General features: G+C 74.5%; 51 protein-coding genes (2 of these 51 only partly in view). 22 read left to right on the forward strand and 29 right to left on the reverse strand.

The genetic code is table 11. The annotated features are described in order from the left end of the window. On the forward strand, positions 1 to 24 hold the 3' portion of the coding sequence (locus tag FXF52_RS08790) for a DNA-3-methyladenine glycosylase (RefSeq protein ID WP_148795257.1). Its footprint begins 888 nt before the window's first position; the window shows 24 of its 912 coding nt (coding positions 889-912); its start codon lies off the left edge, out of view; its stop codon occupies positions 22 to 24. A 23-nt stretch (positions 25 to 47) separates the two neighbouring features. Here FXF52_RS08790 and FXF52_RS08795 read toward each other — a convergent pair whose 3' ends face one another. After that, on the reverse strand, positions 48 to 548 hold the full coding sequence (locus tag FXF52_RS08795) for a DUF1990 family protein (RefSeq protein WP_148795259.1): 501 nt from the start codon (positions 546 to 548) through the stop codon (positions 48 to 50). Positions 549 to 623: 75 nt separating this feature from the next. Beyond that, positions 624 to 836: a hypothetical protein gene (locus FXF52_RS08800; protein ID WP_148795261.1), complete on the reverse strand. Its 213-nt coding sequence runs from the start codon at positions 834 to 836 to the stop codon at positions 624 to 626. Positions 837 to 972: 136 nt separating this feature from the next. On the opposite strand from FXF52_RS08800, the gene FXF52_RS08805 reads away from it, so the two are divergent. The 4 genes from FXF52_RS08805 (at position 973) to FXF52_RS08820 (ending at position 4878) form a co-directional block, all read left to right on the forward strand. Then, the gene (locus tag FXF52_RS08805; protein ID WP_148795263.1) at positions 973 to 2085 is read left to right on the forward strand and encodes an ATP-dependent DNA ligase; all 1113 of its coding nucleotides are present in this window, start codon (positions 973 to 975) and stop codon (positions 2083 to 2085) included. 85 nt (positions 2086 to 2170) lie between these two features. Continuing rightward, positions 2171 to 3721, forward strand: coding sequence for an alpha/beta hydrolase (locus tag FXF52_RS08810; protein WP_370517910.1), 1551 nt, complete (start codon positions 2171 to 2173; stop codon positions 3719 to 3721). 41 nt (positions 3722 to 3762) lie between these two features. Next, positions 3763 to 4215: a GNAT family N-acetyltransferase gene (locus FXF52_RS08815; RefSeq protein ID WP_148795267.1), complete on the forward strand. Its 453-nt coding sequence runs from the start codon at positions 3763 to 3765 to the stop codon at positions 4213 to 4215. Positions 4216 to 4344: 129 nt separating this feature from the next. Further along, on the forward strand, positions 4345 to 4878 hold the full coding sequence (locus tag FXF52_RS08820) for a hypothetical protein (RefSeq protein ID WP_148795269.1): 534 nt from the start codon (positions 4345 to 4347) through the stop codon (positions 4876 to 4878). A gap of 309 nt (positions 4879 to 5187) precedes the next feature. Here the strand turns inward: FXF52_RS08820 and FXF52_RS08825 are convergent, their stop codons facing one another. From FXF52_RS08825 to FXF52_RS08840, 4 genes are all read right to left on the reverse strand, one after another. Further along, on the reverse strand, positions 5188 to 5907 hold the full coding sequence (locus tag FXF52_RS08825) for an ABC transporter ATP-binding protein (RefSeq protein WP_148795271.1): 720 nt from the start codon (positions 5905 to 5907) through the stop codon (positions 5188 to 5190). 76 nt (positions 5908 to 5983) lie between these two features. Then, positions 5984 to 6979 carry an ABC transporter ATP-binding protein gene (locus FXF52_RS08830; protein ID WP_148795273.1) on the reverse strand — a complete coding sequence of 332 codons (996 nt, stop codon included), beginning with the start codon at positions 6977 to 6979 and terminating at the stop codon, positions 5984 to 5986. Between the two features lies 1 nt (position 6980). After that, positions 6981 to 9713, reverse strand: a complete 2733-nt coding sequence (locus FXF52_RS08835) for an FtsX-like permease family protein (RefSeq protein WP_148795274.1) — start codon at positions 9711 to 9713, stop codon at positions 6981 to 6983. Then, on the reverse strand, positions 9710 to 12889 hold the full coding sequence (locus FXF52_RS08840) for an FtsX-like permease family protein (protein WP_148795276.1): 3180 nt from the start codon (positions 12887 to 12889) through the stop codon (positions 9710 to 9712). Before FXF52_RS08840 ends, FXF52_RS08835 begins: the two co-directional genes overlap by 4 nt. A 136-nt stretch (positions 12890 to 13025) precedes the next feature. Here FXF52_RS08840 and FXF52_RS08845 point away from each other — a divergent pair, with 136 nt between their 5' ends. Then, positions 13026 to 13313, forward strand: coding sequence for a hypothetical protein (locus tag FXF52_RS08845; protein ID WP_222870452.1), 288 nt, complete (start codon positions 13026 to 13028; stop codon positions 13311 to 13313). A 4-nt stretch (positions 13314 to 13317) separates the two neighbouring features. Here FXF52_RS08845 and ligD read toward each other — a convergent pair whose 3' ends face one another. Next, positions 13318 to 14346, reverse strand: coding sequence for a non-homologous end-joining DNA ligase (gene ligD / locus FXF52_RS08850; RefSeq protein ID WP_148795278.1), 1029 nt, complete (start codon positions 14344 to 14346; stop codon positions 13318 to 13320). A 47-nt stretch (positions 14347 to 14393) separates the two neighbouring features. Between ligD and msrB the strand changes: the two genes are divergently transcribed. Further along, positions 14394 to 14804, forward strand: coding sequence for a peptide-methionine (R)-S-oxide reductase MsrB (gene msrB, locus FXF52_RS08855; protein ID WP_148795280.1), 411 nt, complete (start codon positions 14394 to 14396; stop codon positions 14802 to 14804). A 25-nt stretch (positions 14805 to 14829) separates the two neighbouring features. Here msrB and FXF52_RS08860 read toward each other — a convergent pair whose 3' ends face one another. Further along, positions 14830 to 15105 carry an isoamylase early set domain-containing protein gene (locus tag FXF52_RS08860; protein WP_148795282.1) on the reverse strand — a complete coding sequence of 92 codons (276 nt, stop codon included), beginning with the start codon at positions 15103 to 15105 and terminating at the stop codon, positions 14830 to 14832. A gap of 158 nt (positions 15106 to 15263) precedes the next feature. Between FXF52_RS08860 and FXF52_RS08865 the strand changes: the two genes are divergently transcribed. From FXF52_RS08865 to FXF52_RS08880, 4 genes are all read left to right on the forward strand, one after another. Continuing rightward, positions 15264 to 15524, forward strand: coding sequence for a Prokaryotic metallothionein (locus FXF52_RS08865; RefSeq protein ID WP_073835399.1), 261 nt, complete (start codon positions 15264 to 15266; stop codon positions 15522 to 15524). Positions 15525 to 15630: 106 nt separating this feature from the next. After that, positions 15631 to 16215 carry a redoxin domain-containing protein gene (locus tag FXF52_RS08870; RefSeq protein WP_148795285.1) on the forward strand — a complete coding sequence of 195 codons (585 nt, stop codon included), beginning with the start codon at positions 15631 to 15633 and terminating at the stop codon, positions 16213 to 16215. Position 16216: 1 nt separating this feature from the next. Beyond that, positions 16217 to 17140 carry a cytochrome c biogenesis CcdA family protein gene (locus FXF52_RS08875; RefSeq protein WP_148795286.1) on the forward strand — a complete coding sequence of 308 codons (924 nt, stop codon included), beginning with the start codon at positions 16217 to 16219 and terminating at the stop codon, positions 17138 to 17140. A gap of 9 nt (positions 17141 to 17149) precedes the next feature. Beyond that, positions 17150 to 17605 (forward strand): GNAT family N-acetyltransferase, encoded by a 456-nt coding sequence (locus tag FXF52_RS08880; RefSeq protein ID WP_148795289.1) that lies wholly within the window; start codon positions 17150 to 17152, stop codon positions 17603 to 17605. Positions 17606 to 17671: 66 nt separating this feature from the next. Here the strand turns inward: FXF52_RS08880 and hemQ are convergent, their stop codons facing one another. From hemQ to hemE, 3 genes are read right to left on the reverse strand one after another with little or no spacing between them, the layout of a single operon-like run. After that, a complete protein-coding gene (gene hemQ, locus FXF52_RS08885; protein ID WP_148795291.1) occupies positions 17672 to 18373 on the reverse strand; it encodes a hydrogen peroxide-dependent heme synthase in 702 nt (233 codons plus the stop codon). After that, positions 18370 to 19779: a protoporphyrinogen oxidase gene (gene hemG, locus FXF52_RS08890; RefSeq protein WP_148795293.1), complete on the reverse strand. Its 1410-nt coding sequence runs from the start codon at positions 19777 to 19779 to the stop codon at positions 18370 to 18372. The genes hemQ and hemG overlap by 4 nt, the downstream gene beginning before the upstream one ends. Before the next feature lie 10 nt (positions 19780 to 19789). After that, positions 19790 to 20881 carry a uroporphyrinogen decarboxylase gene (hemE, locus tag FXF52_RS08895; protein ID WP_148795295.1) on the reverse strand — a complete coding sequence of 364 codons (1092 nt, stop codon included), beginning with the start codon at positions 20879 to 20881 and terminating at the stop codon, positions 19790 to 19792. A gap of 199 nt (positions 20882 to 21080) precedes the next feature. On the opposite strand from hemE, the gene FXF52_RS08900 reads away from it, so the two are divergent. Beyond that, positions 21081 to 21653 (forward strand): DUF3000 domain-containing protein, encoded by a 573-nt coding sequence (locus FXF52_RS08900; protein WP_148795297.1) that lies wholly within the window; start codon positions 21081 to 21083, stop codon positions 21651 to 21653. Positions 21654 to 21714: 61 nt separating this feature from the next. Here the strand turns inward: FXF52_RS08900 and FXF52_RS08905 are convergent, their stop codons facing one another. Next, positions 21715 to 22539 carry a hypothetical protein gene (locus FXF52_RS08905; protein WP_148795299.1) on the reverse strand — a complete coding sequence of 275 codons (825 nt, stop codon included), beginning with the start codon at positions 22537 to 22539 and terminating at the stop codon, positions 21715 to 21717. 123 nt (positions 22540 to 22662) lie between these two features. Further along, entirely contained in the window at positions 22663 to 23763 is a 1101-nt protein-coding gene (locus FXF52_RS08910; RefSeq protein WP_370517911.1) for a trypsin-like peptidase domain-containing protein, read from the reverse strand. Between the two features lie 778 nt (positions 23764 to 24541). Between FXF52_RS08910 and FXF52_RS08915 the strand changes: the two genes are divergently transcribed. The 4 genes from FXF52_RS08915 to FXF52_RS08930 all read left to right on the forward strand — a co-directional run bounded on the left by FXF52_RS08915 (position 24542) and on the right by FXF52_RS08930 (position 30764). After that, the gene (locus FXF52_RS08915; protein WP_148795303.1) at positions 24542 to 25858 is read left to right on the forward strand and encodes a ribonuclease D; all 1317 of its coding nucleotides are present in this window, start codon (positions 24542 to 24544) and stop codon (positions 25856 to 25858) included. Between the two features lie 259 nt (positions 25859 to 26117). Continuing rightward, entirely contained in the window at positions 26118 to 27338 is a 1221-nt protein-coding gene (locus tag FXF52_RS08920) for a thiolase family protein (protein ID WP_148795305.1), read from the forward strand. Then, complete coding sequence (locus tag FXF52_RS08925) at positions 27335 to 29401, forward strand: 3-hydroxyacyl-CoA dehydrogenase NAD-binding domain-containing protein (protein WP_148795307.1); 2067 nt, start codon at positions 27335 to 27337, stop codon at positions 29399 to 29401. Before FXF52_RS08920 ends, FXF52_RS08925 begins: the two co-directional genes overlap by 4 nt. A gap of 487 nt (positions 29402 to 29888) precedes the next feature. Next, positions 29889 to 30764 (forward strand): hypothetical protein, encoded by an 876-nt coding sequence (locus FXF52_RS08930; RefSeq protein ID WP_148795308.1) that lies wholly within the window; start codon positions 29889 to 29891, stop codon positions 30762 to 30764. Between the two features lie 90 nt (positions 30765 to 30854). On the opposite strand, the gene FXF52_RS08935 is transcribed toward FXF52_RS08930, so the two are convergent. From FXF52_RS08935 to FXF52_RS08950, 4 genes are all read right to left on the reverse strand, one after another. Then, positions 30855 to 31241, reverse strand: coding sequence for a VOC family protein (locus tag FXF52_RS08935; RefSeq protein ID WP_148795310.1), 387 nt, complete (start codon positions 31239 to 31241; stop codon positions 30855 to 30857). A 206-nt stretch (positions 31242 to 31447) separates the two neighbouring features. Continuing rightward, positions 31448 to 33988, reverse strand: a complete 2541-nt coding sequence (locus FXF52_RS08940; RefSeq protein WP_148795312.1) for a malectin domain-containing carbohydrate-binding protein — start codon at positions 33986 to 33988, stop codon at positions 31448 to 31450. A gap of 342 nt (positions 33989 to 34330) precedes the next feature. Beyond that, positions 34331 to 35545 (reverse strand): sensor histidine kinase, encoded by a 1215-nt coding sequence (locus FXF52_RS08945; RefSeq protein WP_370517904.1) that lies wholly within the window; start codon positions 35543 to 35545, stop codon positions 34331 to 34333. Further along, positions 35542 to 36210, reverse strand: coding sequence for a response regulator transcription factor (locus FXF52_RS08950; protein WP_148795314.1), 669 nt, complete (start codon positions 36208 to 36210; stop codon positions 35542 to 35544). Before FXF52_RS08950 ends, FXF52_RS08945 begins: the two co-directional genes overlap by 4 nt. Before the next feature lie 129 nt (positions 36211 to 36339). Between FXF52_RS08950 and FXF52_RS08955 the strand changes: the two genes are divergently transcribed. After that, positions 36340 to 37560 (forward strand): peptidase C39 family protein, encoded by a 1221-nt coding sequence (locus tag FXF52_RS08955; RefSeq protein WP_148795316.1) that lies wholly within the window; start codon positions 36340 to 36342, stop codon positions 37558 to 37560. Between the two features lie 60 nt (positions 37561 to 37620). Here FXF52_RS08955 and FXF52_RS08960 read toward each other — a convergent pair whose 3' ends face one another. Next, on the reverse strand, positions 37621 to 38904 hold the full coding sequence (locus tag FXF52_RS08960) for a PQQ-binding-like beta-propeller repeat protein (RefSeq protein ID WP_148795318.1): 1284 nt from the start codon (positions 38902 to 38904) through the stop codon (positions 37621 to 37623). Between the two features lie 98 nt (positions 38905 to 39002). On the opposite strand from FXF52_RS08960, the gene FXF52_RS08965 reads away from it, so the two are divergent. Continuing rightward, on the forward strand, positions 39003 to 40865 hold the full coding sequence (locus FXF52_RS08965) for a hypothetical protein (protein WP_370517912.1): 1863 nt from the start codon (positions 39003 to 39005) through the stop codon (positions 40863 to 40865). A gap of 179 nt (positions 40866 to 41044) precedes the next feature. Here the strand turns inward: FXF52_RS08965 and FXF52_RS08970 are convergent, their stop codons facing one another. Beyond that, on the reverse strand, positions 41045 to 42826 hold the full coding sequence (locus FXF52_RS08970) for a hypothetical protein (protein ID WP_148795322.1): 1782 nt from the start codon (positions 42824 to 42826) through the stop codon (positions 41045 to 41047). Further along, complete coding sequence (locus tag FXF52_RS08975; protein ID WP_148795324.1) at positions 42781 to 44655, reverse strand: hypothetical protein; 1875 nt, start codon at positions 44653 to 44655, stop codon at positions 42781 to 42783. Before FXF52_RS08975 ends, FXF52_RS08970 begins: the two co-directional genes overlap by 46 nt. A gap of 162 nt (positions 44656 to 44817) precedes the next feature. Between FXF52_RS08975 and FXF52_RS08980 the strand changes: the two genes are divergently transcribed. Continuing rightward, positions 44818 to 46011 carry a hypothetical protein gene (locus FXF52_RS08980; protein ID WP_148795326.1) on the forward strand — a complete coding sequence of 398 codons (1194 nt, stop codon included), beginning with the start codon at positions 44818 to 44820 and terminating at the stop codon, positions 46009 to 46011. Positions 46012 to 46074: 63 nt separating this feature from the next. On the opposite strand, the gene uppS is transcribed toward FXF52_RS08980, so the two are convergent. The 4 genes from uppS to FXF52_RS09000 form a co-directional block, all read right to left on the reverse strand. Further along, complete coding sequence (gene uppS, locus FXF52_RS08985) at positions 46075 to 46857, reverse strand: polyprenyl diphosphate synthase (RefSeq protein WP_187413399.1); 783 nt, start codon at positions 46855 to 46857, stop codon at positions 46075 to 46077. 167 nt (positions 46858 to 47024) lie between these two features. Further along, a complete protein-coding gene (dxs, locus tag FXF52_RS08990) occupies positions 47025 to 48968 on the reverse strand; it encodes a 1-deoxy-D-xylulose-5-phosphate synthase (RefSeq protein WP_148795327.1) in 1944 nt (647 codons plus the stop codon). Positions 48969 to 49133: 165 nt separating this feature from the next. Then, positions 49134 to 50375: a class I SAM-dependent RNA methyltransferase gene (locus tag FXF52_RS08995; protein ID WP_148795329.1), complete on the reverse strand. Its 1242-nt coding sequence runs from the start codon at positions 50373 to 50375 to the stop codon at positions 49134 to 49136. Then, positions 50372 to 52426 (reverse strand): APC family permease, encoded by a 2055-nt coding sequence (locus tag FXF52_RS09000; RefSeq protein ID WP_148795331.1) that lies wholly within the window; start codon positions 52424 to 52426, stop codon positions 50372 to 50374. Before FXF52_RS09000 ends, FXF52_RS08995 begins: the two co-directional genes overlap by 4 nt. Positions 52427 to 52584: 158 nt before the next feature. Here FXF52_RS09000 and FXF52_RS09005 point away from each other — a divergent pair, with 158 nt between their 5' ends. Together FXF52_RS09005 and FXF52_RS09010 are read left to right on the forward strand one after the other, a co-directional pair. Beyond that, a complete protein-coding gene (locus FXF52_RS09005) occupies positions 52585 to 53250 on the forward strand; it encodes a TrkA family potassium uptake protein (RefSeq protein WP_148795333.1) in 666 nt (221 codons plus the stop codon). Positions 53251 to 53253: 3 nt separating this feature from the next. Continuing rightward, entirely contained in the window at positions 53254 to 53943 is a 690-nt protein-coding gene (locus FXF52_RS09010) for a TrkA family potassium uptake protein (RefSeq protein WP_148795334.1), read from the forward strand. Positions 53944 to 53988: 45 nt separating this feature from the next. On the opposite strand, the gene FXF52_RS09015 is transcribed toward FXF52_RS09010, so the two are convergent. From FXF52_RS09015 to dut, 4 genes are all read right to left on the reverse strand, one after another. Beyond that, entirely contained in the window at positions 53989 to 54672 is a 684-nt protein-coding gene (locus FXF52_RS09015) for a DUF3159 domain-containing protein (RefSeq protein WP_148795336.1), read from the reverse strand. Continuing rightward, positions 54669 to 55049 (reverse strand): OB-fold nucleic acid binding domain-containing protein, encoded by a 381-nt coding sequence (locus FXF52_RS09020; RefSeq protein ID WP_148795338.1) that lies wholly within the window; start codon positions 55047 to 55049, stop codon positions 54669 to 54671. The genes FXF52_RS09015 and FXF52_RS09020 overlap by 4 nt, the downstream gene beginning before the upstream one ends. A 183-nt stretch (positions 55050 to 55232) precedes the next feature. Beyond that, positions 55233 to 55898, reverse strand: coding sequence for a DUF3710 domain-containing protein (locus tag FXF52_RS09025; RefSeq protein ID WP_148795340.1), 666 nt, complete (start codon positions 55896 to 55898; stop codon positions 55233 to 55235). 25 nt (positions 55899 to 55923) lie between these two features. Next, a complete protein-coding gene (dut, locus tag FXF52_RS09030; RefSeq protein ID WP_148795342.1) occupies positions 55924 to 56421 on the reverse strand; it encodes a dUTP diphosphatase in 498 nt (165 codons plus the stop codon). Between the two features lie 92 nt (positions 56422 to 56513). Here dut and FXF52_RS09035 point away from each other — a divergent pair, with 92 nt between their 5' ends. Further along, positions 56514 to 57008, forward strand: coding sequence for a DUF3093 domain-containing protein (locus FXF52_RS09035; protein ID WP_148795483.1), 495 nt, complete (start codon positions 56514 to 56516; stop codon positions 57006 to 57008). An 82-nt stretch (positions 57009 to 57090) separates the two neighbouring features. Here the strand turns inward: FXF52_RS09035 and FXF52_RS09040 are convergent, their stop codons facing one another. After that, positions 57091 to 57312, reverse strand: the 3' end of a protein-coding gene (locus FXF52_RS09040) for a hypothetical protein (protein WP_370517906.1). 693 nt of this gene lie beyond the right edge of the window; only the last 222 of its 915 coding nucleotides appear in the window; its start codon lies off the right edge, out of view; the stop codon is at positions 57091 to 57093.

Consider the following 57312-nt stretch of genomic DNA (forward strand, 5'->3'; position numbering starts at 1 on the left):
ATCCGCTCCTTCGCCCGCTACTGACCGCTCCGCGGGGCCGGACGGGGTCAGCCGCGGGCGCAGAGCCGGCGCAGCGTCCGGCCGAGCCACCAGGCGTACACGTGCTGGACGGCGCCGGCGAGCGGCCCGGCCGCGCGGGTGTACCAGCGGGCCGGGCGGCTGAACGCGGTCACCTCGAACCAGACGGCCGGGCCGTCGCGGACGACCAGGAACGCCTCCTCGCCGGTCTCCGGATGCCCGGGCAGCGTGCCGTAGCCGAAACCGACCTGGTCCGGCTCGTCCACCGCCCAGACCACCTCGGTCGGGCCCCAGATCCGCAGCGGGCCGACGCCCAGGCCCGGCGTCACCCGCACGCCCGCGGCGGCCCGGGGCGCGTCGGTGCGCATCACCACCCCGGCGGCCCGGTGCAGCCGCCACCCGAGCACCGCCTCGCCGGCGGTCGGGAAGCAGCCGTCCGGCAGCCGGACCCGGCGCCGCAGGTGGTGGTAGCCGGCCGGCAGTCGCCCGTTGCGGGTCGCCCCCACCTCGGGGTACGTCAGATCCGGCACGGCGGCCACCTCCTCGCGCGGGGACAGCGCCAGCCTACGGCCGGGGTGGCCACCCCACCCGGCGGGCGGCCGGGGCTACGCGGCCTCGCGGAGGTCGGCCAGGCCGACTGGGGCGTACCGGCGGAGCAGCTCCTCCAGCTCGGCCACCGAGGCGACCTCGCCGATGACATTGGCCCCGCCGCCCTGCTCCGGGCGGTAGCGGTGCACGAGCCGGTAGCGGTACCGCCCCCGGATCAGCTGCACGCTGACCCGCCAGCGTCCGCAACATCCGCAGATCCACTCCGACACGCGGCGAACGCTAGCCCTGACCTGCGGTTTCACCATCCGGGCGAGGGTGACGAACCAGCCGGTCCGGGGACACGCCGCCCGCCGCCACCGGTGATCTGCCTCACCACTGTCAGTGGCGTCTGATTGACTGGTCGCCGTGGACCTGCCGATCAATCCCCCGGTCGAGCCGATGCTGGCCAAGAGCGTGCCCCAGCTCCCCACCGCTCCCGGTATGACGTACGAGCCGAAATGGGACGGCTTCCGCTGCATCATCTTCCGCGACGGCGACGAGGTCGAGCTGGCCAGCCGCGGCGGCAAGACGATGACCCGCTACTTCCCGGAGGTGGTCGAGCAGGCGCGGCGCCAGCTTCCGCCCCGGTGCGCGGTCGACGGCGAGCTCATCGTGATCCGCCGCGACGGCCCCGGCGGCCAGCCCCGGCTCGACTTCGAGCTGCTCGCCCAGCGGATCCACCCGGCCGCCTCCCGGGTGAAGCTGCTCGCCGAGACCACCCCGGCCGACTTCGTCGCGTTCGACCTGCTCGCCCTCGACGACGAGCTGTTCACCGACCGGCCCTACCCGCAGCGGCGGGCCCGACTGGAGCAGGCTCTCGCCAAGGTCCGGCCGCCGGTGCACGTCACCCAGATCACCACCGACGCCGAGACGGCCCGGCGCTGGTTCGACGTGTTCGAGGGGGCCGGGCTGGACGGGCTCATCGTCAAGCCGGCCGACCTGCCGTACGAGCCGGGCAAGCGGCTGATGTTCAAGGTCAAGCACGCCCGCACCGCCGACGTGGTGGTGGCCGGCTTCCGCTGGCACAAGTCCGGCCCGGTGGTCGGCTCGCTGCTGCTCGGCCTCTACGACGACGCCGGCGTGCTGCACCACATCGGGGTCAGCTCGTCGTTCACCGCGGCGCGACGCAAGGAGCTGCTGGACGAGCTGGCGCCCTACCGCGACGTCGGCGGCGACCACCCGTGGGTGCACGGCGACCACGAGCGGGGCCAGCGCATCCCCGGCGGGGTGAGCCGGTGGACCGGCAACAAGAACCTGGAGTGGGAGCCGCTGCGCCCGGAGCTGGTGGCCGAGGTCGGCTACGACGCCATGGAGGGCGACCGGCTGCGGCACACCGCCCAGTTCGTCCGCTGGCGCCCCGACCGTGATCCCCGCTCCTGCACCTACGATCAGTTGGAGCGCCCCATCCGCTACGACGTCGACCAGGTGCTGCGCGGCGATCCGGCGGCGACCGCCGGCAGCGTGTCCGGTCGGGCGTAGCCTGGCCGTCGACACGATCACGGAAGGCTGCCACGTGACCCGCTTCTCCGACCGGATCCGCCGGGTCCGGCCCGCCCGAGGGCGTATCCTCACCGGGTTCGTCGCCGCGGTGGTGCTCACCGCCGGCTGCACGCTGCCGGCCCTCGCCCCGCGGACCGAGAGCCAGGGCCCGGTGGCGGCCCCGGGCACCGCCCCGACCTGGCGCGCCTGCCCAGAGGTCCCGGACGAGCTGGTCGGCCGAGGCGCGTCCGGCATGCGCTACGAGTGCGCCCGGATCGCCGTGCCTCGCAACTGGGGCAACGGGGCCGCCAGCGGCGCGACGGCCGGGCCCGGCACCGGGGAGACCTTCGAGATCGCGCTCATCCGGATCCGGTCGAGCAAGCAGCACGACCGGATCGGCTCGCTGGTGGTCAACCCCGGCGGCCCGGGCGCCTCCGGCGTGGACACCGCCGTCTACCTCTCCTTCGGCCCCGCGTTCGGCGGGCTGCCGGCCGCCGTGACCGACCGCTTCGACATCGTCGGGTTCGACCCGCGCGGGGTGTCCCGGTCCAGCCCGGTCAAGTGCATCTCCGACGCCGACCTGGACGCCAGCTTCGGCTACGACCCCGACCCGCAGAGCCAGGCGTCGTTCGACGCGTGGACCGCGCTCAACCGGCGGATCGGCACCGGCTGCGGCACCAAGTACGGCGACCAGCTTGCGCTCTACGGCACCGAGCAGGCCGCCCGGGACATGGACGCGGTGCGCGCGGCGGTCGGCGACGACAAGCTGACCTACCTCGGCTACTCGTACGGCACCCTGCTCGGCGCGGTGTACGCCCAGCTCTACCCGCAGCGGGTGCGGGCGCTGGTCCTCGACGGCGCGGTCGACCCGCAGCAGAAGCTCATCGCCGGGTCGGAGAGCCAGACGAAGGGCTTCGAGCGGGCCTTCGACAACTTCGCCCGCTGGTGCGCGGACAACGCCGGCCGCTGCCCGATCGCGCCGGACGCCCGGGGCGCCGTCACCAGCGCCATCGACAAGGCCAAGGTCTCCCCCGTGCACAGCCGGGACGGCCGGCAGGCCACCGCGGGCTGGGTGTTCTACGCGGTCATCTCCTCCCTCTACACCGAGGCCGGCTGGCAGGAGCTGGCCCGGGCGATCGACGCGTTGCAGGGCGGCGACCCGACCGGGGTGTTTAAGCTCGCCGACGCGTACGCCGGCCGCGGCGACGACGGGCACTACTCGAACCTGTTCGACGCCAACATGGCGGTGAACTGCGCGGACGAGGCCGAGAAGCCGAGCCCTCAGCAGATCCGCCAGCTCCAGTCGCAGTGGCGCGCGAAGTACCCGCTGTTCGGTCCGGCCCTCGCGGTGAGCATGTTCGGCTGCGTGGAGTGGCCCGGCGGGCGGGACCCGTACCCGACCGGCAAGGCGGTCGGCGCCCCGCCGATCGTGGTGGTCGGCACCACCGGCGACCCGGCCACGCCCTACGAGCAGACCGCCGCACTGGCCTCCATGCTCGGCGTCGGGCGGGTGCTCACCTGGGAGGGCGAGGGGCACACGGCGTATCCGCAGACCGCCTGCATCACCGACGCCGTCGACGCGTACCTGGTCTCGCTGACCGTGCCCCGGGCCGGGCTGCGCTGCCCGGCCCGCTGACCACCGCAGATCGCCGGCTGTCGCTGTGCGAGGCTGCCGGCATGACCGGCGTGATCTTCCGGGAGGCGGTCCGCGCGGACCTGCCCGCCATCATCGCCCTGCTCGCCGACGACGTGCTGGGCAAGGCCCGTGACTTCACCGAGGTGGACGACGCGTACGAGAAGGCGTTCGCCGACGTCGACGCCGACCCGCGCAACCACCTGGTGGTCGCGGACGCCGGCGGTGAACTGGTCGGCTGCATGCAGATCACGTACATCCCGGGGCTGGGCCGGCACGGCGCCGAGCGGTCGCTGATCGAGGCGGTTCGGGTCCGCTCCGACCAGCGCGGCCGGGGGCTGGGCCGGCAGATGATGACCTGGGCCATCGACCAGGCCCGAGCGCGAGGCTGCGCGCTGGTGCAGCTCACCACCGACAAGACCCGCGCCGACGCGCACCGCTTCTATCGCAACCTCGGCTTCGTGGCCAGCCACGAGGGGATGAAGCTGGCGCTCTGACCCCGGCTCGCGGGCTGCGGCCCGGGCGACCGCTCCCCCAACCGAGGGAGCTGACTCCCCACCCTGCGGGATGATCGCCGGCGACCGGCACGGGCAGGGTGGACGGGCAGCCGACGAACGGGGAGTCAGATGTCCCCTGCCGTCGCACCGGCCACCGCCCACCCGCGGGACGGCCGGCCCGCGCCCACCTGGGCGGTCCGCGCCGCCCACCTGATCCCGCTCGCCGTCCTGCCGTCTGGGCTGTGGCGGCTCGCCCTGGTCGCCGGGGTGCCGCTCGGTGCGTACGAGCACGGCGCGCCGGCCCGCACGCACGGCTGGGAGAGCGTGTACGTCGTCTCGCTGACCGTGGTCTCCGAGGCGCTGGCGCTGCTCAGTCTCGGCCTGGTCCGCCGGTGGGGCGAGGTGTTCCCCCGCTGGCTGCCGCTGGTGAGCGGGCGCCGGGTGCCGCCGCCGTTCGCGGTCACCGTCGCCACCGCCGGCGCCGTCGGGGTCACCCTCGTCTGGGCGTACGCGGCCTGGGGCATCATCGTGCGGGGCGGCATCCTGGGCTTCTCGCCGACCGGCTTCGCCCTGCTGCTGACCTGCTACGTCCCGCTGCTCCTCTGGGGACCGCTGCTGCTGGCCGTCACCCTCGCCTACCACCGCCGCCGCTGCCGGGACTGACCGGTTGCCCGACGGGCAGGCCGAACTGCCCTGCTCGTGCCGGCGGCGCTGCCCGGTCCGCTGATGCACCGCGGTCCGCGCCGGACCGGCAGGCGCTCACTGGGTGCGGCTGGCCCGCTACGAACTTGATGACGTGGAGAAATCGGGCGAGCACCGCTCAAGGGCGAATGGCGGGCTGATCCGTTCACGTCATCAAGTTCGTAGTGGGTGACAGCCGGCGTTTCTCGCGGTCGGCCGTCGTGCCCGGCGCCGACCCGCCGGCACGCCGGCCGTGCCTGCGGGCTTCCGCTGCGCGACGCCGGTGATGAGTCAGTCGGTGGCCAGGCGGCCGTCGCGGAGGGTGAGGACGCGGTCGGCCATCTCGATCAGGGCCGGGTCGTGTGTGGCGACCAGGGCGGTCATGCCCCGGGCGTGCACCACAGCCCGGAGCAGGTCCATGATCGACCGCCCGGTCTCCGAGTCCAGTTGGCCGGTCGGCTCGTCGGCGACCAGCAGGTCCGGCTCGTTCGCCAGGGCACGGGCCACCGCCACCCGCTGCTGCTGCCCGCCGGACAGCTCATACGGGCGCTGCGCGGCGTGCCCGCCCAGCCCGACCAGCTCCAGCAGCACGGCCACCCGCTGCTCCCGCTCCGCGGCCGGCACCCTGGCCAGCCGCAGCGGCACCCCCACGTTCTCGGCCGCCGACAGGATCGGCACCAGGCCGAAGGTCTGGAAGACGAAGCCGACGGTGCCCCGGCGCAGCGCGAGCAGCTCCCGCTCGCTCGCGGCGGTCACGTCGTGCCCGGCCACCTGGACCCGCCCGCGGTCCGGCCGGTCCAGGCCGCCGACCAGGTTGAGCAGCGTGGTCTTGCCAGCGCCGGAGCGACCCCGGACCGCGACCAGCTCACCCCGCCCGGCGGAGAAGGAGACGTCCCGCACGGCGTGCACCGCGTGCTCGCCCCGCCCGAAGGTGCGGCTTACCGCCTCGACGCGGACCACGTCGTCGGTGGTGGCGACGCGCGCCGGCGCCGCGAACAGCTGCTCGCTCATGCCGCCACCTCGCTCCGCTCAGCGCCGGCACGAGGCACCACGACGCTGCACTGATGATTCGCTCGCTGACGCTCGCTCATGCCTGCTCCTTCTCGGTGTGCGCCCGGTCTCCGGGCCGCACCTCGACGTGGTCGGGTTCCAGGTTCAGCCGGACCCGGTCGCGCAGCGACAACGCGTCCACGAAGGACGCCGGGAGCTGCATCCGGCCGGTCCGGTCGAGCACCGCGTACTCCTCGCTGACCAGCTCGGTGCTGCCGTCGGCGGCGACGCGGGCGGTGCGGCGTACCTCGGAGGAGGTGCGGCCGTCGCGGATCGCGACGGTCCGGCGGACCTGGCTGGCCACGGCGTGGTCGTGGGTGACCACCACGATGGTGACGCCCAGCTCGGCGTTGATGGTCCGCAGCGCGGCGAAGACCTCGGCACCGGTCGCCTCGTCCAGCTCACCGGTCGGCTCGTCGGCGAAGAGCACCTCCGGGTCGTTGGCCACCGCCACGGCGACGGCGCAGCGCTGCTGCTCGCCGCCGCTCATCTGGCTGGGCTTCCGGTCCGCGCAGTAGCCGACGCCGACCAGGTCCAGCAGCTCGCGGGCCCGTTCGCGCCGGGCCCGGCGGCCGCCGCCACGGCGCGCCAGGTGCATCGGCAGCTCGACGTTCTCCAGCGCGGTCAGGTACGGCAGCAGGTTCCGCCCGGTCTGCTGCCAGATGAAGCCGACCATCTGACGGCGGTAGGCGAGCCGGCGCCGGTTCGACAGGGAGAGCAGGTCATACTCCGCGACCCGGGCGATGCCGGCGGTGGGGGTGTCCAGCCCGGAGAGGATGTTCAGCAGAGTCGACTTGCCGGAGCCGGAGGCGCCCACGATCGCCACCAGCTCGCCCCGATCGATGACCAGGTCGAGGCCCTGGAGGGCGACCACCTCCACGCCCTCGGTCTTGAAGATGCGCACCAGGCCGTCGCAGACGATGTGCCCGCGCAGCCGGTCCCGGCCGCCGGCCCGTTCGGCGGCGCGCTGCGCGGCGCGCTGCTGCAGGGCGGCCAGGTCCGGCACGGCGGACGCCTCGGCGATCGCTGTCATCTCAGCTCTCCTCTCCGAGCCGGAGCACCTCGCCGAGGCGCATCCGGCGGTTGTTCAGGGCCTCCACGGCGATCGCGAAGCCGAGGGCCAGCACGGCGAGGCCCAGCACGCCGGCCACCAGGCCGGGTTCGAAACGCGCCCGCACGGCGACGCCGCCGGTGAACGCGGGCAGGCCGAGCACCGGGGTGAGCAGCACCGGCAGCAACGCCCCGACCACCGCGCCGGTGAGCACCGACACCAGCACCAGCGGGGTCAGCTCGACCAGCAGCAACCCGCGCCACTGCCGGCGGGACAGTCCCATGGTGCGCAGCCGGGACAGCACCTGCCCCCGGCCCCGCGCCCCGGCCAGCACCGCGAACGCGAGCGCGAGCAGGCCCAGCGCGCCGCCGCCGGCCGCACCCATGGTGAAGCCGAATACCAGCAGCCCGTTCACCCCGCTGCCGCCCAGTTCGGCTCGGACGGCGGAGCGGGTACGCACCTCCGGCTGGCGGGGCCGCTCCCCGGCGGTGACCGCCCCGGTGCGCTGGTAGCGCTGCTGCCCCTCGCTGACCACCCGGGCCACCGCGGCCGGGTCCACCCGCTCCCCGGCCAGCACGAAACCGGTGGGGACCAGCGGATGCGGACCGTCGGCGGGCAGCGCCGGCCAGGGCAGCACCACGAACCGCTGCATGCTCCGGTCGATCAGCGGGAACTCGGTGACTGTGGCAGCGGTGCGCACCGGCAGCCGGTTGCCCTGCACGTCCAGCCAGGCGGGCCGGCGACCCTGCGGGTCGGCGAGCCCGGCGTCGGTGAACTCGTCGGCGAGCGCCGGGGAGACCAGCGCCGGCAGTGGCGTGGTGCCGTCGCCGGTGGCGCGCAGCGCGTCGGGGACGGTCACCGGTACGCCCGCGCGGCGGGCCACCTCGGCGAAGCGGGCGCCATCGACCAGCAGCACCCGGGTGTCGCCGACGCCGCCGAACCGGCCGGCCTGGTCGGCGTACGGGCGCACGTTGGGCTCGACCAGCAGCGGGGCGACCGCCCGTGCGCCGGGCAGCGCGGCCAGCGCCTCGGTGGTGTCCGGGGCGAACCGCTCCCCGTTGACCAGGATGTCCCCGGGGACGGCCCGGACTGCGGCCCGGTCCCGGCCGTTCTCGATGCCGGCCGCCACCACCCCGCAGAACGCGGCGGTGGCGACGGCGAGGACGACCACGACGAGCGGGCCGGTGGTGGCGGCCCGCCCGGCGCGGGCGGTACCGAGGAACGCGACGCTGCCCCGAGCCCGGGCGGTGAGCCGGCTGAGCAGCCGCAGCGGCCACGGATACGCGCGGAGCGCGACGAGCGCCGCGGCCACCGCCAGCAGCACCGGCACGGAGACCAGCAGCGGGTCCACCGACCCGTCGAGGGTAAGACCCCGGCGGCGCAGCAGGAACGCGCCGAGCACGGCGACGCCGAGCACGGTCACCTCGACGGTGAGCCGAACGGTGGTGGACCGCGTGCTGATCAGGTCGGCGCGGCCGGCGCCGCCCCGTGCGGCGGTCAGCGCGACGAGCGGCGGGAGCAGGGTGACCAGCAGCGCGACGAGCAGCACCCAGCGCAGCTCCGCGCCCTGCCCGGGAAGCAGGCCGGCCAGCAGCCAGCCGCCGCCCGCCGCGGCCGGCAGCACCAGCACCGACTCGGCGAGCCCGCGGCGCAGCACGGCGCCGGTCGAACCGCCCCGGGCACGCAGCAGCACGTACTCGGCGCGGCGTCGGCGCGCCGCCAGGCGGGCAGCGAGCAGCGTCAGCCCGGCCAGCGTGGCGAGCAGCCCGGCCGCGATGATCGCGAGCAGCGTACGGGCGGCGGCGAGCGATTCGGCGAACCGCCGCAGCGGGATGTCGACGCCCTGGGTGAAGCTGAGCCCGGACGGCTTGGGGGTCCGGTCGAGGCTGCTCAACCCGTCGATCAGCGCGTTGAGCTGGGCCGGGGTGAGGCGGTCCGGTGCGATCCGGTAGCGCCAGCCGAAGCTGACCGGCCAGCCGGCCTCGGCCAACGCAGCCACGCCCTCGTCAGAGGTCACCCCGGCCAGCAGGAACGGTTGTCCGTCCCCCTCGGGCTCGCCGAGCCGCAGCAACGAGGGAAGCGCGTCCCAGATCCCGCCCTGCGTGTCGACCGGTCGGAACACCCCGACCAGGGTGATGTTCTGGCGCCTGATCGGCGCACCGTTGCTGTCCAGGATGGCGAGCGTGAACCGGTTGCCGACGCGCAGTCCGAGCCGGCCGGCGACCGGGTCGGCGAGGGCCACCTCGACCGAGCGGTCGGCGGGCTTGCCCGTGGCGGGCCACCGGCCCTCGACCAGGGCCGCCGCGTCCTCGATTCCGCTCACCGTCCGCACGCTGAGATCGATCAGCCCCTTGTCGGCGGTCAACGCCGGTCCCCTCAGCCGGGCGAACGAGGTCTGCGCGGTGAACCACCGCTGGCCGATCACCCGCTGCACGACGGGCGGCATCCGCTCCTGGTAGGTGTCCAGGTCGGCCGCCCGGCCGGCGAGTACCTCCCGGCTTCCGGACCGGATCTGCACCTCCACCGTCTGGTAGGTCAGGTCGCGGCGAGCCACCGGCTGCGCCGCCACGTACTCCCGCAGCCCCTGTCCGGTGAGCCGGTCGGCCAGGCGCGGCACCGCTGTGATCAACAGGGCGGTGACCAGGGTCAGCACCGCGAGGAGGAGGAAATGGCCTCCGTACGCCCGGACCCGCCGGGCCACCCTGAACAGACTCATCGCTCTCCCCCGATCCGCAGCTGCACGGCGGCCACCCGCTGGCGGATGCCGGTGGTGATGAAGGCGGCGAAGGCCAGCGCGGCGAGCAGCAGCCCGGCCGCGGTCAGGCCGATCGGCGTCCACGGCACCGTGAAGACCGCCTCCGGCACCGGCCGGCCGGCGGCCGGGGTGAGGATCACCAGCGGCACCATGGTGGCCGCGACCCCGGCCCCCACCAGCAGCCCGACGCCGACCCCGATGCCGGCCAGGAAGGCCTGCTCGGCGAGGAGGGCCCGGGCCAGCAGCCGGGCGTTCGCGCCCAGCGTGTTCAGCACGGCGAACTCGGTCAGCCGGTGCCGGGTGGTGGCCCAGACATCCACGGCGAGACCGACCAGGGCGAGCAGCACCGACCCCAGCGCGGCGGCCAGCAGCCCGACGCGGGCCCCCCGCCAGTACGGGTCGTGGGCGGCGTCCGCCGCCACCTGCCGCCGGTCGATCAGGGTGGTCCCGGAGAACTCGGCGAGGGCCGTGGCCGCGGCGCCGTGGCCGCTGTCGTCGGTGCCCAGCCACCACTCGGCCGTCGACCGGACCGTGCCCTGCTGGCGTATCAGCAGGTTGTTGGCGGCCGGTAGGTCCAGCAGCACCCCGTCGCCGGCGGTGCCGGGGACGGCCTTGACCTGCCCGAGCACCGTCACCGGCAGGGAGACCCCGGACAGCGACAGGGTGACCGTGTCGCCGGTCCGGACGTCCAGCGCCGCGGCGGCACCGGGCGTGACCAGCGCCGGCACGGGCGGGTCGTCCCCGACGGGCACCACGGTGATCCGGGCCGGGGGCGCGCTGATGTACTCCCGGAGGCCCTCGGGCACCAGGAACCGCCGGGTGGCGTCCACGGAGCCCCCGTCGACCCGGGCCACCGCCCGGTCCCCCTCCTCGCCGCTGATCCGCCACCCGCCGTCGAGGGCCAGTGGCCGAGTGCCGCCGGCCGCGTCGGTGAGCCGGAGGCCGTCGATCCGCAGCCGGTAGGTGACGCCGACCGCCTCGCCGCCATCGGCCTCGAACCCGGCCAGCCGCAACGGGACGCCGCCGGTGTCGGGCAGCGGCACGGAGAAGGGCACCGGCCGCCCGTCGCCCTCGGCGACCGCCAGCGGCAGCCGCCAGGCCGTGCCGGAGTCCGTGGTGAGCAGCGCGGCCACGGACACCTTCGGCACCTCGAACCGTGTCTCGACGGGGGTGCGGACAGTGCCGGCGAGCGCCCGCGCGCCGGCCGGAAGGGCGGTCCCCGCGGGCGCGACCCGCTTGCGGGCCAGCCGGTCGAGCAACGCGTCACCGGACGCGTTACCGGCGGCGTCGTCGAGCCGGAGCAGGCCGGCAGCGCCGACGGCGTCCAGGCTCACCACGGTCGCCTCCCGGGTGTCGCGGCCGAGTCGCACGTCGTCGCGCCAGGCCGGCAGCACCCGGTCCAGCCCGGGCGCCGCGGCGAGTTGGCCCGCCCGGCCGGCTGGCGCGCTCCCGTTCCGCTCGACCAGCCGCAGGTCGGCGCCCACGCTGTGCCGGGCCTGGTCCCGGTGCGACCGCTCCCAGGAAGCGACCAACGACCAGGCGAGCGTGCTGCTGCCGACGGCCAGGGCGAGCAGCAGCACCGGCCCGGCGTGCGGCCGGCGGCCGGCCTGCCACATGCCGAACATGGTGGCCGTCCACGGCCGCCGGTCGACGAACCGCTCGGCGACCCGGGTAGTCGGGGGAAGCAGCCGCAGCGCTACCACCGCGCCGGCCAGCACCCCGATGGTGGGCGCGGCGGCGAGCAGCGGGTCGATGCCGAGCTGTCCGCCGGCCCCGGCCAGCGGCGACGAGTACTGCCGGAGCTGGGTCCAGGCGAGCACGGCGAGCGCGACGAGGGCCAGGTCGACGCTGGCCCGCTGCACCGCCGCGCCCCGGGTCGGGCGCGACCGGGCCGCCATGTCGGCGACGTAGGTGCCGGCCCGGCGCAGCGCGGGCACCACCATGGCGAGCAGGCAGCCGACCGCGGCGGCGACCGCGACCACCCAGACCTGGGCGAGGCCGCTGTCGGCCAGCCGCAGGTCGGCGCCGAGCCGGTGTACGGCCTGCCCGGTCAGCGGCGGGGCGAGCAGCAGGGCCGGCGCCACCACCAGAGTCGCCTCCCGGACGGCGAGACCGGCGAGCTGGCCGCGGGCGGCGCCCCGGGCGCGCAGCAGCGCGGTCTGCGCCCGGCGGTCCTCGTTGAGCAGCGCGGCGACCAGCACCAGCGCGTACCCGCCGAGCACCACGATCAGCAGCAGCGGGGTGAGCAGGGCGGACCGGCCCACCAGGTCGGCCCGGCCGAGCCGGTCGATCAGCTGGTCCAGCTTGGTGACGGCCTGCGCGGAGGAACCGAGGCCGGTGCTCTCGGGGATCTTCGCCGAGATGGTGGCGACGGCGGTCTTGACCGACGCCAGCCGGCTCGGCTCGACCACCGCGAGGTCGGGCTGCACCAGCCAGGACGCCGAGACCGAGCCGGGGAAGGTACGGGCGAAGTCCGCCGGGTCCAGCGCGAACGGCCCGTACGAGGTGACCGTGCCCGGGTCGCCCTCGCCCACCCCGGGAGCCAGCCGCCAGTACGCCTCGGCCGGGTCACGCGGTCGCCAGATGCCAGCGACCACCACGGCGCCGGCCCGCTCGGCGCTACGGTCGTAGAGCGGCACCCGGTCGCCGGCGCTCAGTCCGAGCTGGCCGGCGACCTTCTCCGGCAGCGTCACCTGCAGCGGCGTCGCCCCCGGCGTCGGCCACGACCCGGCGGTGAGCTGGGCGTGCGCGGCCAGGTCGTCGAGGGTGCCGAGGTTGGCGAAGACCGGGTCGTCGCCGACCCGGACGGCGCCGAGATCCCCGGTCAGCTCCCGCCCGGTGCCGTAGCGGGCCGCGGCGACGGTGACCGGCACCTCGCCCAGGCCAACGGCGAACTGGCCCCGGACCGCCCGGTCCCGCTCGGCGTACGCGGCCGCGTCCGGGCCACCGGAACCGCTGATCAGCAGGCTGCGTTCCTCGGCCGGGGCGGCGTCGAGCACCGCCCGCGCCCCGGCGTCGACGGCCCGCCGGTTGTAGTCGGAGAGCCCGGTGACCAGCGCCACCGCGACCAGGGCCGCAACGGCGGCGGCGAGCAGCAGCCCGCGCGCCTCGACGGCCCGCCTCCACACCAACTTCATCCGACGCCCTCCCCTGGCCCCCGTCGGGCCGATGAAAAGGAAGAGCGGTCGGGGGGCGGGAAAGGTTCGCGCCCGTTACATGATCGTTATCTGGCGCGGAAGCGCCGACCTGACAGCGGCCTGCTTCGATGGCGCCATGGTTACCGAGATCCTGCTTGCCATAATCCTGCTGCTGCTCGTGGCGCAGTTCGCCGGGAGCCGGCAGCGCACCCCCACGGACTATCGGCTGGCGGAGATCGAGCGCCGGCTCGACCTGGTCATGGCGCACCTGGGCGTGACCGACCCCGGATCCGAGCTGCCCGAGGTGCGGGCGCACCTGGCCCGGGGCGAAACGATCAAAGCGATCGCGGCGTACCGCCGGGCGACGGGCGCGGACCTACGCACCGCCAAGGCCGCGGTGGAGGCGCTCGCAGGCCAGCACTGAGTGGTCAGCTCCGCGGCCGGTCGCGGTCCTTGGAGGGCTGCACCCGCTTCGGCTCGCCCGGCATCTTCGGGTATTCCGGCGGGTACGGCAGGTCGCCCTGCCCGGCCGCGGCGTCCCGCTCGGCCCACTCCAGCAACGGGCTGATGTCCCACGGGGCATCGTCGATGCCGGCGTGCGGGTCACCCCGCTCGGCCAGCCGGGCCGGCACGCTGCGCAGGTCGAAGTCGTCCGGGTCCACCTGGGTCAGCTCGTCCCAGTCGACCGGGGTGGAGACGGTGGCCCGCCCGTTGGCGCGCAGCGAGTACGCGCAGGCGATGGTCCGGTCCCGGGCCATCTGGTTGAAGTCCACGAACACCCGGCTGCCGCGCTGCTCCTTCCACCAGGCGGTGGTGACCAGCTCGGGGCGGCGGCGTTCCAGCTCCCGGGCCAGCGCGATGGTGGCCCGGCGCACCTCGACGAACGTCCAGCGCGGCTGGATGCGCAGGTAGACGTGCACGCCCCGGCCGCCGGAGGTCTTCGGCCAGCCGGGCACCCCCAGCTCGTCCAGCAGCGCCCGCAGCTCACCGGCGGCGGTGACCGCGTCGGCGAAGTCGGTGCCGGGCTGCGGGTCCAGGTCGATCCGCAGCTCGTCGGGGCGGTCGACGTCGGCGGCGCGGACCGGCCACGCGTGGAAGACCACGGTGCCCATCTGCGCGGCCCAGGCCACGTGGGCCAGGTCGGCCGGGCAGAGCTCCGCCGCCTTCCGGCCGCTCGGGAAGCTGATCTCCGCGGTCCGGATCCACGGGGGTACGCCCCGGGCCGGCACCCGCTTCTGGAAGAACATCTCCCCCTCGATGCCCTCGGGGAAGCGTTGCAGCGTGGTGGGCCGGTCGCGCAGGGCGCGCATGATCCCCTCGCCGACCGACAGGTAGTAGTGGAAGACGTCCGCCTTGGTGAAGCCGCGCTGCGGGAAGATGACCCGGTCCGGGCTGCTCAGCCGGACGGTGTGCCCGGCGACCTCGATCTCCTCGGCTGCGGCCTTGGTGCCAGCCATTGGGCGACCATATGCGATGCCAGTGACACCCGACGTACCGTTGACCGGTGAGTCTTTCCGAGAGCGAACTGCCCACCACCGAGGAAGAGTGGCGGGTCCGGCTGAGCCCCGAGGAGTTCCGGGTGCTCCGCGAGCACGGCACCGAGCGGCCGTGGACCGGCGAGTACGTCGACACCAAGACCCCCGGCGTCTACCACTGCCGGGCCTGCGGGGCGGAGCTGTTCCGCAGCGAGGACAAGTTCGACTCGCACTGCGGCTGGCCCAGCTTCGACGACGCGATCCCCGGGGCGGTGAAGGAGATTCCCGACAACACCCTCGGCATGCGGCGTACGGAGATCCGCTGCGCGCGGTGCGACAGCCATCTCGGGCACGTCTTCGAGGGTGAGGGCTTCACCCCCAGGGACATCCGGCACTGCGTGAACTCGGTCTCGATCCGGCTGGAGCCGAAGCAGGGCTGAGGGGCCGCCCGGTGGCGCCGGGCGCTCAGAGCAGCAGCCGGCAGCCCCGCTCGTCTACCGCGTCGGCGGACTCGTCGTCCAGCCAGACACCGCCGGTGGCGAGGTAGCGGAAGTGGTGCTCGCCGGGGCCGAGCCGGACGGTGACCGTCCGGGTGCCGTCCCGGCGGGCCACCAGCTCGTGCCGGCCGGGTTCCCAGTCGTTGAAGCAGCCGACCACGCTCACCGCGCCGGCCGGGGTGTCCCGCGGCAGGCAGAAGGTGACCCGGGTCTGGGTGCCGAAGAGCTTGTTGCGCTTGATCACGTGGTCCTCCGGGGGGTGTCGGGGCGGTCACCAGGCCTAACGTCCGACACGCCGGGGGCGACTCGCCGTCGAGCCGGACCAGATTCCCCGATTCCGGTTGCCCGCCTGTGTCGCTTGCTCGACGCTGGGGTGACGTGTCCATATCGGGGGGATTTGTAATGGCTACCTGCGAGGTATGCGGTAACGACTACTGGGGGGCGTTCGAGGTCCGCACGGCCAGCGGGGCGGTGCACACCTTCGACTCCTTCGAGTGCGCCATCCACCGGATGGCGCCGATCTGCGAGCACTGCCAGATCAAGATCGCCGGCCACGGCGTCGAGGTCAACGGCCGCTTCTTCTGCTGCGCCCACTGTGCCCGCGCCGTCGAGGGCGCCCAGGGCGCGGAGGTACGCGACGCGGTGGGCGCCCGCCCGTCCTGACGTGAGGGAAGGGCCGCTGTTAACGCCTTCGGTTGTACAGCACCCCTCCTAACTCGTAAGTGAGCGGTAAGGGTCACCGCTGCTCGGTCCTGGTTAGCATCCCGCCATGCCCGCCACCAGATCGGCGCTGCTGCCGCTCACGCTGACCACCGTTCTCGCCCTCGCCGGTTGCGCGGGGGCGGAACGCTCGACCGACGACGCCGCCCCGGCCGGCTCCGCACCGGCCACCTCGGCTCCGACGCCCACCGGTACGGCCGCCGCCACGCCGACGGGCACGACCGCGCCGGTGCCGGCCACGCTGGACTTCACCGCGCGCACCATCGACGGCGGGCAGTTCACCGGCGGCAGCCTCGCGGGCAAGCCAGCCGTGCTGTGGTTTTGGGCGGCCTGGTGCACCCGCTGCCGGGGCGTCGCCGACGACGTGGCCGCGGTGCGGCGGGACAACGCGAGCCGGATCAACCTGATCGGTGTGGCTGGGCTGGGCAGCGGCGCGGACGCGATGCGGCGGTTCGCCCGGGACACCGGCATCGCGGCCTTCCCGAACCTGGCCGACGACGACGGCGCGGTCTGGCGCCGGTTCGGCGTCAGCACCCAGGAGTGGTACGTGCTGCTCGACTCCGCAGGGAAGGTGGTGCACTCCGGGGCGCTGTCCCAGGCCGAGCTGCGCCGGCGGGTGGCGGAGCTGTCCTGACATGTCCGACGCCCCCTACGGTCTCGCCCTCGCCGCCGGCCTGCTCGCCGCCGTGAACCCGTGCGGGTTCGCGCTGCTGCCCGCGTACCTGTCGGTGCTGGTGCTCGGCGAGGGCACGGCGGCGGGCCGCGGACCGCTCGCGCCGGTGGGCCGGGCCCTGGCCCTGACCGGCGCGATGACCCTCGGCTTCGTCGCGGTCTTCGGCGCGTTCGGCCTGCTCGCCGGGCCCGCCGCGGACGCCGTCGCGCGCCGCCTGCCGTGGGTGTCGGTGCTGATCGGGGTGGCGCTGGTGGCGGCCGGCGGCTGGCTTCTCGCCGGTCGGCAGTTGCCGGCCCTCACCCCACGACCGGCGGCCGGCCCGACGGTCCGGGCGCGGTTCGGCTCGATGGCGCTCTTCGGGGTGGCTTACGCGGTGGCGTCGCTCGGCTGCACGGTCGGCCCGTTCCTCGCCGTGGTGGTGGCGGGCTTCCTGGCCGGCAGCCCGGCCGCGGGGGCCGGCCTCTTCGTGGCGTACGCCCTCGGCATGGGGCTCGCGGTCGGCGCGGCGGCCCTCGCCGTCGCGCTGGCCCGCGAGTCGCTGATCCGGCGCACCCGGCGGGCCGCGCCGCTGCTCGGCCGGCTAGCCGGCCTGCTGCTCGTGCTCACCGGCGGCTACGTGGCCTGGTACGGCTGGTACGAGGTGCGGCTGTTCGCCGGCGGCGACGCCGACGACCCGGTGATCGCCGCCGCCGGCCGGATGCAGGGCGCGGTGAGCGGCTGGCTGGCCGGGCTGGGCCCGTGGGCCGTCGCCGCGATCGTCGCCGCGCTGCTCGGCGCGGCGGCCGCCGGCACCCTGGCCCGCCGGCGGGCGGCCACCGTCCGGGCCGGTGCCGCCGAGGTCACCCCCGCCCCGGCCGGGCGCGGCGGCGGGCCGGGCGCGACCTAACATCGCGGGATGCCGTCACCGATCGAGTCGCACGTCGCCACCTTCGCCGAACTGGACGCCCGCACCTTCCACGACCTGCTCCGGCTGCGCATCGACGTGTTCGTGGTGGAGCAGAACTGCCCGTACCCGGAGCTGGACGGCCGGGACGTCGAACCCGGCACCCGGCACCTCTGGCTGACCCGGGACGGCGCGGTGGTGGCGTACCTGCGGATCCTGATCGACGAGGACGGCGTGGCGCGGATCGGCCGGGTGGTGGTGGCGCCGGCGGCCCGCGGCGCGGGCCTGGCCGGCCGGCTGATGACCGAGGCGCTGGCCCTGGTCGGCGCGGGCCCGTGCGTGCTGGAGGCGCAGACCCACCTGGTCGACTTCTACGCCGGCCACGGCTTCACCGTCAGCGGCCCCGGGTACGTGGAGGACGGCATCCCGCACACCCCGATGCGGCGGGAGGCCCGGCCGGCCGCCTGACGCCACGGCCTACGTGTTAGTAGGGGCCCCTGCACAACGCGAGGCGTTAGCCGGGGCCCCTTCCTTTCAGGGCAGGCAGGTGACGATGTCGGCGATGGGGCGGCGGCGGCCGGTGTAGAAGGGGATCTCCTCGCGCACGTGCCGCCGGGCCCGGGCGGCCCGCAGGTCCCGCATCAGGTCGACGATCCGGTGCAGCTCGTCGGCCTCGAAGGCGAGCATCCACTCGTAGTCGCCGAGGGCGAACGAGGCCACCGTGTTGGCCCGCACGTCCGGGTAGCCGCGGGCCATCCGGCCGTGCTCGGCCAGCATCTCGCGCCGCTCGGCGTCGGGCAGCAGGTACCACTCGTACGAGCGGACGAACGGGTAGACGCAGAGGTAGGCCCGGGCCTCCTCGCCGGCCAGGAACGCCGGGATGTGGCTCTTGTTGAACTCGGCCGGCCGGTGCAGCGCCATCTGCGACCAGACCGGGGTGAGCGCCCGGCCCAGCGTGGTCCGGCGGAACCGCAGGTACGCGTCCTGGAGCGCGTCGCTGGACGTCGAGTGCCACCAGATCATCAGGTCGGCGTCGGCGCGCAGGCCGGCCACGTCGTACGTGCCCCGGATGGTCACGTCCTTGCCGGCCAGCTCGGTGAAGAGGGACTCGACCTCGTCGACGACGTTCTCGCGCAGCGACGGGAGGGGGCTGGTCGCCCGGTATACCGACCACATGGTGTAGCGGATGGTCTCGTTGAGCTCCCGCAGCCGCGCCGCGTTGGTCTGCTCGGTCATGCTGCCGATCCTCCCAGTGCTGTGATGATCTCTTCGGCCGCCGTCTCGCCGGAGCGGACGCAGACCGGAATGCCGACGCCGTCGTAGCCGGCCCCGGCCAGGGCCAGCGTCGGGTGGGCGGCGCGCAGGCGCGCCCGGACCGCCGCCACCCGCGCGCCGTGGCCGGGGGTGTACTGCGGCAGGGCCCCGCCCCACCGCTGCACGTGCCGGGCGACCGGGGCGGGCAGCGGGGTGCCCAGCACCTTCGACAGCTCCCGGTGCACGGTGCTGACCAGGTCGTCGTCGGTGAGCTGGAGCGACGTCTCCTCCCCGTACCGACCGACCGAGGCGCGCAGCAGGGCGAGCCCCTCGGGTCGGCGCAGGTGCCCCCACTTCGTGGTGAAGAAGGTGGCCGCCTTGATCAGCAGGCCCTCGGTGGCCGGCACCAGGAAGCCGGAGAGCTCCGGCAGCTCCGGCGCGGGCAGGGCCATGGTGACCAGGGCCACGCTGGCGTAGTCCAGCCCGCCGACGGTGGCGGCCACCTCGGGCGCCGGGCCGGCGAGCAGCCGGGCGGCCGGGCGGGCCGGCACGGCGAGCAGCACCGCGTCCGCCTCGACCTGCTCAGGTTCGCGGGTGGGGCCGACGGTGAGGCGCCACCCGGCCGATGTCCGGTGCAGCTCGCGCACCGCCGCGTCCCGGCGGATCATCGCGCCACTCTCGCGCGCCGCCGCCTCGACGAGAACGCTCAGCCCGCCGGCCAGGGTGCCGAAGACCGGCGCGCCGGGGATGCGGGGTGCGGCCGCCTGCGCGGCCCGGACCGCGCCGACCAGGGTGTGCTCGACCCGGGCCGCGCGGGCCAGCGCCGGCATCGTGGTGACCAGGGAGAGGCCGTCGGCCCGGCCCGCGTAGACGCCGCCGAGCATCGGGTCGACCAGCCGGTCCACCACCTCGTCGCCGAACCGCTCGCGGACCAGCGTGCCGACCGCGACGTCGGAGTCCGGGCCAAGCAGCGGGCGGCCGGCGTCCCGGTCGGCGTCCGCCGCCGGCCGCGCCACCGCCGCCACCTTCGCCAGGTCACCGGGTACGCCGACCAGCGTCCCGCCGGGGACGGGGCGCAGGCCGCCGTCAATGACCAGCGCGGCCTGCCCGACGGTCGGGTGCACGATCCGGTCGGTCAGTCCGAGCCGGTGGATCAGGCTGACCGCGGCCGATTCCCCGCCGGCCGGGTCGCGCATCAGGAAGGACTCGGCGCCGAACTCGACGGGCTGCCCGGCCAGCTCACCGGTGCGCAGCTTGCCGCCGAGCAGGCCGGACTGCTCGTACACGGTGACCTCGGTGCCGGCGGGGGCGCGGTCGCGCAACCGGACGGCGGCGGCCAGCCCGGTGACGCCGCCACCGACGATCGCCACCCGCCACGGTCGCGCCATGGTCCCTCCCCTACTCGGCCGGGCGCGCGCTGAGTTCGTGCACCAGCGCGACCACCCGGGTCAGCACGTCGGGGTCCGTCTCGGGCAGGACGCCGTGCCCGAGGTTGAACACGTGTCCGGGGGCGGCCCGCCCCTCGTCGAGGATCCGGCGCACCTCGGCCTCCACCACCGGCCACGGGGCGAGCAACACGCACGGGTCGAGGTTGCCCTGCACGGCCTTGTCCGGCCCGATCCGGCGGGTCGCCACGTCCAGCGGGGTACGCCAGTCCACGCCGACCACGTCGACGCCGGCCTCGCCCATCGCGCCGAGCAGCTCGGCGGTGCCCACCCCGAAGTGGATCCGGGGCACACCCGAGTCGGCCAGGCCGGTGAGCACGTGGGTCGAGTGCGGCAGCACGTAGCGGCGGTAGTCGGCCTCGGACAGCGCGCCGGCCCAGGAGTCGAAGAGCTGCACGGCGGACACCCCGGCGTCGACCTGGACCCGGAGGAACGACAGCGTGACCTCGGCCAGCCGGGCGCAGAGGGCGTGCCAGAGGTCCGGGTCGCCGTACATCAGCGCCTTGGTCTTCGCGTGGGTCCGCGACGGCCCGCCCTCCACCAGGTAGCTGGCCAGGGTGAACGGGGCCCCGGCGAAGCCGATCAGCGGGGTGTCGCCCAGCTCGGCGACGAGCAGCCGGACCGCCTCGTCCACGTAGGACACGTCATCGCGGGTGATCGGCCGGATCCGGTCGACGTCGGCGGCGGCGCGGACCGGCTCGGCCACCACCGGCCCGGTGCCGGCCACGATGTCCAGGTCGACGCCGGCGGCGGCCACCGGGACCACGATGTCGCTGAACAGAATCGCCGCGTCGACCCCGTGCCGGCGGACCGGCTGGAGGGTGATCTCGGCGACCAGGTCCGGACGGCGGCACGATTCCAGCATCGGCACGTTGGCCCGGATCTCCCGGTACTCCGGCAGCGACCGGCCGGCCTGCCGCATGAACCAGACCGGGGTGTGCGGGGTCGGCTCGCGCCGGCAGGCGCGGACGAAGGGCGAGTCGGCCGGCCCGCAATGGCGGGATTGTCCGTCTCGGGCGGCGGTGCCCGTGGTGTCGGTGCTCATCGCGGCAATCGTGCCACGCGCCCGGGCCGCCCCCGCCGCCACCGTCACCTTTTGTGACGTGAAAGGAAGGGCCCCCGGTCAACGCCTCCCGTACAGGGGCGCGGCCCCGGTCAAACAGATCTGCCCGGCGCATGATCGCGGCTCGCCGCTCGGCGCGCCGTCCCGCCGTGCGAGCGGACGGCGGCATAGGCTGCCGGACATGGCCCCCCCGATCGCGCTCCCGGAAACCTTCGCCCGCGCGGTCGTGGGGTTGCGATCGGTGACCCCCCGCCCGGAGATCGTGCTGGAGGAGGTCGGCGCCCCGCAGCGCCTGGCCCCGTACGCGTTCGCGCTCTCCGCCGCGGTCATGCGCGATGACGACGAGGTGGCCACCGGGCGGCTGATCCTGCTGCACGACCCGGCCGGGCACGAGGCGTGGCAGGGCACCCTGCGGCTGGTCACCTACGTGACCGCGGAGCTGGAGGTGGACCTGGCCAGCGACCCGCTGCTGCCCGGGGTGGGCTGGACCTGGCTGACCGACGCGCTGGACGCGCAGGACGCCCGGCACCGGGCCATCGGCGGCACGGTCACCCAGACCCTCTCCACTCGGTTCGGCGAGCTGGCCGGGCCGCCCGCCGCCGGGGACATCGAGATCCGCGCCTCGTGGACCCCGCTCGGCGTCGACCTGGCCCCGCACCTGCTCGGCTGGTGCGCCCTGCTGGCCTCGACGGCCGGCCTGCCACCGCCCGGCGTGACCGCCCTGCCGTCCCGCCGCCCCGCCGGAGCCGCCTGACCGGCGGGAGCACGCCGACGGGCCGCCCCAGGGTGACCGGAGCGGCCCGTACGGTTCGCCGTCAGAGGTAGTTCTCGGCCTCGTCGCAGACCTTGTCCAGGCCCTTGTTGGCCTTGTCGAAGGCCGCCTTGTTGCCGGCCGACGCCGCCGCGATCGCGGTGGTCAGCTTGTCCAGGCAGGTGGCGATGACCTTCTTCTGGCGGGCCTGCTCGTCCCGGTCGTTCTTGGTGCCGGTCAGGTCCTGCTCGGTGTCGGAGAGCTTGTCCCGGACCGTCTGCAGGTCGGCCTTGAGCTTGTCGATCTCCTGCCGGTTCGCCGCGATGGTGCCGTCCCGCTGGCTGACCCGCTGCTCGGTGCGGTGCAGCTTTCCGTTGGTGGTGACGTAGAGCCCGGTCATCACGCCGCCGGCGACGAACAGCAGCCCGGCGACGAGGGCCAGGATCAGGGTGCTCCGCCCCTTGCCGGTGCCCGCCGCGGGCGCCCCGTACGGCGGGACCGAGCCGGGCGGGGCCGACATCGGCTGCGGCCCGAACCCGGGGCCGGAGACGGGCGGGGCGGACATCGGCGGGGCGGACATCGGCTGCGGATGGCCCGGCGCGGAGACCGGGGCGGCACCGTACTGCCCGGGGACCGGGGCGGCGCCCGGCGCGTACTGCCCCGGGACCGGGGTGGCGCCGTGCTGGCCTGGGACCGGGGCGGCGCCCGGCGGGTACTGCCCGGGGACGGGCGGGGCGGACGCCGGGGTGGCCGGCTGGGGCAGGGTGGGGTCGGGCTGGGCGGCGCCGTACTGCTGGGCCGCGGGCTGGCCGCCGTACGGGCTGCCGTACCCGGTGCCGCCCGGCGGCTGGGGCGGGTAGCCCTCCGCTCCGATCGGTGGCTGGGACATGACGTACCTCCAGGTGTGCTGGTCCCCCGTGGGGTGGCCCCCGAAGGGCCGGGGTCTGCGGGTCGATGTGATCAGGGCCACGGGTCGGCCGATGCGGTCAACGGCGACCGGGCGGCGGGCCGGTCAGCAGAGCTTGAAGGTGTCGCAGGCGGTCTTGATCGGCACCGCGAGGCCGATGCCCTCGGCGTCCCGCGCCTTGGCGGTGGCGATCCCGACGACCTCCTTGGACCCGTTGATCACCGGGCCGCCCGAGTTGCCGGGGTTGATCGGCGCGTCGAACTGGATCACCGGACCGGAGCCGTCCTCGTCCGGCCGGAACGCGCTCACCACACCGGTGGTCACGCTGTCCTGCAGGCCAAGCGGGGCGCCGACCACCACGATCTGCTGCCCGGACTTGACCGGCGTACGGGCCGCGACGAGCCCGGTGAACCGGGCCGTGGTGCGCAGCTGGGCGAGGTCCTTGTCCTTGTCGACCTTGATGATGGTGGCATCGAAGCGCTGGCCGGTCCGCTCCAGGAAGACCTTCCGGCCGCCCCCGTCATAGACCGACTCCACCACGTGGAAGTTGGTGAGCAGCGTGGTGCCGCCGCCGGCCGCCGGCTTGCCGATCGCGAAGGCCGTACCGGTGAACTGGCCGGCGCTGACCCGGAACACGCTGGGCAGCACGGCACTCGCCACGGCCTCCGGGTTGAAGGCGGCGCCGGCCTGCTTCTCCAGGGCCTCCGCCCGCTTCTCCAGCCCGTCGAGCCGTTGGCCGTCCGCGCCCTGGGCGTCGGCCAGCCGCCGGTCGGTGGCGGCGAGCCGGTCGTCCAGCCGGTAGATCTGGTACGCCTGCACCCCGGCGACCACCGCCAGCAGCCCGGCCAGCGCCAGCGCCAGCACCGGCAGCCGACGCCGCCGGCCAGGCTCGCCGGCCGGGTGCGCCAGCCCCGGGGCGTGCTGCCCCGGCAGCGCCGGCCCGAAGGTGGGCTGGCCCGGGTAGGCCGCTCCCGAGACCGGCTGCCCCGGGTAGGCGGGCGCGGAAACCGGCTGCCCCGGGTAGGCGGGCGCGGAAACCGGCTGCCCCGGGTAGGCGGGCGCGGAGGCCGGCTGTCCCGCCGGGGTTGGTGCGGCGGTCGGCGCGCCGGGGTGAGTGGGTGCGGCGGTGGGCTGTCGGGCGAACGCCGCCACCGGGACGGGCTGCCCCGGAAGGGCGGGCCCGGACGTCGGCTGCGCGGGCACGATGCCGGGTTGGGCAGGCCCGGTTGCCGGCTGCGCGAGCGCGGATGCCGGCTGCGCGGGAGCGGTGCCGGCCTGGGCGGCGAAGCCGCCCGGGACGGTCGGCTCGGCGTCGACCGGCTGCCCCGGCGCGCCGCCCGGCTGGGCTGGTGGCCATCCGCCCTGGGGGTGCGGGGCGACCGGGTTGCCCCACTGGCCGCCGTTCGGCGCCGGCGACCAGGTGGCCCGGGGTGCGGGTACGGCCGGCTGGCCCGGCACGGTGGCGGGCTGCTCGGGGGCCGGGACGGCACCGGCGGGCGCGGCCGGGAACCCGGCAGGCGCCCCGAACGGGGCCGGCTGACCCGCCGCGACCGGTGGGACCATCCGCGGCGGCAGGGGCCCCGGCCGGGCCTGCGGGCCGTCCTCACCGCCGCCGACCTGGCCATGCTGGACGGCCACGGGGCCACCGACCCCGGTTTCGGTGCGCGCCTGGTCGGCCGTCTCGTCGGGGCCCGGCCCCGGCACCCCGTCACCGCCGTACGCAGCCGTCATGATCGCTCGTCCTCCCCGTGAACGCCCGCCCGAAGCCACCCGGCGGCACCCTCGACACCCGCCCTGCGGCTCGATGGACCGTACCTGCGCGAACGGGGTTTGTCTTCCCCGGTGTCCGACCCTGCCACGGGGGTGCAAGCCGACCCTGCCACGGGGGCGCAAGCAGGCCCTGCCCGACCCTGTCGATCATCCCGCCGACACGCGCCGGACCGGCTGCGCGCGCCACGTCCGGCGGGCGCACTAGGGTTGTCAGGTGACCGACGAACCACCCCTGCGCCGTCGGGCCGCCGAAAGCCGTACGGGAGAGGCAGCACCACGTCCGTCGTCGGCCGGGTCGGAGCCGGCGGACGCGGGGACCGAACCCACCGCCGGCGGGCCCGTGCCGCTGACCGCCCCACGCGAGGGCACTCCCGCGCCGGTGGCCGTGCCGAGCGAGCTCGAGGAGGTCGTGGCCCGCTTCGCGGCGGGCACCGGCCCGGTGGCCCTGGACGCCGAGCGCGCCTCCGGCTACCGCTACAGCCAACGTGCCTACCTGGTGCAGCTGCGCCGGGCGGGCTCGGGCACCGCGCTGATCGACCCGCTGCCGCTGCCCGACCTCTCCGCCCTGGACGCGGTGATCGCCGAGGCCGAGTGGGTGCTGCACGCCGCCAGCCAGGACCTCGCCTGCCTCGCCGAGTTGGGGCTGCGCCCGCGCCGGCTGTTCGACACCGAACTGGCCGCCCGGCTGGCCGGGTTCGAGCGGGTCGGCCTCGCCGCGCTGACCGAACAGCTGCTCGGCTACACGCTGGAGAAGCACCACTCGGCGGCGGACTGGTCCAGCCGGCCGCTGCCGGAGTCCTGGCTCACCTACGCGGCGCTGGACGTGGAGATGCTGGTCGACCTGCGCGACTCCCTCGACGAGGAGCTGCGCCGGCAGGGCAAGTCGGAGTGGGCGGCGGAGGAGTTCGCCGCGCTGGTCCGCAACGGCGCCCGGCCGCCCCGGGTGCGGGCCGAGCCCTGGCGGCGTACCTCGGGCATCCACCGGGTGCGCGGCGCCCGCGCCCAGGCCCGGGTCCGCTCCCTCTGGTACGCCCGGGACCAGATCGCCGCGCGGCGGGACGCGGCCCCGGGGCGGGTGCTGCCCGACTCGGCGATCGTGGCCGCCGCCGAGCTGGACCCGAAGGACGAGAAGACCCTGCTCACCCTCCCCGGCTTCGGCGGCCGCTCGGTACGCCGGCTGGCCCGGACCTGGCTGGCGGCGCTGGACGACGCCCGCCAACTGCCGGACGACGCGCTGCCGGTGACCCCGGTGGTGGAGGGGCCGCCCCCGCCGCACCGGTGGGCGGAGCGGGACCCGGTGGCGGCCGGCCGGCTGGCCCGCTGCCGGGAGGTGGTGCTGCGCATCTCCGGTGCGCACCATCTGCCGGCGGAGAACCTGATCGCGCCGGACTACATCCGCCGCCTCGCCTGGCAGCCGCCGGAGGAGATCACCGACGAGACCGTGGCGGAGACCCTCCGCGGCTTCGGCGCCCGGGAATGGCAGCTCACCCTCCTCCTCCCCGACCTCACCCAGGCCCTCACCGCGCCCTGACCCCTGATCCCCGCCCACCGCGCGGTTGATCATGAAGTTGTTGTCACCTCGCCCGGCGGGTCGTGGCAACAACTTCATGAGCAACGCGGGCCGGCGCATTCGGCGCGGGGTGTGGGGTTGGCCACACGGGGGGTGGTGACGGGGTTGGTTACTGGCGAGTAGCATCCGGGGGAAATGCCAGTGCCGGCGGCCCTCATTCGGTTCCGTGGCGCCGCGTGGCGGCGCAGAGGCCGAGTCATGGCCGAAAAGGAGGCTCCAAGTGCCCCGTGAAGTTCGGGATGTCGTCTTCGTCGACGGCGTCCGCACCCCGTTCGGCAAGGCGGGTGGCATGTACGCCAACACCCGCGCCGACGACCTGGTGATCCGCTGCATCCGCGAGCTGATGCGACGCAACCCGCAGCTGCCGCCGGAGCGGGTCGAGGAGGTCGCCATCGCGGCCACCACCCAGATCGGCGACCAGGGCCTGACCATCGGCCGCACCGCCGCCCTGCTGGCCGGCCTGCCCAAGACGGTGCCGGGCTTCGCCATCGACCGGATGTGCGCCGGCGCGATGACCGCCGTCACCACGGTCGCCAGCGGCATCGCGATGGGCGCGTACGACGTCGCCATCGCCGGGGGCGTCGAGCACATGGGCCGGCACCCGATGGGTGAGGGCGTCGACCCCAACCCGCGCATCGTCGCGGAGAAGCTGGTCGACCCGTCCGCCCTGGTCATGGGCGCCACCGCGGAGAACCTGCACGACCGGGTCCCGCACATCACCAAGGAGCGCACCGACGCGTTCGCGCTCGCCTCCCAGCAGCGGACCGCCAAGGCGTACGCCAACGGCAAGCTCCAGGACGACCTGGTGCCGGTGGCGGTGCGCGACCCGGAGACCGGCTGGGGCCTGGCCACCGTGGACGAGGCTCCCCGGGACACGTCGCTGGAGAAGCTCGCCGGCCTGAAGACCCCGTTCCGCCCGCACGGCAAGGTCACCGCGGGCAACGCGGCCGGCCTGAACGACGGCGCCACGGCCGCGCTGATCGTCGCCGAGGAGACCGCCCGCGAGCTGGGCCTGCCGGTCGCCATGCGGCTGGTGTCGTACGGCTTCGTCGGCGTCGAGCCCGAGGTGATGGGCGTCGGCCCGATCCCCTCGACCGAGAAGGCGCTGCGGATCGCCGGCCTCAGCATCGACGACATCGGCCTGTTCGAGCTGAACGAGGCGTTCGCCGTGCAGGTGCTCGCCTTCCTCGACCACTTCGGGATCGCCGACGACGACCCGCGGGTCAACCCGTGGGGCGGCGCGATCGCCATCGGTCACCCGCTCGCCTCCTCCGGCGTACGGCTGATGACCCAGCTGGCCCGGCAGTTCGCCGAGCACCCCGAGGTCCGTTACGGCCTCACTGCCATGTGCATCGGCATCGGCATGGGCGGCACCGTGATCTGGGAGAACCCACACTGGACGGAGTCCAGCAAGCCGGCTCAGGGGGAGGGCAACAAGTGAGCGCGCTCACCGCACCGAACGAGGTGGTCACCAAGGCGCTGCTGCGCCCGGTGAACGTACCGGGGCTGGACCGTCCCGCCGCCCTGATCACCCTGGACAACGGCCTCGACCACACCAAGCCGAACACGTTCGGCCCGGCCGGACTGACCAGCCTGGACGAGGCGATCACCGCGGCCCTGGCCGCGAACCCGGCGTTCATCGCGGTCACCGGCAAGCCGTACATCTTCTGCGTGGGTGCGGACATCACCGGCCTGCCGCTGCTGGCGGACCGCGCGCAGGCCCTGGAGATCGGCCGGCTCGGCCACCGGGTCTTCGCCCGGCTCAAGGACAGCGAGATCCCGACCTTCGCCTTCGTCAACGGCGCGGCGATGGGCGGCGGCCTGGAGCTGGCCCTGCACTGCCACTACCGGACGCTGTCGGCGGGCGCGGCGGCGCTCGCGCTGCCGGAGGTCTCACTCGGGCTGGTCCCCGGCTGGGGCGGCACCCAGCTGCTGCCGAACCTGATCGGTATCCCGGCCGCCACCCAGGTGATCCTGCAGAACCCGCTGATGCAGAACAAGATGCTCAAGCCGAAGCAGGCCGCGGAGATGGGCATCGCGGACGTGCTGCTGGAGCCGGCGGACTTCCTCGAGCGGTCCCTGGAGTGGGCCGCCGGCGTGGTCCGGGGCGAGGTCACGGTGACCCGGCCCGAGGTCGACAAGGACATGTGGGCGGGCGTGCTCTACTTCGCCCGGCAGACCCTCGACCAGCGGCTGCACGGCGCGGTCCCGGCCGCGTACAAGGCGCTGGACCTGCTGGAGACGGCGAAGGACGGCGACTTCGCCGCCGGCACCGCCGCCGAGGACGAGGCCCTCGCCGACCTGGTCTTCTCCGAGGAACTGCGCAGCGGCCTGTACGCCTTCGACCTGGTGCAGCGGCGGGCCAAGTGGCCGGCCGGCGCCCCGGACAAGGGCCTGGCCCGCCCCGTCACCAAGGTGGGCATCGTCGGCGCCGGCCTGATGGCCAGCCAGCTCGCGCTGCTGTTCGCCCGCCGTCTCCAGGTGCCGGTCGTGCTGACCGACCTGGACCAGGCCCGGGTGGACAAGGGCGTCGGCTACGTGCACAGCCAGATCGAGAAGCAGGTCAGCAAGGGCCGGATGGACAAGGGCACCGCCGCCAAGCTGTACGGCCTGGTCAGCGGCTCGGTCGACAAGTCCGTCTTCGCCGACGCCGACTTCGTCATCGAGGCGGTCTTCGAGGACCTGGACGTCAAGAAGCAGGTCTGGGCCGAGCTGGAGAAGATCGTCAAGCCGGAGGCGGTGCTCGCCACCAACACGAGCTCGCTCTCGGTCACCGCGATGGCTGCGGACCTGGAGCACCCGGAGCGGGTGGTCGGCTTCCACTTCTTCAACCCGGTCGCCGTGCTGCCGCTGCTGGAGATCATCCGGGGCGAGCGGACCGACGACGCCACCCTGGCCACCGCGTTCGCCGTCGGCAAGCAGCTCAAGAAGTCCTCGGTGCTGGTCAAGGACGCCCCGGCGTTCGTGGTCAACCGGCTGCTCACCCGCTTCCTCGGCACGGTCTTCGCCGCCGTCGACCAGGGCACCCCGCTGGAGGTGGCGAACGCCGCGTTGGACCCGCTGGGTCTGCCGATGCGCCCGCTCGCCCTGCTCCAGCTGGTCGGCCCGGCCGTGGCGTACCACGTGGGCGGCACCCTGCACGCCGCCTTCCCGGACCGGTTCGGCGTCAGCGAGAACCTCAAGCGGATCGCCGACTCCGGCCAGCCGATCGTGGTCGACGACCGGGTCAACGAGGAGGTCGTCAAGCTGCTCGTGGTCGGCGACCAGCCGCTGACCGCCGAGCAGGTCCGGCAGAACGCGCTGGACGCGCTGGCGCAGGAGATCCGGCTGATGCTCGACGAGGGCGTCGTCGCCGAGGCGCAGGACATCGACCTGTGCATGATCCTCGGCGCGGGCTGGCCGTTCCACCTGGGCGGCGTCACGCCGTACCTGGACCGGACCGGCACCTCCGAGCGGGTCACCGGCCAGCGGTTCCTGCCGCGCGGGGTGGCCAGCCTGCGGTGACAGCGCCAGCTCGCCGGCGGCCATGATTCGGCCTGCGGCCATATTCCGCCTCCGCGCCGCCAGGCGGCGCTTCGGACGGAATGAAGGCCGGCGCGCCGCCAGGCGGGGCTCCGGACCGAATGAGGGCCGGCCTCAGGTCGCGCCGCGACCTGGGGCCGGCAGCCTGATCCATCGCCGCTCCCCCGCGATCGCGGTGGCCGACTGCCCCTCTGGGACGGTCCGGCCACCGCGATCGTCGTTTCCGTGGCCGGACCGGCGTCGCGCGCCGACTCCGCGCCGCCCGCGCCACCGGGCGGACGATGCCGCCAGAAAAGGCGTACCCGGCCCGTCACCGCCCGGCCACCCCGCGCTCACGGCGGTATCGGCGCTGCAGCAACGCAGGTCACGAGCCGGTTCCGGTTTCGTCACGTCGACACCTGGCGGACAACGGTGTGTCGGTGGGGCTCGCTACGATCACGCGTCCAGATTTTTTACAGGAGCTGCCAACATGTCCCAGCCGCCGTCCAGTCCCTACCCCGGTTCCTACCCTCCGCCGCAGCAACCCGGGCAGCAGCACGGCGGTGGCTACCCGCCGCCGCAGCAGCCCCAGTACGGCGGCGGCTACCCGCCGGCCCCGCAGCAGCAGCCCGCCCCGCAGTACGGCGGATACCCGGAGGCACCCCAGCAGTCCGCCCCGCAGTACGGCGGCTACCCGGAGGCGCCGCAGCAGTCCGCCCCGCAGTACGGCGGGTACGTGGAGACCGGCCAGCCCAGCTTCGGCGGCCCGGAGGTGCCACCGAAGAAGAAGTCGAAGGCCGGCAAGATCCTGCTGATCGTCCTGGCCGTCGTGGTGGTCCTGTGCCTCGGCGGTGGCGCCGCCATCTGGTTCGCCGCGAAGGACACCGTGGGCGACGTGGTCGATGCCACCAAGACCCGGGTGTCGGCTCCGGAGACCCTCGGCGGCCGGCCGAAGGTGGACAATCCGCAGCTCCAGTCCGCCGCCACGGAGATGGAAGCGGAGATCAAGAAGGACACGCCCGACGCCACCAGCACCGTCGGCGCCTTCTACGGCAACCCGGAGAAGCAGGATCTGGTCATGATCGCCGGCGCTTCCGGCGTGATGGCCGACCCGAAGAAGGAGCTGGAGGACGCCACCACGGGCCTCGGCAGCGAGCTCGGGGTGACCGAGTTCAAGACGGTGGACGCCGGCCCGCTGGGCGGCGACGCCAAGTGCGGTGACGGCAAGATCGACGGCGACCCGGTCGGGGTCTGCGTCTGGGCCGACCGCGGCAGCGTCGGCATGATCGTCATGTACTTCAAGCCGGCGTCCGCGCTGCAGTCCGAGTTCGTCGCCATGCGGGGCGAGATCGAGCACAAGGGCTGACGGCCCGTCGGACCGGTGTGACCGGGCCCCCGCCTCGTGGCGGGGACCCGGTCCCATTTCTGGTCACCCTGCGGGCGACGCCGACGACGGTCAGGCCGACGCGGCCCGTTCGGCCGGGCTGCGGCAGACGCAGAACTCGTTGCCCTCCGGGTCGGCGAGCACCACCCAGCCGGTGCCGTCCGGCCACCGCTGGTCGGCGACGAGGGTGGCCCCGAGGCCGCGCAGCCGCTCGACCTCGGCGTCCCGGGTGCCGTCGGCCGGGTGCAGGTCGAGGTGGAACGCGCCCTTGCCGTGCCGCTCCCCGACCGACACGAAGAGCAGGTCGGGCCCGTGGCCGTCGGGCGCGACGAGGACCGCCTCGGGGTCGCCCGGGTGGTCGTCGTCGTGCAGCTTCCGGTCGAGGACCGCCGCCCACCAACTGGCCAGGGCGTACGGGTCGTCGGTCTCGACGGTGACGCAGTGGATCTGTGCACTCACGGTGCTACCTCCTGATCGGAGCGCCCCGCGGAGTGGATGACGTCAGCGGCGACTGCGGGGCGCGGGACTGTTCACGGTGGACATCGACCACACCCCCTTCCGCACCTCGGGCTGACCGGAGCATCATGTCACCGCCCGGCGATCCGCACAAACCCGTCGCCGGCCCGGACCCTGAGCTGCGGGGCCGGGCCGGGCGGGTGACCCGGTCACGGGCCGACGAACACCGCCTTCGCCCGCCAGTCGACGCCGTCCACCGCCGGGCCGCTACGGACGGTGAACGCGCCGTTCGGCACGCCACCGGCCCAGTCCGTCGAGGACAGGTCGCCGGTGCTCCGGTTGACCTGGTAGAGGGTGTTCCCGGCGAGGAAGATCCCGCCGGCGGCGGCGAAGCCGCTCACCCCGGCCACGGTGAACCGGTCCGCGCCGACCACGCCGCTGTCCGGGGTGAACCAGCGCCAGTAGAGGCCGCCCTGACCGCCGAGGGTGTAGTACAGCCGGCCGCCGTCGTAGAACATGCCGGTGACGTTGGGGATCTCGGTGTAGAAGTTCGTGGTCACGCCGGCGTATGTCTGGCCGGCCGGCCCGGAGTTCGTCACCACCGCGTCCCAGTACGGGTCGTGGTACGGGTCGACTGGTGACGGCGTACCGAAGGTGGTGCCGTTGAAGGTGCGCCGCCACAGCGCCCCGTTCATGCCGTAGAAGAGCGTGCCGCCGACCCAGAAGGCGCCCCGAGCGGTGGACCAGGCGGTGCCGTCCGGGTTGGCCACCGGGCTCGGGGCGCCGACCGTGCTCGCCCCGTCGTACGGCCGGACCTGCACGTCGTCGGGGCTGCCGGCCGGCGGCGGCCCGGTCTTGACGATCTCGATGCCGTTGACCAGCGGGTTCTCCACCACGTGCCGGAAGTCGAGGTCGACCGAGCCGTCGCTGATGATGGTGAAGGACCGCATGGTGCCGACGTTGTGTCCGACGGATCCGGAGAGGTCCAGGTGGTCGAGGACGGTCACCCCGTCGAGCGCCACGTCGAACACCCGCGAACCGGGGGACGCGGTGCCGTCGTACCGGTTGGCCAGGTAGAGCCGGACCTGGACCTCGGTGCCCGCGGGCACCGGGAACTGCCAGCGCATCTCCGGGTCCCCGGCCGGGTCCCACCGCTCGGCGCTGTAGAGCGCGGCGGGCGTACCGGCCGGCACGGTGCCGTCCAGGCTGCCGACCGTCCCGTAGCCGGCGGTGTTGTTGCCCCCGTTGTGGTACGGGCTGGGGTTGCCGCCGTCGTCGGCCGCCCAGTCCGGCCCGCTGTCCGTCGAGGCGACCAGCGGCCCACCGGCGTTCACCCGGTAGAGCACGTTCGTCGGCACCGGCACGCCGGCCCGGTAGACGGCGCCGGGCAGGCCGGCCGTGGTGGTCGGGTGCGGCGCGGCCCCGCCGGTCAGCGGGAAGAACGCGATCCGCTCCCGCCGGTACTGGAAGTTGCCGATGAACGAGGTGTCCGAGCCGACCCAGAGCCCGGCCGGGGTGACCAGCATCTCGGAGGCGCCGACGCCGCGCGGGTGCCGGCCCGGGTTCCACGACAGCGGCAGGCCGCTGCGCGGGTCGAGGGCGGCGATGCTCGCCCGGCCGACCGCGCCGGCCTGGGCGCTGTCGCCGCCGAAGCTGTTGTTCAACCAGCGGAAGTGGCCGCCGACGTAGACCGCCTGCTCGCTGATGCCGACCGACAGGAAGGTGTCGCCGCCGCTGTAGTCGGCCCAGGTGGGCTGAAGCTCGCTGCCGGTGGCGCCGGACTCCCAGCGGGCGGCGCTGTCGCAGAGGGTGCCGCCGTTCGCCCCGCCGGTGGTGATCACCACGAAGTAGCTGCCGTCCGGGGCGTAGGCGACGTCGCGCACGTACGAGTCGAACGCCCACCAGTAGCACCGCGGGGTGTACCGGCTGGTGTTCCAGTCGGCGACGGTGGCCGCGGTCGTCCCGAGGTCCAGCTTGACGATCTGGTCGTGCGGCACCCCGTCGGCCTTCTTGAAGTTGCCGATGACCACGAGTTGCTGACCGTCCGGGGAGACGGCCAGCTTGCTCGCGCCGACCCCGGCGTTGGAACCGCTGACCCCGTCGTAGTTGTGGTGCTCGGTGAGGTTGGTGGTGAGGTAGCTGTCCACCGCGCCGGTGCTGGCGTTGAGCGAGGCGAGGCCGCCGCGCGGGTTCGGGTTGCCGGCGGTGGTGAAGATGCCGCCGACCAGCAGCCGCCCGCCGACCAGGGCGACGTCGTTGACCAGCCCGTTGAACGCCGGGCCGGCGAAGCTGGTGACCACCGCGCCGGTGGCGACGTCGAGCAGGGCGACCTTGCGCCGGGTGACCCCGTTGACCGTGTTGAACTTGCCGGCGATGAAGACCGTGCCGGGGGCGGGCCCGGCGACCACCGCGTACACCTCGTTGTCGACGGTCGGCGCGAAGGCGGTGTCCACCACCCCGGTGGCCTTGTCGAAGGCGAGCACGTAGTTGCGAGTGAGTTCGACGTCGGACCCGCGGTTGCGGACCCGGGTGAAGTCCCCGACCGCGATGATCTTGGTGCCGGCGTCGTGGATCGCGTCGACCGTGCCGTCCAGGATGTCCGGCGTGGCGGTCGAGGGAACCGGCTTGACCAGGGTGGTGTGGTCGGGTGCGGCGCTGGCGGGGCCGGCCGGCGCCAGGCCGGCGGCGGTGAGTGCGGCGGCGGCGAGGGCCGCGAGGACACGGCGCGTGAGGGCCGAGGCGTGGGTCACTGGCAGCTCCGGTTGGGCGGGGCGCGGACAGGACCGGCGTGGCACCCGGCACGGAGCGGGTAGTCCCGGACCCTCGGCGGCCCGGCGGGAGGGCGAGCCGAGAGGATGGGCGCCCGTCCGGCCGCCGGGGCACGGCCGGGTGAGGCGTGTCGCATCCCACACACTGCGACACCGGTCAGCGGCGGTCCAGCGATCGTCAGGTTTCTGCCCGACCACTCGGGCCGTTCCCGTCCGACCACCCGCGCGACCGGACGGGACAGCCGAGCCGGTCGCGCGAAAAGGGTGAATGTAGATGGTGGTTCGACGGCCGGCCGCGCCGGACGTACGCCGGTCGGCGACCGGTCAGGTGGCGGCGGGGGCGTCGGCGGCCGGCAGGGTGACGGTCACCTCGAGGCCGCCGCCCGGCTGGGCGACCGCCTGCACCGTGCCGCCGTGCGCGTCGCAGACCGCCCGGACGATGGAGAGCCCGAGGCCGGAGCCACGGGCGCCGGTACGCTCCTGGCCGCCCCGCCGGAACGGCTCGAACAGCCCCGGCACGTCGGCCGGGGCGACCTCGAAGCCGGTGTTGCCCACCACCAGCCAGGACCGCTGCCCGTCGGTGCCGGTACGCACCCACAGCCGGCCGTGCAGGTGGTTGTAGCGGACCGCGTTCTCCACCAGGTTGCCGGCGAGCCGGTCGAGCAGCCCCGGGTCGCCGACCACCGGCGCCGGGCGCAGCGCGGTGTGCACCTTGAGGCCGATCCGCTCCACCTCGCGGCCCATCGCGGAGAGCGCGTTGGCGGTGCCCACGGCCAGGTCGCACTCGGCCCGGCGGGCCAGCCGGCGGCCCGCCTGGGCCTCGCTGCGGGCCAGCACCAGCAGCGCGTCGACCAGCCCGTTGGCCCGCTCCGAGGCGTCCCGGACCACGGTGGCCATCCGCCGGTACTCGGCGGCGTCCGCCTCGTCGTCGCTGAGCGTCACGTCGATCTCGGTCCGCATCACCGCGAGCGGGGTACGCAGCTCGTGGGAGGCGTTCGCGACGAACCGTTTCTGCGCCTCGAATGCGGCGGCGATCCGGTCCAGCATGGCGTCGAACGTCCGGGCCAGTTCGGCGACCTCGTCGTCCGCGCCGGACCAGCCGATCCGCTGGTCCAGGGTGGCCTCGCCAAGCCGCCGGGCGGTGGCGGTCACCTGGTGCAGCGGGCGCAGCGCCCGGCCGGCCACCAGGTACGCCCCGGCTACCCCGACCACGCTGATCACCAGCAGTGCCACCAGGCCCTTGACCAGCAGCTCCGTCGAGGCGGCGTCGACCAGCCCCCGCTGCCACTGCCCGGCGTCGAGGGTGCGGCCGTCGGCGAGCACCACCGTGGTGCCGGGCCGCAGCTCGTCCGTGGGCCGCAGCGCGTCGCGGACCAGCAGCCAGGCCAGCGTCACCAGGATCGCCCCGGCGCCGACGAGCAGCACCCCGTTGAGCAGGGTGAGCCGCAGACGCAGGGTGGGGCGCAGGCGGCGGGTCACGGTGCCAGCCTCGGTTCGCGAATGCGGGGCTCGCAGCAGCGGCTCACTCCTCGCGCTCATGCCGCGACCTCGGCGGTGCGGTAGCCGGCCCCGACCACCGTCTCGATCAACGGCGGGTCGCCGAGCTTCTTGCGCAGCGTCATCACGGTGACCCGGACGATGGTGGTGAACGGGTCGGTGTTCGCGTCCCAGACCCGTTCCAGCAGCTCCTCGCTGGAGACCACCGCGCCGCGCGCCTTGAGCAGCTCGGCCAGCACGCCGAACTCCTTGTTGGTCAGGTCGACCGGCGCCCCGCCGCGGGTGACCACCCGGCGGGCCGGGTCGAGCACCAGGTCGGCGACCGCCAGCACGGGCGGGGCGGCCGGGGTGGCTCGCCGGCCCAGCGCCTGTACCCGGGCGACCAGCTCGTCGAAGGCGAACGGCTTGGGCAGGTAGTCGTCGGCGCCGAGCTGCAGGCCCTCCACCTTGTCGGCGACCGTGCCGCTCGCGGTCAGCATCAGCACCCGGGTCAGGGTGCCGGAGGCGGCCAGGTCGGCGCAGATCTGGTCGCCGTGCACGCCGGGCAGGTCCCGGTCGAGGATCACCACGTCGTACCGGGTGACGAAGGCGGCCTCGTGCCCGCTGTCGCCGTCGTAGGCGACGTCCACGGCCATCCCGCGCTTGCGCAACCCGCGCGCGATCGCGTCGGCGAGGTTCCGCTCGTCCTCCACCACCAGTACCCGCATCCCCGGCCTCCCAGCTCATGACCCCCCGACAACCTAGTGCCGGCCACCAAACCAGCATCCCGCGCCGCCGTTGCAAAAGACCTTCGCGTACGCCATGCTTCCCGGCACCTGGCGACAAGGAGGCTGCCGATGACCCGAACGTCCATCGGGCGGGACGTGGCGTATCACCGCTTCCGCTTCCCGGACGAGCTGGGCCGCGGGACGTCCGACGGGGTGACCGCCGGCCCGGACGGCCTGGTGGTCGACCGGCCGGCCGGGCGCGTCGCGCACACCGATCCGCACACCGGCGTCACCGCCGACTACGACCGGGCGACCTGGACGTCCCCGCCGGTCCGGCTCGGCTTCCCGGCCGACGAGATCGTGCCGTCGTGGACCGCCGACACCCCGCCAGGCTGCTGGCTGCGGGTGGAGCTGCGCGGCTGGGCCGACGCGGACCCGTCGACCGACTGGTACGTGCTGGGCGACTGGGCGGCCGACGAGGCGACGATCCACCGCAGCTCGGTGCCCGGCCAGACCGGCGACGACGCTCGGGTGGCGGAGGACACCCTGCGGATCACGGGCGCCGTGGTCACCGGCTGGCAGGTCCGGGTCAGCCTGTTCCGCCGGCCCGACGCCCCGGTCGGCCCGGTGCTGTGCACGGTCGGCGCGGTCGCCTCGACCAGGGCGGCGGCCGGCCCGGCGGACGCCTCGACGCCGACCGGCGCCGGAGACCTTCGTGGTGGACCGGGACGGCCGGCTCGAGGACGGGTGCTGGACGTGCCCCGCTACTCGCAGCGGCTGCACGCCGGCGGGGAGACCCGCTGGGGCGGCGGCGGGGACTCCTGGTGCAGCCCCACCTGCACCTCGATGGTGCTGGACTTCTGGGGTGCCGGGCCCGGCCCCGACCGGTACGCCTGGGTCGAACCGCCCGGCCCGCGGCCGGTGGTGGTGCACGCCGCCCGGCAGTGCTACGACCACGCCTACGCGGGGGCCGGGAACTGGGCGTTCAACATGGCGTACGCGGGGCTGCACGGGGTGGATGCCTTCGTCACCCGGCTGCGCTCGCTCGCCGAGGCGGAACGGTTCGTCGCCGCCGGCGTCCCGCTGATCCTGTCGGCCGCGTTCACGGCAGGGCAGGTGCCGGGGCTGGACTACGACACCCGGGGGCACCTGATGGTGCTGGTCGGCTTCACCGCCGACGGTGACCCGGTGCTCAACGACCCGTACGCGCCGGACGACGAGGGGGTCCGCCGGACGGTGCCCCGGGCGGCGTTCGAGGCGGCCTGGCAGTCGGGCAGCGGCGGCGTCACGTACGTGGTCCGGCCGGCGTCGGTGCCGCTGCCCCCGCCGCCCGAGCAGGCCAACTGGTGACTCCGCGACCCACCGGCCGGCCCGACGGTGTGCCGGCCGGTGCGGCGTCGGCGGGCTGAGTCAGGGCAGCCGCCACACCCCGAACCCACCGGCGTTGCGCCGGCAGACCAGCACGTCCCGGCCGGTCCGGCAGTCGCCGAGCACGTTGGGCAGCGCGTCGAACACGCGGACCCGGGCGGCCGCCACGTCCAGCTCGGCCACGAGCAGCCGCCCGTCCCCGCCCCGCCGGACGCCGATCAGCCGGTCGCCCGGTTCGGTCCAGCTCGCCAGTTCCCAGCTGCCGAGGTCGGCGACCGGCTGGCCGGTCGCCGCGTCCGCCACCAGGAACCGGGACCCGCCAGAGTCGTCCGCGCCGACCAGGAACCGGCCGCGCTCCGCCCACAGCACCGCCTGCCAGCGCGGGTTGCTCCACCGCACGGCGCCGGTCGCCGGGTCGAGCGCCCACATCCCCCCGGTCTGCCGGTACGCGCAGAGCAGGTCACCGCAGTCGGTCAGGTAGCCGACCTGGGCGAGCCGGGCCGTCCAGCGCTGGTCCAGCCGGTCCAGGCCGTAGCCGGTCACCGTGCCGCCGTTGTCACTGATCACCAGCAGCAGGTCGCCGACGACCTGATTCCGCTGCCAGCTCGGCAGCTGACCGGGGCGGATGTTGCGGGCGGCCAGCAGAGCACCGCTGGCGGGGTCGCGCACCTCGACCTCGCCGGAGGGGGCGGCCAGCACGATCCGGTCCACGCCGTCGGGGCCGAAGCGCAGGGCGGGGCCGTCCAGCGGGGTCGGCACCGACCACAGCGTCCGGCCGGAGGCCACGTCGACCCGGCGGAGCGAGCCCTCGCCGGAAGCGTCGAGGTTCTGGAGGAGCACGCCGTCGCCCGCCGGGTAGCCGGCCCCGGGCTGCTGCCAGCCCGATCGGCCGGTGCCGGCGTCGAGGGCCGTGGTCCGGAACACGCCCTCGGGGCCGCCCACCTGACGGCCGCTGACCAGCACCGTCGCACCCTGCTGCAGCAGCCAGACGTCGCCGCCGCCGGCGGGGAGCGAGGTGCGCCACAGGACGGCGGGCGGCCCGTCGGCTGGGAGCCGGTACGCGACCAATTGCCGCCCCGTACCCTGCTGCGGGTCCAGCGGGTCCACCACGTAGAGACGGTCGGCCACCAGGAAGAGGTCCGCGCCGAGCCGGGCCGACACCACGGCGACGGCGCGTTCCGGGCGCGGGACTCCGCCGGCGAGGACACACAGGACTGCCGCCAGCACCGCCAGCACCCGGTACGGCCGGGTGACGGCGCGCGGCGGCCGGGGCGGCGGTTGCGGCTCCGGGTCGTGACGGAGCTCGCCCAGATCGATGATCGTCACGACCATCCCTTCCCGGGCAGTCGCCCGCGCACCCGCCGCGGGGTGTACCGGCCGGCCGGGGTGACGCCGGACCGCCTGTACGATGGCCCGTCGTGGCTGTGCCGGTGGTAGACCCCTCGCTGAACTCCTCGCCCGTCGCGGTCGAGCCCGTCGTGGCGGTCCCGCCCCGCCGGTCCCGGCGCCGGCCGGCCCGCGCCGACGTGCTGGCCATCGGAGCCTATGTGCTGCTCGGGGTTCTCGTCTGCCTCAACTACTGGGGGGATGTGCAGCACCGGGTCTCCTCGCACCTGCCGACGGACCACAGTTGGTTCGAGTGGCTCTTCGCGCACGGCGCCTACTCGGTGCGTCACCTGGAGAACCCGCTCTTCACCGCCCGGCAGAACGCGCCGGACGGGGTGAACATGATGGCGAACACCTCGCTGCTCGGGGTCACCCTGCCGCTGGCACCGCTCACCCTGCTCCTCGGTCCGCAGGTGATGTACGCGCTCTACCTGGGCGCGGCCCTGTCGGCGACGGCGGCCACCTCGTACTGGATGCTCTCCCGGCACCTGGTCCGCTCCCGCGCGGCGGCCTTCGTCGGTGGGGTGTTCCTCGGCTTCGCCCCCGGCATCGTGCACCACGCCAACGGGCAGCCCAACTTCGTCTCCAACTTCCTGCTCCCGCTGATCGTGGCCCGGGTGCTGCGGCTCGGTGAGCCGGGCCGCTGGTTGCGCAACGGCGTCGCGCTGGGCCTGCTGGTGGCGTACCAGATCTTCATCAACGAGGAGATGCTGCTGCTCACCGCGCTGGCCTGCCTGGTCATCGTGGTGGCGTACGCGGTGCAGCGGCCCCGGGCGGCGCGGGAGCGGGCAGGGACCTTCCTCGCCGCGCTCGGCGTGGGCGGCGGGCTGGCCCTGCTGCTGGCCGCGTATCCGATCTGGTTCCAGTTCAACGGGCCGCAGTCCTACCGGGGCCTGCAGGGCGGGGTCTTCCACAACTGGGGCGAGGACCTGATGGCCTTCGTCACCTTCGCCCGGGACACTGTGGCCGGTGACGAGGCGGTCGAGCAGACCATCGGGTTGACCGAGCAGAACACCTGGTTCGGCTGGCCGCTGGTGCTGGTCGCCCTGGTCGCCCTGGTGCTGCTGGTGCGCCGCTCGCTGCCGGCCCGGATCGTCGCCGTGCTGGTGGTCGTCTTCACGGTCGCCGCGATCGGCCCGAAGGTGCGCTTCGACGGGGTCGAGACCACGGTCGACGGCCCCTGGGCGTACGTGCCGGACAACCTGCCACTGGTCGAGATGATGATGCCGACCCGGCTGGCCCTGGTGGTGACCGGCGCGGTCGGCGTGCTGCTCGCGCTGGCCTGGAACGGCCTGGCCGGGGCGGGCCGCCCGGCGGTGCCGAGGCCGCGCGCCGGGGAGGCCAGCGCGGCGCCGTCGCCCGCCGCCGGCCGGCGGCGCCGCTGGCTGCGCGGCCTCGGGTACGCGGCGATCGTGGCCGCCCTGCTGCCGCTCTTCCCGCGCCCGCTGCCGGCCGAGCGGCTCGACCCGCCGCCGCATTTCATCACCGCGGGCGGCTGGCGGCCGTACGTGCCGGCCGGCCGGACGCTGGTGCCGGTGCCGATCCCGAGCAACGTGCACGGCCTGCCCACCCTGCGGTGGAGTGCCCTGACCAGGCAGGAGTTCCCCATCCCCGCCGGCTACTTCATCGGCCCCAACGAGAAGGGTGAGGGGGTCTTCGGCGCGCCGAACCGGCCGACCAGCACGCTCATCTACGCCACGATGGACGCGAACAAGGTCCCGGCGATCACCGAGGAGCACCGCCGCCAGGCGGTCGAGGACCTGCGCTTCTGGAAGGCGTCCGTGGTGGTCCTCGGCGCGAACCCGCGCGAGGCGGTGCTGCGCGACCTGATGACCGCGCTGCTCGGACCGCCGCAACGGGTCGACGACGTCTGGCTCTGGGACGTCCGCGACCGCGTCTGACCCCGCCTCGCGCCTCGCGCCTCGCGCCTCGCGCCTAGCGCCTAGCGCCTAGCGCCTAGCGCCTAGCGCCTCAAGATCATGCTCGATCCTGGATGTCTCCTGGATGTAGTGGCGTCCGGCGCGCTGCGATGCCACTACCTCCAGGATCGAGCGCGACGTTGACGGGCGGCCGCGCCCGCTCAGCCGAGGAGGGGGCGAACGTCCCAGATGTGCGCGCCAGGCACGTCCCGGCCGGGCCCGATCAGGGCGTCCACCGTGGCCCGGACCGGGTCGCCCGGGAGCGAGCCGGCCTGCACCAGCACCGCCGCCCGCCAGTGCCGCAGGTCCGCGACCGCCTGGCGGCGCTCCGCGTCGCCGACCGGTGGCACCTGACCGGTCTCGGCGGCCCGCCGCAGCAGCAGCGAGGTGGGGCGGTCCGGCGCGCCCCAGCGCGCGGTCGGGTCGTCCCCGCTCCGCGGGCCGATGAAGTAGCCGCCCGGCGCGTCGAACGCCAGCCCGGTGCGCGCCGACCAGAAGGTGGCCGGGCTCTTCGCGGCACCGGTCACCGGGGGTACCGGCACCAGCGTCCGCCCCGGCGGGACGTACGCCCGCCAGCCGCCGTCGGCCACGAAGGCCGGCACCGGCACCACCGGCACGGTACGGATCGGGGTGGGGACCAGCGGCAGCAGCGCGGCGGCGACCGCCCCGGCCCAGGGTGCCCAGGTCCGGGCGGACCGGTGGCGGACCCGGTCCAGCGCGAGCGCCAGCAGCACCCCCAGCACCGGTACGCAGACCAGCGCGAACCGGGCCGGCACCACCAGGTCGAGCAGCGGCACCCCGGCGATCAGCCGGTACGGCCCGGGCAGCCCGGTGTCGTGCCGGTTCACCACGATCGTGGTGCCGAGGGAGAGCAGGGCGAGGAGCAGCCCGCAGACCGCGAGGGCGCGGACCAGCGGCCGGCGCCACAGCCGGACCACCACCAGCAGGGCGAGCAGCGGCAGGAACGGCCCGAAGAACGAGTTCTGCTCGGTGGGGTTCGGCGACAGCAGCCCCGAGTGGCGGTCGTCCCCGGCCACGCTCTGCCGGGCCGCCGCGGTGAACGAGGCCACGTCCAGCCGGTACCCCTCGGCGAAGAACGGCATCCCCGTGTAGTGGCTCGGGCCGCGGAACTGGAACCACAGCGGGTAGGCCAGCAGCACCCCCGCCACCAGCGCGCCGACCCCGAGCCGGCGCAGCACCGCGGGGGTCAGCCGGCGCGCGGCCGCCCGGTCGGCCAGCGCGTACGCCCCGGCGAACACCCCGGCGGCGAGCGCCAGGAAGACCAGCACCTCCTCGCCGAGAAAGACCTGGTACGCGACGGCCAGCCCGAGCAGCGTCCCGTCCCGGCGTACCCGGTCGGTGGCGGGGCGGAACACCAGCCCGAGGATCACCGGGACCAGGAACTGGGCGGCCATGTGCAGGTGCGCCCCGGCCTGCGACACCATGCCGGGCGCGAAGCCGCAGAACAGCCCGCCCACCGCCGCGGCGGCCCGGGACCGGACCAGCCGGCGGGCCAGCAGCGCGTACCAGGCGGTGGCGGTGCCGGCCAGGCAGGCGACCACGGCGACGAGGAAGGCCGCCTGGGCGCCGAACAGCAGCGTGACCGGGGTGAGCGGCACACCCAGCCCGAGCACGGAGGTGTTGGCCATCAGGTTCACGCCGTCCGGGGCGTTCAGCGCGGTGCTGTAGAGCGGGTTCTCCCCCGCGGTCACCGCGCGGGCCGCCCGGGCCAGCATCCACTCGAAGAGCATCTGGTCGCCGGCCTGGTGGAACAGCCGCTCCGGCCGTCGCCACTGGTCGCCGGTGAGCAGCACGGCCAGCCCGAGGTAGCCGGCGACCACCAGCGCGTCGACCGGGCGGACCCGCCGAAGCCGCGACCGGACCACCGGCGGGGCGGTCAGGCGGTCGACTGGCTGGTCAGTGTCCGGACGTCCCACAACCACACGTCCAGCTCCTGCCGGGCGGGCCCGATCAACTGCTCGACGGTCCGCCGCAGCGGCTCGGCGTTCTGCTGGTCCAGCGGCAGCACCACGATGGCGGCCCGCCAGTGCCGCAGCTCGTCCAGGAACCGCCGGCGCTGCCGGTCGTCGAGTTTCGGCATACGCCCGGTGGCGGCGACCTCCGCCAGCAGGTCGCCGATGCCGCTGGGCCGCCCGCCGAAGCGGCCCGGATCGCCGGTGACCCCGTTGCGCGGGGCGAGGAAGTACCCGCCGGGAATCTTGAAGGCCAGGTCGGTGCTGGCCGCCCAGCGCATCGGGTTGGTGTTGCCCATGCTCGGCACGGGCACCGACACGAGCGTCTGGTCCGGCCCGACGTACTGCCGCCACCGGTCGGCGGTGATGAACCTGGGCACCTCCGGCCGGGTGGTGACCTGCAACGGCATCGGCGCGATCGGCAGCAGTGCCAGCGCCAGACCGGCGACGGTCAGCGTCCGTACCGTCCGCCGTTCGGCGGTGCGCAGCGACCAGGCGCGCTGCACGGCGAGGGCCAGCAGGATCGCGACGACCACGGTGGTGATCATGCCGAACCGGGTCGGCACCACCGCGTCGAGCAGCGGCAGCCGGACCAGCAGGTCCCACGGGCCGGTGAACAGCTCCCGGTCCCACCAGGACACCCGCTCGCCGAGGGAGAGCACCGCGAAGAACAGGCCGGTCGCGGCGAGCGCCCGGACGATCACCTCCCGCCGGAGCCAGACCACGATGCCGACGGCCAGCAGGGACAGGCTCCATCCGAAGAAGGCGTTCTCCTCCGAGTAGTTCGGGGCGAGGTTGACATTCGCCCGCTCGTTGCCGCCCAGGGTCGGTGAGCCAGGGGCGAAGAACGAGGCGATGTCGTTGCCGTAGTCGCGGACCGCGTCGCTGAGCCCGTGGTACGCCATCGGCCCGGCGAACTGGACCCAGAGCGGGTACGCCAGCAGCGCCCCGGCGAGCACCGCGCAGACCGCCAGCCCGGTCCCCAGCGGACGCCACGCGGTGGCCCACCGCTCCCGCTGCTGGACGACCACCGCCAGCAGGAACACGCCGAGGGCCAACGCGGTGAAGAGCAGGATCTCCTCGTTGATGAACGCCTGCCCGGTGACCAGCAGGGCGAGCAGCGCGCCGTCGCGGACCGGGCGGGTGGAGCGGGTCAGCACCAGCACCCGCCAGACGATGAACGGCAGCAGGAACTGGGAGATGATGTTGGGGTGCCAGTTGGCGTGCGACAGCATCGCCGGCGAGAACCCGCAGAGCCAGCCGCCTACGGCCGCCGCCAGCCGGGTACGCACCACGTGCCGGGACAGCATCCGATACCAGGCGGCGGCCGTGCCGGCGAGGCCGAGCGTCACCAGCGTGACGAAGGAGACCGCCGGTCCGAAGAGGAGGGTGACCGGCACCATCGGGATGCCGAGGGCCAGGATGGCGGTGTTCGCCATCAGGTTGACCCCGTCCGGATAGTTGAACTGGTCGGTGTAGAACGGGAACTCGCCGTGCAGCACGACGCGTACCGAGTGGGCGAGGAAGAACTGCACCTGCGCCGGATCGCTGCTGTAGAGGGCGGCCACCCGGCCGGCCGGGTCGACCCAGAGCCCGCTGGTCACCCACAGTGCGGCGAGCAGGAAGACGCCGTACACGGCGAGGTCTTGGCGGCGGCGCGTCCAGCGTGGGCGCGGGCGGGCGGGCGACCGGGCGGCGTCGGGATCGGGGGCGGGGGGAGCCACGGTGGTGACGGAGGCGGGGCCCGTCGGGGCGTCGGCGTCCGCTCGCGAGTCGCCACGGGGCTCGGCAGGCGTCACAGTCGGCGGAGTCTACCGGAGCCGAAAAATGGCCACGAAACGCACACCACCCTCCACTGTGGCGGTCGCCCGAAGGGGTGAGGCGGGCACCGCCGGACGACCGGCCGTCTCGTACCATGTGGCTTCGCAAACACGACCAACGACGCGATCGGGGGCGTACAGGTGGCTTCAGTCCGCCGACGCGGCACGGTGGCCACCGCGCTGCTGATCCTGCTGCTGGCCGCGCCCGGGTGCGGGCCCGTCGCCGGGCGGCAGTCGGCGGACCTGCGGGTCGGCTACGACAGCCTGGACGGGCCGCTGACCGTCTGGCCGGCGCGCGGCAGCCTCGCCGGCGACGCCGCCGCGACCGCCGGCATCACCGCAGCGGTCCGGGACTGGCGCTCGCCGGTCGACGACCGGGCACACCTGCCCACCTCCGGCATCCTCTACTCCGGGGAGATGGCCGGGTCACCGCTCGCCCTGGTCGCCGCCGACGTGCCCGGTGAGAGCGCCTCCTGGCTGCTGCAACTCGACCGCGACGGGGACCGCTGGCGGGTCACCCACGCCACCGAGTACACCGACCCCGGCTACCTGGTCTACTCCGACGTGCTGCCGGTCCAGATCCGCAACGGCCGGCGCTACCTCACCTCCGCCCGGGTCGAGCGGCTGCTCGGTCCGGACGGCCGCGCGCTGGCCAGCGCCGACGGCCTCACCGAGCCGGTCGCCGTGCCGGCCTGCCGGGCGGTGGAGCTGACCGCGGCGCTGCGCCCCACCCGCTCGCTGCCGCGCGGCCGGGCCGCGGACCGCGTCCTCGACCTGGGTACGGCCACCGCCGACCCCCGCTATCCCCTGGTACGCGACGAGGCCGGCACCGGAAGCCGCGCCCTGACCGGGCTGGACACCTGCGTCCTCGCCGACACCACCGGGCCGTTCGGCAGCGTCCCCCGCCGGATCGGCGACCGGAACGCGCCCCGCTCGGCGCCGGAGTCCTGGCCGATGGCGAAGCTCGCCGTCCGATCGCTGGGCGAGGTGGCGCTGGGCGGCGGCGAGCCGGGCGACCTGCAGCAGCTCAGCTGGGAGAGCGCCACCGGCACGATGACCGCCCTGGTCTACCGGCCGGGCGACGGCGGCACCCCGGTGGTCTCCCCCGCCGACCGGTCCACCACCCTGCAGGCCTACCACCTACCGATGCCCGGGCAGCCGCTCGCGGTGCTGACCTGGCGGGCCACCCGGGACACCTCGTTCGCCGCCCCGCCGGGGACGTCGCGCCTGGTCGACCGGCCGGGCCTGGTGGTGGTGCCGCAGCCAGACTCTCGTCAGACGTTCAGCCTGGCGGGCACGGAGAAGACCTGGTACCGGTCGGTCGGCGGGCGCTGAGCCTGGCTGCGCGTGGACCGCGACCCCTCGCCGGTGCTCCTGAGTGATCGGCTCTGGTGCTGGTCATCCGCCGAATCGCCGGCTGCGTGCCGCGTAGGAGCGCAGGGCGCGAAGGAAGTCGACCTTCCGGAAGCCGGGCCAGTACACGTCGCAGAAGTAGAGCTCGGAGTAGGCGGCCTGCCAGAGCAGGAAGCCCGACATTCGGCGTTCGCCACTCGTGCGGATGACGAGATCCGGGTCGGGCTGGCCGCCGGTGTACAGGTGCGCCGCGATGTCCTCGGCGGTCAGACGCTGCGCGACGTCGTCGACGGTAGCGCCGGTCTGCGCCTCCTGCTCCAGCAGTGAACGGACCGCGTTGACGATCTCTTCACGGCCGTCGTAGCCGACGGCCACCGTGAGATGGAAGTTGCCGCCGCGCGCACCGGTCGCCTCCTCGGCCACCTTCAGCGCGTGGCGGGTCGAATCGGGCAGCACGTCCGCGCGGCCGGCCAGATGAAGCTGCCACGGGTTGCCCGGGCGCAGCAGTGGCTCCGCCACCACCTCCTCGATCATCCGCATCAGGTGCTCCACCTCGTCGGAGGCCCGCTTGCGTACGTTGTCGACGGAGGCGACGAACAGCGTGACGTGCTGGATGCTCAGCTCGGCGCACCAGCTCAGCACCTCGTGCATGTGCTCCGCCCCATAGCGGTGGCCCAGTCGTGGGTCGTCGAAGCCCATCTGCCTGGCCCATCGCCGGTTCCCGTCCATCGCCATGGCAACGTGCCGAGGCAGTGAGACGTCGGCCAACTGCGCTCGCAGGCGGCGGGCGTACAGCTGATAGGCCATGCGACGAACGGGCTCGATCATGACCAGATAAAACCACGCGAGGGCCCCTGCCGCTGCCTCCAGCCCCGCCAGCCAGGCTGCCACCGCGATGGTCCGGTCTCGCTGGCCAGACGGTGGAGGGCCGCCGGCAAGCCTCGACGCGGAACGGGCGGCCCCGCAGGTGCAGGACCGCCCGTTTCGCGTTGACGTCAGTTCTTGGCGGCGGCCTCGGAGGCGGTCGGCTCGACGGGGTGGGCGTCCAGGCCGGAGATCCAGCCGGTGACGTCGCGGGCCACGTCCTGCGCGGTCAGGCCGAGGTCGGCCAGGATCTGCGCCCGCGTGCCGTGCGGGTGCCAGTCTGCCGGCACACCCAGGTCCTTCAGCGGCACCCGGACGTCGGCGTCGCGCATGGCCTGGCCGAGCGCGTCACCGACGCCGCCGACCCGGACACCGTCCTCGACGGTGACCACGAGCCGGTGCGCGGCGGCCAGCTCGACCAGCTCGGCCGGGACCGGGCGGACCCAGCGCGGGTCGACCACGGTGACCCCGTAGCCCTGCTCGGCGACCCGGGCGGCGACCTCCATGCCGAGCTGGCCGAAGGAGCCGACCGCGACGAGCAGCACGTCGGTACGCGCCGACTCGGCCAGCACGTCCACCGCACCGACCCGGCGCACGGCCGGCAGGTCGGCGGCCACCGTGCCGGTCGGGAAGCGGATGACGGTCGGGCCGTCGTCCACGGCGATCGCCTCGCGCAGCTCCTCGCGGAGGCTGCCGGCGTCGCGGGGCGCGGCGATCCGCAGGCCGGGCACCACGCCGAAGACGGACATGTCCCAGATGCCGTAGTGGCTCGGCCCGTCCGGGCCGGTGATGCCCGCCCGGTCCAGCACGAAGGTGACCGGCAGCTTGTGCATCGCCACGTCCAGCAGAACCTGGTCGAAGGCCCGGTTGAGGAAGGTGGCGTAGACGGCCACCACCGGGTGCAGGCCGCCCATGGCGAGGCCGGCCGCCGAAGTGGCGGCGTGCTGCTCGGCGATGCCCACGTCGTACACCCGCTTCGGGTGCTTGCGGGCGAGCTTGGCGATGCCCGTGGGTTCGGCCATCGCGGCGGTGATACCGACCACGTCCGGCCGTTCGTCGGCGATCTTGACCAGCTCGTCGGCGAAGACCTGGGTCCACTTCACCGACGGGGCGGCGACGAGCTTGCCGGTCTGGATGTCGAACGCCCCGGGGCCGTGGAAGCAGTCCGCCTCGTCCTCCTCGGCCGGGCGGTAGCCGTAACCCTTGCGGGTGACCGCGTGCACTATCACCGGGCCGCCGAAGTTCTTCGCCGCGCGCAGCGCCGACTCGACCGCGGCGACGTCGTGGCCGTCGACCGGGCCGACGTACTTGATGCCGAGGTCCTCGAACATGGCCTGCGGGGCGACCGCGTCCTTGATGCCCTTCTTGACCGCGTGCAGCACCTCGTACATCGGCCGGCCCACCAGCGGGGTCGAGCCGAGGGCCTCCTTGACCGTGTCGAGCACCTTCTCGTAGCCGGGGTTGAGCCGGAGCGAGGAGAGGTGGTCGGCGAGGCCGCCGATGGTCGGCGCGTACGACCGGCCGTTATCGTTCACCACGATCACCAGCGGGTTGCCGGCCGCGGCGATGTTGTTCAGCGCCTCCCAGCACATGCCGCCGGTCAGCGCGCCGTCGCCGACCACGGCCACCACGCTGCGCCGCTCGCCGCGCAGCGCGTACGCCTTGGCGAGCCCGTCGGCGTAGGACAGGGCGGTGGAGGCGTGCGAGTTCTCGATCAGGTCGTGCTCGCTCTCCGCCTGGCTGGGGTAGCCGGAGAGGCCACCGCGCTGGCGGAGCTTGTCGAAGCCCTCCTGCCGGCCGGTGATGATCTTGTGCACGTAGGCCTGGTGGCCGGTGTCGAACAGGAGCCGGTCCCGCGGCGAGTCGAAGACCCGGTGCATCGCCAGGGTCAGCTCCACCACACCCAGGTTGGGCCCGATGTGCCCGCCGGTGCGGGAGACCTTGGCGATCAGGAAGTCACGGATCTCGGCGGCGAGGATGTCCAGCTGCTCGGCGGTCATCCGCTTCACGTCCCGCGGACCCTGGACGGTGCCCAGCAGCCGGCCGTTGTTGGCCGTGCCCTCTTCAACACTCATGACCGAAGAGTCTATCGGCCGCCCGACAGCCCGCAGCCCGGCCGTGGATCACGGCAGCCAGATCGGGGGTGCGGGGGCACCGCCGGCCGGCGGAAATCCTGGCTGCCGGCCGTGGCTCACCGCAGGTCCCGGGGCGGCTTCGGCCGGGGCGCGACAGCGGTGAACTCAGGACGGCGGCAGGAGCAGGCCGACCAGCTCGACGTGCTGGGTCATCGGGAACAGGTCGAAGCCGCGCAGCGCGGCCAGCCGCCAGCCCAGCCCGGTGAAGGTGCGCACGTCCCGGGCGAAGGCGGCGGGGTCGCAGGCCACGTACGCCACCGCCCGCGGGCCGGCGGCGACGATGTCCCGCACCACCGGCGCGCCGGCGCCGGAGCGGGGCGGATCGAGGACCACCAGGTCGACCGGGCCGGTGACCCGGCGGCGGGCCAGGACGGTCTCCACCCGGCCCGCGACCACCTCCACCCCGGGCAGGTCGGCCAGGTTATCCCGGGCGGCGGCCACGCCCGACGCGGCGGACTCGACCAGCGTGACCCGGGCCCCGCCGACCCGGCCGGCGAGGGCCGCGGCGAACAGCCCGGCGCCGCCGTACAGGTCCCAGGCGGTCTCGCCGGGGCGCGAGTCGAGCAGGTCGAGGACCGCCCCGACCAGGGTGTCCGCCGCAGCCGGGTGGACCTGCCAGAAACCGGACGCGGGGAGCCGCCACTCCCGCCCGGCGGCCACCTCGCGGACCACCGCCGGCCCGCTGACCGGAGTGGCCACCCCGTCGGCGTACGCGGTGACGCTGACGTCCCCGCCGGTGGCGGCGACCGTCTCGACGGCGTCGGCGTCCGGCCAGCGGGCCCCAGCGGGGGCGAGCACCGGCAGCTCCTGGATCGCCGGGTGGGCGATCAGGCAGCGGTCGATCGGCACCACCTCGTGCGAGCGGTGTTTGAGCAGCCCGGCCCGGCCGGCGCCGTCGACCGCGTACCGGACCCGGGAGCGCCAGCCCAGCGACCCGCCGGGCAGCGCCTCGACCCGGACCCCGAGCGCGTCGACCTGCGGATCGGTGAGGCCGCCGAGCCGGGTGAGCTGCTCGCGGACCACCGCGCTCTTCCAGTCGAGCTGAGCGTCGGGAGCGACATGCTGGAGGTCACAGCCACCGCAGCGGCCCGGCTTCGCATACGGGCAGGGTGGCTCGACCCGGTCCGGCGAGGCCGTCAGCACCTCGACCGCGTCGGCCCGGGCGAAGCCCCGGTGCACCTCGGTCACCTCGGCGACCACCCGCTCCCCGGGCAGCGCGTGCCGGACGAAGACCACCTGGCCGTCGACCCGGGCCACGCAGTGCCCGCCCGGGGCGACCGCGGCCACGGTCAGCTCGACCCGCTCGGCCTCCTCCAGCCCCCGCCGCCCCTCGACCGGCGCCGTCACGGGCGCTCCCCGCTCTCCCCGGGCGGGGCGGAGGCCACCGGCGGGACGGTGGGCGGCAGGGTGCTGCGCGGGGCCACCCGCGGCCCACGCGCCGGACCGCGGCTGAGGTTGGCGTCCAGCCGGTCCAGGTTCTTGCTGGCGGTGGAGGCGAGCTGCCACGGCACGCTGGTCACCATCACCCCCGGCTCGAAGAGCAGCCGCCCCTTGAGCCGCAGCGCGCTCTGGTTGTGCAGCAGGTTCTCCCACCAGCGGCCCACCACGTACTCGGGGATGAAGACGGTGACCACGTCGCGGGGCGACTCCCGGCGGGTGGAAGCGACGAAGTTCAGGATCGGCCGGGTGATCTCCCGGTACGGGGAGTCGATCACGGTCAGCGGCACGGGCAGCTCGCGCCGCTCCCAGTCGGCCTGGAGGTTCCGGGTGTCCTTCTCGTCCACGTTCACGGTCACCGCGGTCAGCGTGTCCGGCCGGGTCGCCCGGGCGTACGCGATGGCCCGCAGCGTGGGCTGGTGCAGCTTGCTGACCAGCACGATGGCGTGGTTGCGGGCGGGCAGCACCGCCCGGGCCTCGGTCGGTTCCAGCTCGGCGGCGACCCGGTCGTAGTGCCGGCGGATGGCCAGCATCAGCAGGTAGATCACCGCCATCGCGGCGATCGCGATCCAGGCGCCGAGCAGGAACTTCGTGATCAGCACGATGACCAGGACGGTGCCGGTCAGCGCCATGCCGAAGGCGTTGATCGCCCGGGAGCGCACCATCCGGCGGCGGACCTCCGGATCCCGCTCGGTGCGCAGGTGCCGGTTCCAGTGTCGGATCATGCCGCCCTGGGAGAGCGTGAACGAGACGAACACGCCGACGATGTAGAGCTGGATGAGCCGGGTCACCTCGGCCTGGAAGCCGACGATCAGCACCACCGCGAAGACGGCGAGGAAGACGATGCCGTTGGAGAACGCCAGCCGGTCGCCCCGGGTGTGCAGCTGGCGGGGCAGGTAGCGGTCCTGGGCCAGGATCGAGCCGAGCACCGGGAAGCCGTTGAAGGCGGTGTTGGCGGCCAGGAACAGGATCAGCGCGGTCATCCCGGCGACCACGTAGAGCAGCACACCGTTGCCGAAGACCGCCTCGCCGAGCTGGGTGGTGACCGTCTTCTGCACGTACCCGGACGGGCCGGAGACGATCTGGCTCGGGGACTCGACGAACTGCAGGTGGGTCAGCCGGGCCAGCCAGATGATGCCGAACAGCATGCTCACCGCGATGGCGCCGAGCAGCAGCAGGGTGGTGGCCGCGTTGCGGCTCTTCGGCGCCTTGAACGCCGGCACCCCGTTGGAGATCGCCTCCACACCGGTGAGCGCGGCGCTGCCCGAGGAGAAGGTCCGCAGCAGCAGGAAGACCAGGGCGAACCCGGTGACGCTGTGCTCCGCCTGGATCTCCAGGCCGGCGCTCGGCGCGCGCAACTCGTCGCCGAGGATGAAGATCCGGATCAGGCCGGTGAGCAGCATGCCGCCGATCACGATCACGAAACCGTAGGTCGGGATGGCGAACGCCGTGCCGGACTCACGCAGGCCGCGCAGGTTCATCGCGGTGAGCAGCGCCACCGCGATGACCGCGATCAACACCTTGTGGGTGGCCACGAACGGGAGCACGGAGCCGAGGTTGGCCACGCCGGAGGAGATCGAGACCGCGACGGTGAGGACGTAGTCGACCAGCAGCGCGCTGGCCACCGCCAGGCCGGCGCGCGGACCGAGGTTGACGGTGGCCACCTCGTAGTCGCCGCCGCCGGAGGGGTAGGCGTGCACGTTCTGCCGGTAGCTCGCCACCACGGTGAGCATCACCACGACGACCGCGAGCGCGATCCACGGCGAGAAGACGAAGGCCGAGGCGCCCGCGATGGAGAGCGTCAGGAGGATCTCATCGGGCGCGTACGCGACGCTGGAGAGCGCGTCCGAGGCGAAGACCGGCAGCGCGATGCGCTTCGGCAGCAGGGTGTGCTGGAGGCGGTCGGACCGGAACGGTCGACCGACGAGGAGTCGCTTCAGCAGCGAGGTGGGTCTGGCCACAACCGCCAAGAGTACGACCAGTCCGGAACATCTGGTGGGGGTGGCTGATCACCCCCGCGCGCGCGGGCGCGGTACGGTCGGTCCCCCGCCTGCGGCGGGGACGTGGCAGGCTCGCAGTCGACGGGTCCACCGGGCGGACCGTGGGAGGAGCGGACACCGTGCATGTCGTGATCATGGGCTGCGGCCGGGTCGGGTCGACCCTCGCCCACAGCCTGGAGTCCCGGGGGCACTCGGTGGCGGTGATCGACCAGGACGCGGACGCGTTCCGCCGCCTCGGCCCCGACTTCGCCGGCATCACCGTCACCGGCGCCGGCTTCGACGGCGAGGTGCTGCGCCAGGCCGGCATCGAGCGCGCGGACGCCTTCGCGGCGGTCTCCAGCGGCGACAACTCCAACATCATCTCGGCCCGGCTGGCGCGGGAGACGTTCGGCGTCTCCCGGGTGGCCGCCCGCATCTACGACCAGCGCCGGGCGCAGGTCTACGAGCGGCTGGGCATCCCCACCGTGGCGACCGTCCGGTGGACCGCCGACCGGATGCTGCGGCACCTGGTGCCCGAGGGCAACGTGGAGATCTTCCGCGACCCGACCAGCACCGTGTCGATCATCGAGGCGCCGGTGCACAAGGACTGGATCGGCCGGTCGCTGCGGGAGTTGGAGGAGGCCGCCGGGGCCCGGGTCGCGTACCTGATCCGGTTCGGGATCGGCACGCTGCCCACCGCCTCCACCATCGTGCAGGAGGGCGACCAGGTCTTCATGCTGGTGACCGACGACATCATCCCGTCAGTCACCTCGGTGGCGGCGGCGCCGCCGGAAGGGGGGCACTGAGCCATGCGCATCGCCATCGCCGGCGCGGGCAACGTGGGCCGCTCCATCGCGCAGGAGCTGATCGACAACGGGCACCAGGTGATGCTGATCGAGCGGCAGCCCAAGATGCTCCGGCCGGACCGGGTGCCGGCCGCCGAGTGGGTGCTCGCCGACGCGTGCGAGCTGGCCAGCCTGGAGGAGGCCAACGTCGCCGGCTGCGAGGTGGTGGTGGCCGCCACCGGCGACGACAAGGTCAACCTGGTGGTGTCGCTGCTGGCCAAGACCGAGTTCGCGGTGCCCCGCGTGGTCGCCCGGGTCAACCGGGCGGAGAACGAGTGGCTGTTCACCGAGCAGTGGGGCGTCGACGTCGCGGTGAGCAAGCCGCGGGTGATGGCCGCCCTGGTGGAGGAGGCGGTCACGGTCGGCGACCTGGTCCGGCTGATGACCTTCCGGCAGGGCGAGGCGAACCTGGTCGAGATCACCCTGCCGCCCAGCGCGCCGTACGTCGGTGAGCCGATCCACGCGGTGCCGATCCCCCGGGACGCGGCCCTGGTGGCGATCCTGCGCGGCAAGCGGGTGCTGGTGCCCAGCCCGGACGACCCGATCGAGGCCGGCGACGAGCTGGTCTTCGTGTGCACGGCCGCCGTGGAGGACGAGGTCCGGGCGGTGATCCTCGGCCCGGACAGCGTCGAGCGCACCCGCGACGGCGCCTGACGGCCGCTCGGTCCCGCCGGCCGGTTTCCGCTACGACCGGCGGGGTCAGGCTCCCGGCAGCGGCGTCCGCGCGGTGTCCCGGGTCACCCGACGCACCGCCCAGACGGTGATCAGCAGCAGCAGCGCGTACGGCGGGTAGCCCAGGGCGAGCCGGGCCACGCCCAGCGCGGTGTCCTGGTGGGCCAGGTAGAGCCCCGCCTGCACGCCTACCTTGGCCAGCCACACCACGCCCCACAGCACGGTGAGCTGGGTGAAGGTACGCACCAGCCGCGGGTCGTCCCGCCACTCCGAGCGGCCCCGGGCGACCAGCACCGACCAGATCCAGCCCACCAGCGGCTGCCGGATGACGGCCGACAGCAGCAGGGCCAGCCCGTAGCCGATCCCGTAGAGGATGCCGGGGAGGTAGAAGTCCCGCTCGTCGCCGGTCCGCCAGGCGATGGCGGCGCCGATGGCGATGCCGAACAACCCGTTGACCGCGTGCCGGATCGGCCGGCGCTGGGCCAGGCGCAGCCCGGCGATCAGCAGCGCCACCGCCACCGAGGCGATCACCGCAGGGCGCAGCTCGCCCAGCACGTTGGCGATCACGAAGACCACCACGGGGATGCTCGACTCGACCAGGCCCCGCCAGCCGCCGAGCTGGTCGGCCATCTGCTCGGCGATGCTGGGCAGCCGCTCGTCGTCCTCCGGCCCGAGTTCCGGCCCGGCGGACCGATGCTGTCCGGTCGTCACTTCGGCGACTCCAGCTCGTAGTACGGGTTGTAGATCACCTTGCGGTCGTCCCGGACGGCCAGCCGGCCGCGGGCGGTGAGGTGCCGGCCCGGCTCGATGCCGGCGATGTGCCGCCGGCCCAGCCAGACCAGGGTGACCACGTCGCTGCCGTCGTAGAGGTCGGCCTCCAGCGTCGGCAGGTTGGTCCGGGGCGTGTAGACCACCGTGCGCAGCCGCCCGTTGATCGACACCACCTGGCCCCGCATGCACTGCTGGGCCGGCATCCCGCCGGACTCCGCGCTCTCCCGGCGCAGCTCCTGCGCCTCGATCTCGGCTTCGCTCGCGGTGAGCCGATGCAGTAGCCGCCGCAGCGACACCCGGCTCTCGTCGGTCGTCATGACCTCCGCGTCACCCTCTCCAGGCTGGCCGGCCGCGCCGGCACTGGCTCGGCCCCGGGATGCGGGAACCGTCCCGCCAGCGTACGCCGATCCGGCCCGGCTGCGGAGCCGGCGTCCGCCGGACAGGGGACGGGCCCGGCACCGTCGACGGGAGCCGACGGGACCGGGCCCGTGGGGTACGTCTCAGGCCTCGCGCTGCCCCGGCGCGGTCTGCTGCGCGGCCGCCTGCTGTTCGGCGACCTCGCGGGGCAGCCGCAGCGGCAGCGGCTCGCGAACCGGCTTGGCCTCCTGGCCCCGGTCGACCACCAGGCCCTCCAGGCAGCGCGCGAGCGGGCCGGCGACGGCCGGGTTGCTGGCCGCCTCGCCCTGGTAGACACCGCGGACCATCCAGCGCGGGCCGTCGATGCCCACGAAGCGCAGGTCGGTCAGCCCGTCCGGGGTGCGGACCCGGGCCTTCAGCTCGGTGCCGTAATCCCCCTGCACCTCCTGGGCGGCGGCGCCGTCGTTGTACAGCGACTGCCGGATCTCCTCGCGCACCTCGTCCCAGATGCCCTCGGACCGGGGCGCCGCGAAGACGCCGAGCTGCAGCGCGTTGTCGCCGTGCACCAGCACGACCTGCTGGATCACGCCCTGCGGGTCGGCCTGGACCCGCACCTCGACGTCCGGCACCGCCGGGATCTGGAGGCTGCCGAGGTCCAGCCGGGGTTCGTCGGGCGCCTCGGCGAGGTCGTACGGACCCCGGGACGGCGCCGAGGTCGACTCCTCGCTCTCCGGGGCGTCGAGCACCTCGTCGGCCCGCTCGTCACGCGCGTGCCGCGCCTCGCCGGCCCGCTTTCGGGAGAAGATCACTGCGCCCGCCCTCCGCTGTTCACACTCACCCTGCCACCTCTTCCGTCTGCCCGCTCGCCGGGATCGGGACCAGCCCGGCATGCCCGCCGGTGGACCCGTGCCCGCCGGCCCCGCGCCGGGACGCGGGCAGCTCCGCCACCGGCTGGAACTCGGCCCGCGCGACCCGCTGGACGACGAGCTGCGCGATCCGGTCACCCCGGCTGATCTTCGCCGGTGTCTCCCGATCATGATTGATCAGGTTGACCAGGATCTCACCCCGGTAGCCGGCGTCGACCGTACCGGGCGCGTTGAGCACCGTCACGCCGAGCCTGGCCGCCAGCCCCGATCGGGGATGCACCAGCCCGACGTACCCCTCCGGCAGGGCGATGGCCACGCCGGTCGGCACCAGGGCGCGCCCGCCGGGCGGCAGCTCCACGTCCGCTGCGGCCACCAGGTCCGCGCCGGCGTCGCCGGGATGGGCGTACGCCGGCAGCGGCAGCTCCGGGTCGAGCTGCCGTACGGGCACGGGTACGACGTCTGTCACGGTCTTCCTCTTCCGTCCGGTCCTTGCGGGGGTGACCCTGCCATCCTGCCGGTTGGCCGGCCCGCCGTGCGCCGTACCCTCGGACTGTGAGCCTGTCGTCGTCCTCGTCCGCCGCGACCCCGCCGGTGACCGCCGCCGGGGAGTACACGGAGCGGCTCGGGCTGCCGTGGTGGGCCTGGCCGGTCGGCCTCGCCGTCGCCGGCCTGCTCGCCGCCGAGCTCTGGATGGGCGCCACGGGCGTCCGGTCCTGGCTGCCGTTCGTGCTGCTGATCCCGGCGGCCCTGGCCGCGCTCGGGTGGCTGGGCCGGATCCGGGTGGCGGTCCGCGACGGCGAGCTGCGGGTGGACGACGCCCATCTCCCGGTGCGGTACGTCGCCGACGTGGTGCCGCTGGACGCCGCCGGCCGGCGCGAGGTGCTCGGCGTCGGGTCGGACCCGCTCGCCTTCGTGGTGCAGCGCCCGTGGATCGGCGGGGCGGTGCAGGTGGTGCTGGACGACCCGGCCGACCCGACCCCGTTCTGGGTGATCAGCACGCGGCACCCGGTCGAGCTGGCCACGGCGATCCTCGCCGCTCGCGGCGCCGCCTGATCCCCGCCTCAACCCCATCCCCCGCCGGCACCGAGCCGGCCTGATCCGCAGTGCACGGAGAAAGTGGCTGCCGGTCGCGGGGTCAGGGCAGCGCGAGGCGGGAGCCGGGGAGCTCCTGGCGCTTGCGGCGGAGGTCCTTGCGGAGCTGGTCGGCGAGGTTCCGGGTGGCCCGGCGGTTGAGGTAGCCGGCGACGGCGGCACCGGTCAGGAACGGGCCGAGCGTGGTCAGGTTGCGGCCGAACCGGCGCAGCAGGCTGTCCCGCAGCTCCCGGCGGGCCGCGGTGCCGAGCACCGCGCTCACCCC

It is taken from the genome of Micromonospora sp. MP36 (assembly GCF_008119785.1).
In the GTDB taxonomy this organism is placed as follows: Bacteria; Actinomycetota; Actinomycetes; order Mycobacteriales; family Micromonosporaceae; genus Micromonospora.

Bases quoted from the DNA above. Each gene is read 5' to 3' on its own strand.
- FXF52_RS08815 (WP_148795267.1), top strand. From the start codon at position 3,763: ATGACCGGCGTGATCTTCCGGGAGGCGGTCCGCGCGGACCTGCCCGCC.
- FXF52_RS09010 (WP_148795334.1), top strand. From the start codon at position 53,254: ATGCGCATCGCCATCGCCGGCGCGGGCAACGTGGGCCGCTCCATCGCG.
- hemQ (WP_148795291.1), bottom strand. From the start codon at position 18,373: ATGACCGAGCAGACCAACGCGGCGCGGCTGCGGGAGCTCAACGAGACC.
- FXF52_RS08875 (WP_148795286.1), top strand. From the start codon at position 16,217: ATGTCCGACGCCCCCTACGGTCTCGCCCTCGCCGCCGGCCTGCTCGCC.
- FXF52_RS08880 (WP_148795289.1), top strand. From the start codon at position 17,150: ATGCCGTCACCGATCGAGTCGCACGTCGCCACCTTCGCCGAACTGGAC.
- FXF52_RS08835 (WP_148795274.1), bottom strand. From the start codon at position 9,713: ATGAGTCTGTTCAGGGTGGCCCGGCGGGTCCGGGCGTACGGAGGCCAT.
- FXF52_RS08950 (WP_148795314.1), bottom strand. From the start codon at position 36,210: ATGCGGGTACTGGTGGTGGAGGACGAGCGGAACCTCGCCGACGCGATC.
- FXF52_RS08820 (WP_148795269.1), top strand. From the start codon at position 4,345: ATGTCCCCTGCCGTCGCACCGGCCACCGCCCACCCGCGGGACGGCCGG.
- hemE (WP_148795295.1), bottom strand. From the start codon at position 20,881: ATGAGCACCGACACCACGGGCACCGCCGCCCGAGACGGACAATCCCGC.
- FXF52_RS08905 (WP_148795299.1), bottom strand. From the start codon at position 22,539: ATGTCCCAGCCACCGATCGGAGCGGAGGGCTACCCGCCCCAGCCGCCG.
- ligD (WP_148795278.1), bottom strand. From the start codon at position 14,346: ATGGCTGGCACCAAGGCCGCAGCCGAGGAGATCGAGGTCGCCGGGCAC.
- FXF52_RS08845 (WP_222870452.1), top strand. From the start codon at position 13,026: ATGGTTACCGAGATCCTGCTTGCCATAATCCTGCTGCTGCTCGTGGCG.
- FXF52_RS08870 (WP_148795285.1), top strand. From the start codon at position 15,631: ATGCCCGCCACCAGATCGGCGCTGCTGCCGCTCACGCTGACCACCGTT.
- FXF52_RS08900 (WP_148795297.1), top strand. From the start codon at position 21,081: ATGGCCCCCCCGATCGCGCTCCCGGAAACCTTCGCCCGCGCGGTCGTG.
- uppS (WP_187413399.1), bottom strand. From the start codon at position 46,857: ATGATCGAGCCCGTTCGTCGCATGGCCTATCAGCTGTACGCCCGCCGC.
- FXF52_RS08825 (WP_148795271.1), bottom strand. From the start codon at position 5,907: ATGAGCGAGCAGCTGTTCGCGGCGCCGGCGCGCGTCGCCACCACCGAC.
- FXF52_RS08945 (WP_370517904.1), bottom strand. From the start codon at position 35,545: ATGAGCGCGAGGAGTGAGCCGCTGCTGCGAGCCCCGCATTCGCGAACC.
- FXF52_RS09020 (WP_148795338.1), bottom strand. From the start codon at position 55,049: ATGACGACCGACGAGAGCCGGGTGTCGCTGCGGCGGCTACTGCATCGG.
- hemG (WP_148795293.1), bottom strand. From the start codon at position 19,779: ATGGCGCGACCGTGGCGGGTGGCGATCGTCGGTGGCGGCGTCACCGGG.
- FXF52_RS08830 (WP_148795273.1), bottom strand. From the start codon at position 6,979: ATGACAGCGATCGCCGAGGCGTCCGCCGTGCCGGACCTGGCCGCCCTG.
- FXF52_RS08955 (WP_148795316.1), top strand. From the start codon at position 36,340: ATGACCCGAACGTCCATCGGGCGGGACGTGGCGTATCACCGCTTCCGC.
- dxs (WP_148795327.1), bottom strand. From the start codon at position 48,968: ATGAGTGTTGAAGAGGGCACGGCCAACAACGGCCGGCTGCTGGGCACC.
- FXF52_RS08930 (WP_148795308.1), top strand. From the start codon at position 29,889: ATGTCCCAGCCGCCGTCCAGTCCCTACCCCGGTTCCTACCCTCCGCCG.
- FXF52_RS08865 (WP_073835399.1), top strand. From the start codon at position 15,264: ATGGCTACCTGCGAGGTATGCGGTAACGACTACTGGGGGGCGTTCGAG.
- FXF52_RS08840 (WP_148795276.1), bottom strand. From the start codon at position 12,889: ATGAAGTTGGTGTGGAGGCGGGCCGTCGAGGCGCGCGGGCTGCTGCTC.